The following is a 57,671-nucleotide window of genomic DNA, read 5'->3' on the forward strand; positions in this document are numbered from 1 at the left end:
TTTTAGTGTGGTAACTTAAACTTACTAAAAAAGGAGGCCACATCGGCCTCCTTTTATTTATCCTTTGGGTTATTTTAACCGGACACTATAGAATTACGAATTGCGAATTACGAATGTAGAAGCGAAGATTAAAGCGAAAATTAAAAGAGATGCTTAATAGCTATCCTCTTCAATATTCGCTTTAATCTTCGCTTCTACATTCGTAATTCGCAATTCGTAATTCGCAATTACCTATCCGTATTCACCCAGCCTCCACCAAGGGCCTGGTAAATATTCACGACAGCATTCAGTTGCTGTTTTTTTGTTTCTATCAGTTCAAATTTAGATTCCAGGGCATCGCGCTGTGTCATCAGCACTTCCATGTAATCAGCGCGGGCGGATTTGAACAGGTCGTTGGAAATATCGATAGACTGCGTAAGCGCCTCTACCTGCTTAGATTTCAGGTCGTAGCTTTGCTCCAGGTTGTTAATTTTTGCCAGCTGGTTAGCTACTTCCATGTAAGCGTTGAGGATGGTGCGTTCATAATTATAGACCGCCTGCAGCTGTTTGGCGTTGGCGCTGTAGTAGGCAGCCTTGATGGCGTTCCGGTTTACCAGCGGCGCCACCAGATCTCCGGCCAGCGAATAGAATATTGATTCCGGAGTTCTCAGCAGATACGCAGGGTTAAAAGCCCGGTAACCGACAGAGGCAGAAATACCTACTGAAGGATAAAACTGTGCCCTGGCTACCTTAACATCCAGCTGGGCGGCTGTCAGCATCAGTTCTGCCTGCCGTATATCCGGGCGATTGGCCAGCAGCTGCGATGGGATGCCAGCGTGTACCGCTGCCGGCACCAGTTCCGCAAAACGCTGTCCGTTTCTGGAAACAGGCTGCGGATAGCGCGCCAGCAGGAAGTTGATACGGTTTTCCGTTTCCGTAATCTGCTGCTGTATATCATACTGCAGGCTTCTGGTTTTCAGTACCTCCGCCTCAAATTTTCGTACAGCCAGCTCCGTTACCCTGGTAGATTCCTTCTCCAGCTTAACAATTTCCAGCGCATTCTGCTGGATGGCCATATTCTTTTTTACGATCTCCAGCTGGTTGTCCAATGCCAGCAGCTCGTAGTAGGAATTGGCTATTTCAGCGACCAGGCTGGTGATGACAAAGTTCCGTCCTTCTACGGTAGACAGGTAACGGGCTACTGCCGCTTTTTTAGCGTTGTGCAGCTTGCCCCAGATATCTGCTTCCCAGTTGGCGTACAGCCCTAACCGGTAGTCTGCCAGCGGATCCGGCATTTCCTTTCCGGGCTTGATTTCCGTATTGGCTTCCATAGCGCCGGTATTAGTATACCGCGCTACCTTGTCCAGGCCCGCACCCGCCCCGATGCCAACGGAAGGGAGATATTCCCCTTTCCTGGCTCTCACTTCATTCCGGGCGATCTCTATCTCCTCCAGGGTGATATTCAGCTCCTGGTTATTCTTCAATGCCGTATCGATGAGCGCTGTCAGGTACGGATCTGTAAAAAACTCTTTCCACTTTACCTGTGCGGTGCTGATGGTATCCTGCGAGTCACTGAAGCCGGCAGGAACAGTCCTGTCGGCTATCTTCCCCTTCAGCGCGGGTGTTTTACAGGCCGCATAGGTGAGGGAAAGACAGGCAAGACCAATATATCTGTATTTTCTGCTTAACATCATAATCAGTTTCCTGGGTTAAAATTGTCTTCTTCCATAATGATGATTTTCCTTTCTGTCAGCGGTTTTTCATCTTCATCTTTAATGAGTTTGCGTTTCGCTGCAATGCTGCCGAAGATGTAGTATAGTCCCGGAATGAGGATAACCCCGAAGATGGTGCCTATCAGCATACCTCCCAGGGAAGCTGCTCCAATGGTACGGTTGCCGATAGCGCCCGGACCGGTGGCGAATACCAGGGGAATAAGCCCCGCGATAAAGGCCAGGGAAGTCATTAATATCGGACGGAAACGTGTTCTGGCTCCTTCAATGGCCGCCTGGTATACAGACACGCCGGCGCGATGGCGCTGCGCGGCAAACTCTACGATCAGTACCGCATTCTTACCCAGCAAACCTACCAGCATAATCAGTCCCACCTGTGCGTAGATGTCATTAGACAGCCCCATTACCTTAATCAGGAGAAAAGAGCCGAAAACGCCCGCCGGGAGGGAAAGCACTACCGCCAACGGCAGTACGAAACTTTCATACTGTGCCGCCAGGATCAGGTATACAAAGAATAATACTATCAGGAAGATGTAGAGGGCTTCATTTCCCCTGCCTGCTTCATCCTTTGAAAGCCCTTCCCAGTCTATACCATAGCCGTGCGGCAAGGTGCTGGCAGCTACTTCTTCAATGACCTTGATGGCTTCACCGCTGCTGTATCCTGCGGCGGGTTCCCCACGGATAGCAGACGAGTTGTACATATTATAGCGTGTGATCTCGTTCAGTCCGTGTGTTTTTTTAATGCTCATGAATGCCGAATACGGCACCATCTCATCGCGGTTATTCTTCACGTACAGCTGCATCAGGTCATCGGGCAGACGGCGGTATTCCGGTGCTGCCTGTACATATACCTTAAAGAAGTTACCGAAGCGGATGAAGCCCAGCTCATAGGTACTCCCTATCAGGATGGAGAGGTTGTCCATAGCCTTACCGATAGAAACGCCTTTCTGCATGGCCGCCTGATTATCTATCTGCAGTTCATATTGCGGATAGTTGGCGCTGTAGAAGGTGAACAGGCCTGTCAGCTCCTTCCGTTTCTTCAGCGCTGCCATGAACTCGTCATTTACCTTTTCCATTTCCTTGTAGTCATCGCCATTGGTTTTATCGAGCAGGCGCAGCGAGAAACCGCCGGCAGCGCCGTATCCGGGAACAGCTGGTGGTCCGAAAAATTCGATGGTAGCGCCGGGAATATCGTGGCATTTTTCTTCCAGCTCTGCAATGATCTGGTTCACGGAATGCTTACGCTGGGACCAGCCTTTGAGGTTAATCAGACAGGTGCCCGCATTGGAGCCACGGCCTTCTGTCAGCACCTCGTAACCTGCCAGGGCAGAAACAGACTGAATGCCTTCCACATGTTCAGCGATCTCCTGTACCTTGCGGGCCAGGTCGTTGGTACGTTCCAGCGTGGAGCCGGGAGGCGTCTGGATAATTGCGTAGATCATGCCTTGGTCTTCGCTGGGGATAAATCCGGAGGGCAGTGATTTTCCTACCCCGAATATGCCGAAGCCGAATGCCAGCAGGATAGCGAAAGTAATAATCCGGCGGTTCACGATCTTCTCCATCAGTCGTGTATACCTGCCCGTTAGTTTCTCAAACCCTCTGTTAAAGGCCGCCAGCAAATGATCTACAGGCGTTTTCCTTTTCGGCTGCCCGTGATTGTTTTTCAGCAGGATCGCGCACAATACCGGCGTCAGCGTCAGTGCCACAATACCGGACAGCACAATGGAGGTAGCCATGGTAATGGAAAACTGACGGTAAAAAATACCTACCGGGCCGGACATGAAGGCCACCGGGATGAATACTGCCGCCATCACAAAGGTGATGGCCACAATGGCCCCGCTGATCTCATGTAATACCTTTTTCGTAGCTGCATATGGCGAAAGGTGCTCCTCTTCCATTTTGGCATGCACCGCTTCAATCACTACAATCGCATTATCCACCACGATACCGATAGCCAGTACCAGCGCAAACAGTGTGATGAGGTTGATGGTCAGCCCGAAGACCTGCATAAAGAAGAAGGCGCCTACCAGCGATACAGGCACCGCCAGCGTCGGAATCAGCGTAGAGCGCCAGTCGCCCAGGAACAGGAATACCACGATAGCTACCAGCAGGAAGGCTTCGCCCAGCGTGTGGATCACCTTTTCGATAGAAGCGTCCAGGAAGCTGGATACATCATAGCTGATTTCATAGTCCATTCCCGGCGGGAAGGAGCCTTTCAGTTCTTCCAGCTTTGCCTTCACCTCCCGGATCACTTCACTGGCATTACTGCCGTAGGTCTGCTTCAGCACAATAGCAGCAGAGGGATGATTATTGAGATTGGAATAGATATCATAGAATTCACTGCCCAGTTCCACATCTGCAATGTCTTTCAGGCGCAGCAGTTCTCCGCTGGGATTAGCGCGGATGATGACATCCTTATATTGTTCCGGCTGATTATACCTGCCCTGGTAGGTTAATACATACTCCAGCGCTTCCGAGCGCTTGCCGTCACTGCGGCCAAGCCGGCCGGGGGAACCAATCACACTCTGACTGCCCAGCGCAGCCATCACTTCATCCGTAGATACATTGTAAGCACGCATCCTGTCCGGCTTCAGCCAGATACGCATGGCGTACTGGCGGCTGCCGAGTATCTGCGCATTACCGATCCCCTTTACCCTGCTGAGTTCGCGTAAGATGTTAACATTGGAAAAGTTGTACAGGAAATTTTCATCCGCCTTCGGATCTTTACTGTACACGTTAACATACATCAGCATGTTGGGCTGCAGGATGTTTACCACGATCCCTTCACGCTGCACCAGTTCCGGCAGGCGGTTCGTCACCTGCTCGATACGGTTCTTCACGTTTACTACCGCCTGGTTAGGATCGGTGCCCAGGTCAAATACCACCTGGATATTAGCTTCACCGGCGCTGGTGGCATCGGAAGTCATATACTTCATTCCCGGTACGCCGTTCACTGATTTTTCCAGCGGAATCAGTACGGATTTAACCAGTACATCGGCGCTGGCGCCTGGATATGCCACACTCACAATCACCCTGGGCGGAGCGATGGACGGGAACTGCGAGGTAGGCAGTGTATTGATGGCCAGGATGCCCATGAAGATAATGACAAGGGATATCACTATCGCAAAGACCGGCCTTTTCATGAATATATTGAACATGTCTCTCTCTTTTTGGATGTTTACTTTATTCCGTTGGCAACTGTAAATGGGAGATTACCTGCTTCGGCTCCTCATAATCAAAGGAGATTTTATCATTGTCCTTCACCTTGCGTAAACCTTCCAGCAATATTTTATCGGATGCCGTCAGCCCTTCCTTCACCACGTACAGGTCGGGCATTTCAGCGCTGATGGTGACAGGCTTTAGCTTCACCACATTATCTTTCGTTACGACAAAAACATATTTCTTGTCCATGATTTCCATGGTAGCTTTCTGCGGAATAATCAGCGCATCTTTCAGCGGCATGTTCATGAGTATGCTGCCGGTTTCCCCGTGGCGCAGTAATTTGTCCGGATTGGGAAAGGTAGCCCTGAAGGCGATGTTACCGGTTTCATTATTGAACTCTCCTTCGATGGTTTCCACTACGCCGGGATATTTAAACACCTGCTTATTAGCCATGAGCAGGTTTACCTGCAGCTCTCCCTTTGATTTCATGCTGGCCTGGTAGTCCAGGTATTCTGGCTCGGAAACGTTGAAGTACACCCACATACGGCTGTTGTCTGACAGGGTTGTCAGCAGGTCCCCTTCTCCGACAAGGCTTCCCAGCTTCAGATGCAGCCGGTCAATGATACCATCGAACGGCGCTCTTATGTCTGTAAAAGCCAGATGTACCTTTGCCAGCGACAGTTCCGCACGGGCCTTTTGCAGTTTGGCGTTAGCGAGTGCCAGCTCATTTTTGGAGACTACGTTTTTGTCGGCCAGCGCCTGGGTATTCTGCACTTCAATTTCTGCAGCCCTGGTTTCAGCTTCCGCTTTGGCCATTTCCGCCTCATACAGTTTAGGCATAATCTTAAAGAGGAGCTGACCTGATTTTACGGCCTGACCCTCATCCACAGCGATTCCCTGCAGGTATCCCTTTTCCTGGGCCCGCATTTCGATGTTACGTATGGAACGTATCTGACATACATATTCTTTGGTAACAACGGTATCCATCTTTACAGGACTGGTAACCAGGAACCGGGTAGAAGCTTCTGTTTCTTCTCCTTTCGACGATTTACAGCTTGTATGGCACAACAAGGCATACAGGCCCATGAGCATGATGATTCTTTTCATAATATATGATGCTTGATTCAGGTCGGTTTGAATATTTTTTTGTAACAGGCACATGACTTCCCGATTGCATAGCAGCAGGCTATGCAGACACACGTATAGATGCCATGTAAATGAATACAGGAAAAACGCGGGCAATCAGATATTGCCGGGCAATAAGTACAGGGATCAGATCCTGATTACGCGGTGCACGATAAACTTATCCGCTGCCGCTGAAAAAATAGTGGCGAAGAATGGTGTGATGTTGCTGCTGAAGCTGGGAATACAACATCCGGGCTGGTGGGCATAAAATGAGGTAATGTGGCAGATACCGGTCTCCATCAGTTTTCTGAAAGATTCCGATTCACACTCCTCTTCGATTTCCGTTGCTTTGATCTTATCACTTATACTTCCTCTTCCGGGCGATGGCAGATCGCTGACAACAAAATCAATATCCTGCAGGGCGTTACATGCCTGCTCAACACTGTTTCCGTTGTTCCATCCTGCGGTCCGGTCCATACGGATTTCATCCGCATGTGCATAACCCCAGAGTAAAAGAAAGCAAAATGACAGAAGATATCCGATTAATAGTCTCATCATTTGGGATCAAAAGTAATATCAAAACTATTAAGTAGGTATATCCGGAAATTAAATTTCCTTTAAAATCATAAATCTGTGATACGGATATTATAAAACAACCGGCTTATCCGCTGTTGTGTTTTCAGCGGATAAGCCGTACAGGAAAGCGATTCATCAATTATCCAGCTTCCATTTTTCCACGAGGGCGGTATCAAAACTTTTTCCATAATCTTTAGGAGACGGTTTTCCTTTTCCTGCAGTAATCAGGTGGTAAAGACTATCCTGTATGTAGTGGCTCCAGGCTTCGTTACAGACCTCATAACATTCATACTGCGGTACCAGGCCCTCATGCGTGAAGCGGACAGCCGTTCTGTCATTTTCCCGGCTGATATTGAAGATCACGCGGGTGCCAATCCATTCACTTTTATCCCTGGTGAATTTAAGGTAGTTGTCTGTGATAAGCCATTCGACCTTCTCCGCTGGTACCAGCGCTGTTACCTGTATTTTACTGAGATGGATATCCTTGTAGTTGTACACAAACTGGCCATTGAGTGTATCCGTGCTGCCTTCAATATTTTCTGACCACCATCCGCGAACATTATTGATCGCATTAAAGACCTCCAGTGGTGTCTGATCAACCAGAACAGTGGTTGTGAAATCCTGATTTTTCATGGCTTTTATTTTTTGATGAAGTAGTATTTCAACAGTCAAAATTATTATCCTTCTGTCAGAAAAGCAGGGTATAAAATAGACATTCTGGTGGGCTGATCTGGACAATACAATTAGTTATCTTTGTAAAAACAACAGCCGATGAAACATCTTACCATCATCGTTCCTGACGGGCAGAGCGACCTGAACAGCGTATCCTGCATCATAGGCGCCTACGAGATTTTCACGAGAGCCAATACCTACCGGGAAGAGCAGGGAAAAAAGAGGTTGTTTACCATCGAACTGGCAGGGGTTACCCCTGAGGCGGACTTTCATCACGGGTTGCTGACGCTGAAACCTCAGTCAGACATCAGCAGCATCAGCAAAACGAATCTTATCATTATTCCTTCACTGGAACGTGATTGCAGCAAAATCACGAAGGGAAACCAGTTGCTGGCCGACTGGATTGTGCAGCAATATAAAAACGGCGCAGAAGTAGCCAGCATGTGCACCGGCGCTTTTATGCTGGCAGCCACCGGCCTGCTGAACGGCAGGAACTGCTCTACGCACTGGTATGCCGCTGATAGCTTCAGGCACCTCTTTCCTCAGGTGCACCTGCAAACCGAGAAACTGATTACCGACGAAAACGGTATTTATACGAATGGCGGTGGTTATTCATTTCTGAACCTCGCGATCTATCTGGTAGAGAAATATTATGACCGGCAGACAGCCATCTACTGTTCGAAATTGTTTCAGGTAGAAATAGACCGGCAGACGCAGTCCACCTTTACTATTTTTACCGGCCAGAAAACACATGGCGATGAAGTAGTCCGGAAAGCGCAGACCTATATTGAAGATAACCTGCAGGAAAAAATATCTGTAGAACAGCTGGCATCGCTGTTTGCCACCGGCAGGCGGAACTTTGACAGGCGGTTTATCAGGGCCACCGGCAATACGCCCGCCGAATACCTGCAACGGGTAAAGGTGGAATCAGCCAAAAAAACATTTGAAACCACCCGGAAAACAGTCAATGAAGTGATGTATGAAGTAGGGTACTCCGATGTAAAAGCATTCCGGGAAGTATTCAGAAAAATTACAGGTATCTCTCCGCTCGAATACCGGAACAGGTATAACCGGGAAGCGCTGGTTTGACCTGAAAGCAGGTACAGCCGCATATATCCGGCAAACATGCTATTAAGCGCCATTCATCAACTTCACTTGTACCGGCCTGCTGTTTTCTGTAAATTAAATGGATAAATATTTTCCTGACATCACCATTTCTTACCTAAAACAAGGCTTATGGAACCTAAGCTCTCGCAACGGCTGAAAGAAATTGCAGCAGCGCTGCCGCTTCACAAAGGTATACGCGTGCTGGAAATAGGCTGTGGTCCTGGTGTGGCAGCCCGTTACATCTCTACCCTCATCGGTAGCGGGTATATACTGGCAATAGACCGCTCGGCAAAAGCGATTGCGCAGGCAGAAAAAGGCTCACAGGAAGAAATAGCAGCCGGGCATGTAGGTTTCCGGCAGGCAGCCATAGAGCACTTTGTACTTCAAAAAGGAGAAAAACCTTTTGACATCGCCTTTGCTGTGCGCGTCGGCGCACTGGACGGCAGGCATCCGGAAATAGAAAAGGAGGCGCTCACAAAGATTGCCGCTGCGCTGACGCCGGAAGGCAAACTCTATATTGACGGAGGAAATCCGTTAAGGGAAATACGACTGGACTCCTACCGGAATCCGTAAAGGTGCCCGCCATAATAATTTGCATTGTTACGAAATATTCCTATATTGCCTGTATACACCAAACAGTTATTGAACCCCAAAAAACCATTTTGAAAATTAATATCTCAAAAAACAATTCCCTTTTTAATTACTGTACACGTTAACGCACAGCATCGCTGTTGTTGTTTGTCATGATAAAGTTTTGCCATTGGCACACCACAGCCACTTTCACCAGATTACCGGTATCTGCGTGCAGGGCTTTTTGATTGTCGTATTCCTATAATAACCATAATCCATCACATGAAAAAGATTTACTTTCTCTGTACACTGTTATTGGCGTTCAGCGCCATGTATGCACAAACTGACTCCCTTCCGCTTCGGAATGCCTATGAAATTTCAAAGGTAATCTGCGCACAAAATACTTCATCCGGCAGACTAAATGACGTCAGAATGGGGAAAATACTGGCTGCACTCTTCTGGTATGCTGACGCGCAGGATGAAAGTAGTATAACTGAAAAAATTACAATCCTTACTAACAAGTTAAGATACTATCCTAAACTAAAAGAAATTGTTAGCCAGTTGTTGTTTAATAGTGCCTCTCCAGATTCATTTGCCTTAAGCAACGTGCTTATTGACAACTTTCCTTCAATCAGCCCGGAATTAAGAAACAAGGCTAAAGAACTTCAACACTCGTATAAAAAACTGGATAGTACCATCAGAGATACCCAAACAAGATATGACTCCTTCTCTCCGGTCATGAAAAAAATAATCAGCACACGAAGTGAGATAGTAGACAGCATAACTTATGCAAATAGACTCGATGTGCTTTTAAAGTATAGTAATTTAATACGGTCAGATAGCATACAGCGGAATCTATCAAGCGAAAAAGAACGCTTATTGCAAACAGGTTACCTGCCATATAAGGCATTATATCCTGACTCATTACTTGAGACATATTTGCGTGACCGGTTAAATAATCTGAATTCATATCTAGCCATTCGGAAAACACAAAAAGATACATTAAGGGATACCATCGCTCAATTCATCAAAGATAACCAGCAAGCATTAAACCCTTATCTGGGTACTATTATAAATCAATCTGGCAATCAAATTTATACTGGTGGTATTAATCCTGGGGTTGAAAAGGAAAGTAATAATAATATGCAGATAGAAATGCAAAGAATCATGTACGAAAGTACCATTTCCAATTCCTCCTTCAAACTACCCAGCGAATCTGAAATGATTAATGCACTAGCAATTTACATGGCACGAAGAGTAAAGCAGGAAGGAGTTATCTGGTTCTTTGAAACCATAACTAAAAATGCCAAACGGTATAACCTGATCCGTACCTTCTTCCCGAATACCATCGCATTATTGAACGGCAGAGAGGTATATGAGATACCGAATATGGGCGCACAGTGGCAATATGCCCTGTCCAAAGATTTCGTAACAATGCCTTCTAATGTATTCAACAGCGACTGGTTTAAAGAGCATTTCCCAAAAGCATCTGAATATAAGTCTTTTATTTCCGGCACCTGCGCTATTGCTGACCTGTTAAACAAACGATATTCCTTCAGGGATATGGTAAAGGAGCTTTATCTCCAGGACTATCAGAAAGTGGGCAACCAACTGCATTTTCATGACCTGGTAACATTACTCTATGCTGTTAACACAGAATTTTTCATCATCGATTCTGCAACTAATCAACGGATGTTAAAATATGAAGACTACCGGCTGATGAACAAGGATCAATTTAGTGTAATGATCAGTTTAGCTGATATGAAATATGGCAATGTATTCCGGGAGATTTTATCATTTAACGGAGATGCCATTGATATCAATTCTTTGCAGGCCACCAATAAACTGCGGACTTTCTTCGGCAAAACAGAAGCCATCATCAGCCAGATTGACAAGACCCGGCTCGACTTTCAGAAGAAACAGGAAAAGCTGGACAATGCAGAAGAGAAAGACTGGAGATACAGCGTATACAATGTGTACAGTACATTAAACCAGCTATTCACCCTGTTTGCTGACACAACGGTTATGTCGCGGAAAGTAGTCTCCGCACAGCGGGCATTAAAGGTTACCGGTGAGGTTTACGAAATCTACAACCTGATTAACATGAAAAACTTTTCCGGTGCAGTACAAAATACGATAACCTTACTGGATTCTCTTTTTTATGGTAATAACACCAATTCCTACAACATCAGCAAAGCTACACTACACACACTGGCTGAGAAGACAAACGGCAAAATAGTGACCCGTATAGACGGAGAAATCGGTCAATACTGTGCTCACCTTAACACCCTCAGGGTTTCCGGTAAGGCTGCCAGCCCAAAAGACAGTACAGCATTAAGGAAAGATACAGCATTAGCGCACCATTTCGGGGCAAAGGTAAATATCAATGGCAGCGACACTACCATCTCCTTCAGGAAGAGCAGCCAGATGGCAGCCTTGATTTTCACCAACGACCGCGAAGCTATTCAGCTCATACGCCGCCTGGCCGCCTTTCTGAATGATGCCGCCCTGGCACAAACTGATCATCAGTTATCAAAAGTGGTAGAGTCCTATGCCCTGCCTCCGGGGTCCTACAAACGCAAACGAGGCAACTGGTATTCCTTTGATATAAACGCGTTTGCGGGCATTTACAGCGGTTACGAACTATTGGCCGGCAGGCGGTGCGATAACGGCTGGGTGTATGGATTAAGCGTACCAGTCGGGCTCTCCTTCAGTAAAACATTCGGAAAGAAAATGCTTGAAAAAGATACATTGACCAGTGACGAAATACTGAATCCCGGTAAAGTAAAAAGCTATGGTAAACGGGTTTACAGAAGAAGGGCACTTACGGCTACCATCACAGCCAGCATTATTGATATTGGCGCCGTGGTCTCCTACAGAATGGGCCCGTCCCCGGATTCTATTTTGCCGCAACAGGTAAAGTGGTCACAGGTAATCAGCCCCGGACTCAGCCTGGGACTCAGCATTCCCGGCACTCCGCTGGTGGGGATGCTGGGCGTACAATATACGCCCATGCTGAGAAATTTCAAGGACACGGATGAACAATACAATGCATTCAGATTCTACCTTGCCTGTATGATGGACTTACCACTGGCCAACCTCTGGGAAAGAAGAAGGATCGTAAGATAGCAGTTATGTCTGATCACCGCGCAGCTGTCTCTTAAAAAGAAGACAGCTGCACGGTGATTCTTCTTCCTTGTTATGCCCGCTTCCTGTATACTATCATCGCAAAGATGTACGCCCATATCATAATCCCCACGCACCAGGCCAGCGCCACCCATATCTCCGAACCTACCGGCTGATTGGAGAGCAGTGAACGGATAGCATCCACAATGGAGGTTACCGGCTGATTTTCCGCGAAGGCACGTACTCCCCTGGGCATAGTGCTCGTAGGCACAAAGGCGGAACTGATCAAGGGCAGAAAGTGAATCGGGTAGGCAATAGCACTGGCGCCATCAATTGTTTTGGCAGACAATCCTGAAATAGCAGCTACCCAGGTCAGCGCCAACGTAAACAATGCCAGTATGCCCGCTACCGCCAGCCACGAAAATACACCGGCGGAGGAACGGAATCCCATCAGGAGCGCTACCAGCACAATCACTGTCAGCGAAATCGCATTGGATACCAGCGAGGTCAGCACATGGCCCCACAGCGCAGCTGAACGGGCAACAGGCATGGAGTTGAACCGCTCAAATATTCCCCGCTGTACATCAGTGAAAAGGCGGAAAGACGTATAACCGATACTGTTAGCAATGGCAATCAGCATAATACCAGGCAACAGGTAATTCACATAATTATCGGTACCGGTCTGAATAGCCCCACCCAATACATAGACGAACAGCAGCATCATGGCAATGGGCATGATGGTAACGGTGATAATGGTATCCATACTGCGAAAGATATGGCGGAGGGAACGTCCCATCATAACGCTCATATCAACGAGAAAGTAGTTCTTTATTGCTTCCATATTAAATTTCAGTTTTTTCACCTACGATGGCGAGAAATATCTCCTCCAGTGTGGGCTGTTTTTCAATATATTCCACTTTGGCAGGCGGGAATAGCATTTTCAGCTCTTCCAGCGTACCGCTCACAATAATCTTCCCTTTGTGCAGAATGGCAATGGTATCCGCCAGCTGTTCTGCTTCTTCGAGGTACTGGGTAGTCAGCAATACGGTGGTACCATTACCGGAAAGTTCCCTGACAATATTCCATACCTCAATACGCGCTTCAGGGTCAAGGCCGGTGGTAGGCTCATCCAGGAAAATAACCGGTGCGCCGCCGACAAGGCTCATCGCGATATCCAGCCTTCTGCGCATACCTCCTGAATAGGTGGCCGCTCTGCGGTCCGCTGCAGCTGTCAGGCCCAAACGTTTCAGCAGGTCTTCGGCAACCTGGTGCGGCGCCCTGAGATGCCGCAACTTTGCCATCATTACCAGGTTCTCCCGCCCTGTCAGTATCTCATCCACGGCCACAAACTGTCCCGTCAGGCTAATCGATTGCCGCACCTGTTCCGGGTTCATGGCCACATCAAATCCGTTTATCATCACACTTCCACTGTCCTGCTTCAGCAACGTCGTGAGAATTTTTACAATTGTTGTTTTACCGGAGCCGTTAGTTCCCAGTAAGGCGAAGATACTGCCTGTCTTCACCTGGAAATCTACTCCCAACAGTACCGGCACATGTTTGTAGGATTTCGTTAATCCTTTTACCAGGATAGCGTTTTCATATCTGGACATATAATTATTGGGTTTAAGTTGTTAGTAAGGTGATACCATTCAGGTTAGCTTTACCATTCTTCAGGAATTCATAGGTCATGCGGTCGGTCTGACAGTCGATAAATGTGATCTGCTTCAGGCTTCTGCCTTTAAAGAAAGTATTTACCAGTATTGTATTCCGGAAGGTTACCCTGGAAAACCCGCAGTTATCAAAACTGCAGTCTTCCAGTCTGCCCTGAAAAATCAGGTCGGCAAAGCTGGTATTATTAAATGCCGTGCGGTTGAGCACTGCCTCTTCCATCACACTTTTCTGCAGGGCACAGGACCGGAAGATGGCTCCGGTTAAATCCGCCCCTGAGAAATTACAGCCTTTGATATGGGTGTCGGAAAATGCTGCTGCTTGCAGGGAACAGTCTGTAAACCTGTTGCCCGTTAAATGGGCATGCTGTATCTGACTGCCGTTCATGTCTGACCTGGAGAAGTCGCAGCCGTCAATCATATTACTTTTCAGGAGCAGGCCGGACATCTCAGCTCCTATGAACTTACAGTTCCGCATATTGGCGTATGCGAATTTCTCATGCAGATTTTTCAGGCCGGAGAAGTCTGCGTCCACCCAGTTTCCGCCAGACATGTCCCAGCCCGGTTTATCGTCCTCCTTACCCGTGAGCGGTGTTGCCGGCTGCCTTGCAGCGGAAGGCGCTTCTGCCGTTGCAGTGGCCCCGGACGAAAAGGTATCTGAAAAATAGTTGAGGTCTACGCCCAGGATTTCCGCCAGCCGGTTAAATGTAAATATATCAGGAATGGATTCTCCCCGCTCCCATTTCCCAACCGCCTGCGGACTGATAAATAAACGCTGGGCCAGTTCCGCCTGAGAGATTTTTATTCTTTTCCGGGCCTCAGCAATTTTGTTGCCGATCAGTTTTGTGTCCATGATTCGTAATTTTTGTTATGATTTTCTGACACCACAAAAATATTTCAATTCATTACGCGGCAGGCAAAAACACCGCTACTGTCAGTTGTATGACCGCTACTTACAGTTGTTTTCCGCATCCGGTGGTTGCATTAATGGTAAACCGGCAGTTGTTTCCACTATCCTGCCGGTGGTTTTCCCCCGGAGAAGTAAAAGGGAGGGTACGGGGCCATATAAAATAAAAGAAAAAACCTGCGGCCAGCGCAGGTTCTTAAAAATACGAAATACTTGGCGGAGGGCGGTTGATTAAAAAGCCGGAGGCGCCGTACTCAGGTCTGAATCGAGGAAATCACTGACCATGGGAATCCACATGTCTGCATGCATCATCATACCGATGTGTGTAGTACCGGGGAGAATGACCAGCCGGGATGTGGGCATTCCATGAAGATCTCCCATCTTTCCGCCGCCTTTGGCCCGGAATAATTCGAGCGCATGCTCATAACGTACCCCGTCGGCATCACCCAGACCGATAAAGAGAGGGGCTTTAATATTTTTTACTTCCTTCGTCCAGTCGTATGGTTTCAGGTCTGCACTCATGACCTTTTTCACGAAGTCATTGAAATGCGCGGTGTCATTACCATAGCGTGCATATTCCGTCATAATCGGCGAGCCTTTGAACACATCTCCGGTTATGGCAGCAAAGCTCGCCTCTACATCCGGCCACCAGCCGTTGTGGGCATAGGTTCCGGACAGTACTACCAGCCGGCGTACCTGTTCCGGATGGCGTATGGCCATCTGGTAAGCTACTCCGCCTCCCATGCTGTAGCCTAAAACATCGGCGCTGTCTATCCTGAGATGTTTCAGCAGACCGGACACATCATCTGCCATCGCTTCGTAGCCTATTTCCCGGGGTATATCTCTGGTGCGGCCATGGCCCTGCATTTCAGCGACAATCACTTTATGGGTCCCGGCCAGCCGGGGAATGATCTGCCCCCAGTTCATGGGGATGTTCATAAATGATCCATGCAGGAGTACAAGGGGCTTACCGGTTCCGTACACTTCATAATACAACTTCAGTCCGTTCACCTCTGCATAGCCGGTATCAGATGGAGAAACAGTCCGGCCGGCTGTTGAATCCTTTGTTACCACTGCCTCATGTTGCGGCTCTTTCGGAGCGGACTGGCAGGCAGCTATCGCCATAGCAATTATTATAACCAGATAACCCTTGATAATATACTTATTCATAATCAGAGAATTTATTAGATCACAAATTTCTGAAACAATATCCTTTCCGGGGATGTGCAGATGCGACAATCATGAGGTCAAAAACGACACCGGCTACGTTTTGCTGTTGCATATAGTTACAGATGCTGAAGCAACATGGTTATGAAAACGTATATCCGGTACCGTTATTAACCGTTTAATTGTCCTATCCGGGTATTTTTCCCGGATAGGGTATCTTTCCGTAAAAAATCATCTTAATTTTAATTATTTTTAATAGCTTAGATAAAGATTCACGGGGAATTATCCTATTAAGAAGACTCAACAGCTTGTTATCTGTAACAACATTATTTTAAACCTCAATTAACCATTACCTCCAAGGTACATGTAAGCATACATATCCTGCAGGATTTGCAATCCTGAAAACCCTGGAAAGCATTGCATAACGGCTTTCCCAGCCATTTTCATGTGTCCCTCAACAGAAAATGCTTATTTCCCCATTTATTAAATATCATATTTATGAAAAAAACACTCGTTACTATCTTCATCGGAATTGTAGCAGGAATCGCCCTCATTGTTCTATTCAGGCAGTCGCCGACAAAGGCTGCCGGTACTACTGAAAAAAAGCCTGCGTACACTTTTAACATCACCTTTGATTCGGCGGTTCCCTATAAGTTATCGCCTTCTGCGAGTGAAGAAGATCTGGTCAGTTTTGCCTGGAATGAATTCTTTGCGCTGAACTGGAAATCCAGCTATTCGTCTTCCTTCAAATACAGAGGCTATGCAGACCCTGCCTGGTCGTACATCAATGATAAATCACCCTATCCTGCTGAGCCGCTGGTATGGGAAACGTATGCCCACCGTGTAGAGTTAAGGCCCAACGACGACAATATGCAGGCATTTGATTCCGAGCCCAGGTATGTTTACGCTTCCAATATTCCTCCGAAAAATGATACGGTGAAACAGAACCTGTTCAATAACCTTGATGAAAACAACGAAATCGGTTCCTGTAACCTGTATGCAAAGATACTCCCGGACTACAATACCAATCTGCAGGTATTGTATCAGGCAAAAGTTAACAGAGATGAGTTTGATTACAAGTACAAAAACTACCGTAAGGAAGCTGATTTAAAAGCGGCAGTCCTGAAGACCGCCAACAATATTGAAATGTATAATGACTATTACTACAAGGCAGGAGGTTCTACCTGCAACTGCCCGGATACAGCCAGGGTGTTTTGTCTGCCATGCGGTGGGGCCAGAGTTCCCGGCACCCTCGGCATCTACACCGGTGCACTGGAAGTAAAGTCCGCCTGGAGAGAGGTGACCGACCAGGAAGTAGCCACGCATTTAACCCGTCAGGTGCTCGTATATGAAAAGGTAAATGGTAAAACCGTAGCCGTGAATAAGCGTTACGGACTTATCGGATTACATATTGTTCATAAACTGGCCAACTATCCGGCCTTCACTTTCGCCACCTTCGAGCATGTGGATGTAGATACCAAGGATAACATGGGTTACATCCGGCTGGATCCGGACAATACGCCTCTTGGAGACAAGAAGCCAAGATTATATTCAAGGGCACGTCCTATACCGGATGTAGTCAAAGCATCTACGGATTATGTGCATATCCAGCTGAGCAGAAGAAATTTCAACTCTGTATGGAAGAATTACCGTCTTGTAGGCATACAGGGTAAGCCTTCCAGCGATACCTCCGCCTTCAACTACTTCCTGGCCAACTATGTCATAGAATCAGATTCTGCGCTGTCAAACTTCAGGGGAAGCAGTCTTGAAGCGCCTTATAACGGCGGGTTAAATCTATTATACAAAAAAATGCGTTACAATCAGGGCGGATGCCAGGGATGCCATGGCGTTACCCAGTTACGCGGCAGTGACTTTTCTTTTCTTATGGGTCTTAAAGACCAGCCACATAAAACACCTGACATCTCCAGGTCAGACAGCAAACTGGCACTTTACCTGCAGGCATTTGAGGAGGTAAATAAGTCAGCAGGAAAACAAAAGAAGAAATAATTCAGGGGATTTACTGATTTACTGATTTTTTGATTTTGGAATTTCAATGCAGCGGATGATTCGCTGCATTGAAATTCCAAAATCAAAAATCAAAAAATCAGTAAATCAGTAAATTAAAAAACTTATCAGCACAGGCGGGTACCACAGGTAGCGCCGCAGGTGGCGCAGGTACGGAAACCACTGGGGCATTCAGCCGTGAAGGCGCCGCCATTCAGTTTCTGCTGTTGTGCATCAGACAAGGATGCTACCCGGATTTTTTCGAGTTGGAGTTTTTTTACAGGTTTCTTTTTCATAACGGAATGTTTATCTTAAATATAAGGGATATGGCTGCGGCGGAACATCAGCCGGTTAATCCGTTATGCCTAAAGTAAATTGCTCCGTCGGTTATGACATCAGCCATATAAATGTGAATAGTGGCCCGAAGAATGCCAGTAAGGCAACCGCGTTTAACCATCTGCGGGTTTTTAAGGGCTTACTGTAAAATTCATTCATAATACCCTTCGAGCGGGCTGCATAATACTTATATACTATAAATGCCCATATAATTGTAATAAGCAGCAAGAAAAATTTATTAGGAATATAGTTCTCCAGATAAAAAACGTCATACTTGCGAAGTATTGTGAATATACTGAGACTAGCAAAAAAATGAGATATCGTTACTATCATCGCTGCACAAAATACCGGCGGATAGCCTGGATATTTTGCATACAGCGCATTTGTTGCAGCATAAACATTCCTGTAAAAACGCATTGTTATCATCTCTCTGCTGATTCACGTTATTTATTAAATATCAACATTATCATACGCACGATATGGCAGTAAACAAGTAAGTATCCGTATCGTACCGGGCGCGAAAAAAAGAAAATAACGCAGCAATACCAAACATTACATAAAAAAAGCACATCAGACAGCATCCGCAAGGTTATCATGCCAACTCCCTGCCCTGGCAGACCTTAGAAAAAATGCCCTATTTTTGCAGCATGCAAAAGATAACCACACTGAACGGAAAGAATGACATTAAGCTGAAAGCCATTGAGCGCAGCGATCTGGAAGAGATGAGCGTGCTGGCTAATAATCCCGCTATTGCGGCCAATCTGCGTGACAGTTTCCCGTCACCCTATTCACTGAAAGATGCAGAAGCATTTCTTGCCCTTATCGAAGAAGGTAAACTGAAATATGTTTGGGGTATTTATGTTAAAGATAAAATTGCCGGCGTCATTACGCTGACACCACAGGAAGATATTTACCGACATTCTGCTGAAATCGGATACTGGATCGGGGCTCCTTTTTATGGAAAAGGCGTCATGTCGGAAGCAGTGGCATTACTCACGGCATATACATTCAGCGAACTTGATATTCACCGTATCTATGCAGGTGTATTTGCTTACAATGAAGCCTCTAAAAAAGTATTGCTGAAAAACGGATTCCACCAGGAGGCAGTCAAAAGAAAAGCCATTCTCAAAAATGGCGTCTATCATGACGAACATCTCATGGTTAAAATGGACATCTGAGATAATCTTCTCCCGTCATCAGGGCTGTGCCATTTGATTCCGGATACAGCCCCGAAACTTTTATAAACCAGGCCGGCATGAGGTAACGCAGAAAAGACGTTCCCTCATGCTGGCTGTTTTTTCAGGAGAACAGGATATCAATCAGTACAAACATCAGGATACTTCCTATTGTACTACCAATCAGGTAGGCTAATACATAAATTTTACCTTTACGTGCTTCCTTTGGCGTTTCATCCTGAAACTCCTCCCTGTATGCTGCCCAGCGTTCTTTATTATAGAATAAAAAATAATGAAGCAGTATAAAACATACCGCAAACACGACAGCGAAAACGCCGCCGGGTAATGGAATATCGTTCACTGCCGGCACCAGCTTACCCAATATGTACAGCAGCAGACACAACTGAAACAGATGCGCCGCCATCAGGCACAGGATAACATTCATCACAGGTGTATCGTTGGGGCGCCTGGCGCCCCACGAGTAAATCTTATAAATTAAATATCTGTAAAAACGAAACATACACTTTTTTCTGTTTTATGCCTATTATTCTGCAGGCAGCCCCCAATCCATAAGATGTCCGGCATCTGCCAACAAATAAATTCCGCCGATGGCCAATCCTATAGGTCCGCCGAAAGTAGATACCGCACCAATTGTAATATCCAGGGCTCCTTTAAGCGCTACCATCCTTTTGTTCTTATTATTGGTTTTGTATGCATTAACAACATTCAGTCCGCTTACAACTATCTGAACACCAAAGGCAGCCTTACCCGCCACTGATATGCCCTTACTCAATGCCGCAGCCTCCTTTCCATAATACTGCGCCGTTGTTATTGCCGTTATTCCACTACTCCTTGTTCCATATTCTATCAGTTCCCCGGTCACTCCGGAACTTGCGATCGCTGAGGCCAGTATCATGTTACCCGTATTTAACGGCGAAAGATTCCAGGCTTCACTCTGGTCCATTTGTCTCAGAATTTCTTGCTGCGCACGTTTATACGAGGCAGGATCCCGGAATTTTACCTTCACACCTTTCAGCTCAACTATTTTAGAAGGAACAAAATTCTGCGTACTTTGCGCATGTTCACTGCCATTATACTTGCTGGCTGCCGCTGCGTAATTAGCAGCTACGCCAAAGCTGTTACCCCAGAGACTCATTACTGAAATTTCTGCAGCTCCGACATTAAATGCCTCGCCGGCTGACTTGAAAGCATAGTAGTTTCCATTTGACCACGAGCCGCCGTTATCCGAATCAAACAGGTTGTCAATAATCTCTCTGACGGTTACTTCATCTCCCATCGGATCGTTGAAGCGCACCGGATTATTGTAGGCAAACTGGTATGGTGTATAATCGCTGGCTTTGGAAGCAGCAATGTCTACTCCTGAAAACCGGCCGATCTGAGGATCATACCTGCGGTAAAAAGTACTGTAGAGATTTACATCCAGCTCATCTTCCCATTCAGCACCACCGTTATACCTGTAATTGTTCTTCAGCACCTGTCCTGCATTATAGGATATTCCGGCCATCTCCAGTCCGAAAGGATAATAATGCGTCTCCTCCATTACGGGGCTCAAAGATACACCAAGCAGCATATTATCAAAATAAACATCCTGCTGACTTTCATTACTGGTATATACATACAGGAAGCCGCTTTTACTGATGGGCATTTTATCTGTTCCCAGTGTCTGCAGCTGATCAGGGTTTTCCTGTACTCTTTTCACACCGCTGTTTTCATCTACCATTTTAAACTGGTCATCAAAAAGCACATAGTTCAGATAAGCCCTGGGCTTATTTTGCTGTGGCTGGTCCGGATCTTTCTGTGTCAGCTGCCGGTAGTCATTTGCGGTGAATTTACTGCCGAAGGGAGCAGCACCCGTTTCGGCCGGCCCCGCATGTATATCGGTAGTACCCGGTGTGCCGTTGAAATTATTAATCAGCCCGGCCAGCATTTCTTCCGGCAATGCATTATTCTTCTTATCAGCCGGCGCACCGGATTTATAGAAAGCGCGGACGGAAAGCTGCACGGTATCTCCGGCTGTAACCCGTAGCACCAGTGATGGTCCTATTTTCCTGCCGTCGGCACGGGCGTTCAGCTTCGCTGCAGATTCATTCTGCCTGGTCAGGCGGTCTTCCGGATAGCCCGCCGGCAATGCACTGCGGGTGGCGTCAATATTGCTGAACAACGCCGTTTCTACCGGAGCAGCTGCCTGTTCCATGGTAGCGGCATACACCTTGTAATCTGTCTGCTCTGTCAGCACTGCCCGTACATTACTCAGGTGATCCCGTTCAAAATAATCATACACCAGCGTTACCGGGCCACCTGTTTTATAAACGGGGCGGATACGTCCTTCCTCATGGCCGAACATCCGGAGGCTGTCATTCCTGTAAACAAAGTTCCCGATGTAATCAGTCACTGTAACAACTGGTGCGGATGCTGTATTATCGGTAACTATTTTCCTCAGCTTATTTCCGAAAGCGTCATACAGATACTTAATGCTTCCTTTACCGGTGACAGTAAGGGTTTCCGGCTTATCAAACAGGTTATAGGTAATCTGTGCAATTTTTTTGTTCAGATCTTTTGTCAGATTACCATTCGCATCATAATCATAATCCACGGTACCGGTATGGCCGGCATCTTTCTTAAAATCTCCCAGTGTTGAATTAGGATCATTCACACCATCGGCCACCCGCTGCAGTTTGTTACTTCCGGGCTGATAGGTATACGATAGTTTGTCGATCAGGGCGCTGGTGGTTCCCTTCATACCCTGCTGCGACATTGACAGTATATTTCCGTTGTTATCGTAGCTCAGCTCACTAACGGAAAAATTCATCCTATCATTTGTCCATGCGGCTCCCGGTGCATTCTGCTGTTTAAAGTCTGCATTCGTGAGCTGGTTCAGCTGATCATATCTGTAGCCATAAGCCCTGGCTATCTTATCGTTCCAGCCTTTCCATTTTATACCTGCCACATTCCCGTTATATTGCGGCATATCGAAGCCAATGTCATAGCTGAGTTCCTCCCCGAATTTATTGCTGGTGCTGTTGGGCGTGTTTACAAAATTACGGTTGATACCACTGAGCCATCCCCGGATGTTATAATCATACACGAGGCTATCCATTACATTGCCGTCGGCTTTCACACCCAGGTCCTTTTTTCTCAGCTGTCCGAGGCTGTTATACTCCAACTTTGCGACAATCCTTTCCTGCGCGGCATCATCATTCAGCCTCTTCCTGACTTCCGTTATACGGCCGGCATGGTCATAGGTGAATACGGACAAAACGCGGGTTTCAGGCGTCAGCGTGCTTCGGGGGTTGCTATGTACCTGATAGGAACTAAGTTGTTTACCGCTGAAATCGTACAGCACAGTAGTTATATCCTTTCCTCCCGCGATGTTATCCAGCACAGTCTGTAGCGGTCTTCCGCTGCTGTTGTAGAAGATGGTTGTGGTTAACCACTGGTCGGTACCCAGTACCTTGTATCTCACACCGGTCATCTTTCCTTTTATCAGGTTACTCTGATCTAGTGAAGGATCTGCCTGGGGATTGGTGGTTCCGGACAGGCGGGAGGTGTAGGTCTTGTTGAACGATGCTGCTCCTGACCAGTTGTAATTATCATAATAAGCATAGGACAACCATTCTACATTTGCTTCAGGAGGCGTGGGATTATATACTTCCGCTTCCATATAGGTTTCGCTAGCGCTACCCGGTTCAATATAAGCTATCATCTCATCTCCGTCAGGGGTCACAAATCCGGTAGAAAAGACGATGGAATTACCGGCTTTATAGGCCCGGATACTTTTATCCCGCTGGCTCAGTTCCAAATCACCGGCCTGAGACACTACCTTATTTCCCTGTTGACGGGCTATCACCAGGTTATCCATTGCCTGCTGCAGTTCAGCGCGGGTTTTCTGCTGATTATAGAAACCTGTTCTGACCTGCCTGTCAGCCGCATCATGAAAAGTCACGAGCCAGCCTTTATCCTTCGTATTTTCCTTACGGCTGTACACCACGCGGTCCCTGCTGTCATACACCAGTTCTGTGACGCCCCCGCCGGGTATTGACTGAACTACTTTCCGGCGTTGATTGTCATACTGATACTGGTAGCAAAGTTCCTTCCGGATAACGGCATCGTTAAGCGTCCAGTTTTGCATAATCATGCTCACCGCTTTGGGGGTTATCACAAACCGCAGGTTATTTATTTCATCATAAATGATGTAAGTGGATATCCACCCGACATGCCCTGCTGCTGCATTCGCAGCAGCTTTTCTTTTAATGAGTACGACCCTTCCTTTCTGATCGATAAATTTCAGCAAAAGCTGCTGTTGTTCATCCGTTTCTTCCTGCACGATCAACTGATTGGGCCCGTAGATTTCTGCTGATACCGGTATTGCGCTTATATCAGTAGAGGAAATAGTCCACTTCCTGACAGAATCAGCGATTACGTTGGCACGCTCTTTTGTTGCCATGCCACGCTGGCTGCCCGCCCAGCTGTTACCGGGCGCGGTCACCTTTAACACCCTGTTCAGGGGAGAATTATCAAAATAGGTTTTCCCGTAGCTTACCTGCTCTCCGGGATACATCGCTGTATTGAACGTACGTGCCGCTTCATATACATCCTGCTTAAACGCGCCATCAGCGCCGGCCGCCTTATAGGGCAGGAACTTCATTGCTTCCCGGCCGTATTCATCATACACATTAAAAGTGACGATGTCTTTCTTATCGGGAGACGCCTGCCGGATAACGTTCTGCAACGGGCGCGCCATACCATCGCTGTAAACGGTGCCTATTGCCACATTCTCCACACTTACCTGCATATTCAGATCCGTTGCAACGGTATAGGGTTTGGAGGGTATATAGGTACGTATATAATTCAGACGGATGTCGTTATTGAACGCGGCCGGTAATGCATCCGGCGTTACAGCCTGAGGCGCTTTTATATTATTTGGGTTGTTCTGTGACCTTGCCGCGGATGCGAACAGAGATAATGTCACAGTAACAGCTGCCAATATTTTGTTCATAGAATGTTCAGCTAAAGATTAACACAGGATTACATACAGGGTGAAGTGGAATACTCGTCATACGACTGAGATACGTATCCATCAGAATAATGATATTCATACACACAGCGCCAGCCGGTTTTCTGCGGCTCCGATTCTGTTATCACTTTACGGCCTGTCTCACATTTTCCATTCACCATCCGTTTGCCTTCCCCGACACATATGATTACTTCAGGGCACATGGTCAGGTCATTTCCTCCAACAACCCAATAGGTAGCACCAAATGATGATGAGTGCGGATTCATATCCTTCCATTCGCTTTGATAATCACCGTTACTACTGCCATCAGAATGCACAATACAGCGCTTACGGCCCGTGAGCTCATATCTCGCGGAAACATGGCAGGAAGGGGATTTACCTGTCTGGACCCATTGTTTATTTCCCCAGGAAGGACTGTTGGTGTTGATGTTTGTCTGCTCGGCTTCCTGGTAACCGGTATTACCATCTTTATCCGTCAGACAACGTTTTGCGCCGGTGAACATCCAGATCGGGTTCTTATGCATAGGGCCATTCACCATGTACTCTTTTTTTGCCAGAATCTGTCTCCGGTCGTTCTTCACGAGCGACAGGCGCTTAAAGGCATCATAGGAATAATAAACAGGTTTATTATCTGCTCCGCATTCGGAGGTAACGCCTACCAGCGGATCGTAGGTAGTGGTTTGCATAAGTACTCCTTCAGGGAATAAACGGATTTCATCTACCTGTGCATTGCCTGCAATACTAATCGCAGCCTGACTTACGCGATATTCCCGGTATGTCCAGCCGGTATAGGAATTGGTTTCAGCTGTTACTTTTACAGCGCCGCCTACAACCGGTTCATTACCTTTTGACCAGAAACTAAGCGTATATACTGCTGTTTGCGGGATGCCACTTCTTGATATGGGGCCGGCAGACAGGTTATATACCCGGCGGCCGGTAGGTGCATTTTCATCTGTTACCGGCTCTCCTGCATAAGAAAAATTTCCTTTCTCATCTGTTTCAAAACTCGTATAGGCGACATCGTTATAGTTGACGTTATCGGCCGTCATGATGGCACGTTGCCTGTCAGCTCCCAGCATCATGGTGGTAGTCTTTCCATTTTCCTGTGATGATTGCAGGAAACCATATTTATCATAGCGGAGATAAACGGCATATACTTTAAACAAAGCAGGGGTTCTGATCAGCACAGCCGGATTGAATACTCCTGCTGTACCTTGCGGAACAGGAGCATTAGCCGCAAACCCTAAACGTCTGTAAGGCCGTACCAGGTTATTAAAGGCGCCATATTCAATGATGTCTCCTCCGATCATGCGTGGGTTACTATCTCCTGTAATCCACTCTTCTTCAGCCATCTGCCTGGTGATGTTTTTATCTTTCAGCGTTTTAAAGATGCCATCCTGGATAGTATAGTCATTGTTGTAATAATATCTTTTTTCGATGTTCAGCCCTTTCTCACGATCCAGACTACTGGTAATCGTCTTCACATCAAAATACGCCGACCGGTAGGTATAGCTGGTGATAGTGCTAACGCTGTCATTGTTATTGTAGTAAGTTGTTTCCGTTACCTTTTGCAGTTCAGTTCTGCCAGTCAGCGGATAGTAGGCATCTGTTCTCAGTTTCTTTACTTCACCAATATTGGAATAGGTAGCGACATGCGATATCAGCATAGAGGACGCAGTTGGCCCTGTGACCGGCTGCTGAATTATACTATAGAGATTGGTGACCTGTTTCTTCAGGTTTCCGTAACTATCATAGGTACTGATTGTTTTGGGAAGTCCTAATCCCCATTCTGCCTTTTCAACCGGTATATAAGGATAGCCCATCTGAACAGGGTTGTAGCCGATATCCCGGAAATCAGCAAACTCAAATACTGTTTTACCTCTGCCGGTATTACCGCTTCCTTCTATCACCTCTACCCTGCTGTATCCTACAGGGTTTCCCGATGTGTAGCTGAGGTTATTGAGCGACTCGCCTACCAGTATCCGTACATCCTCTGGACTACCAGATGAATAAATAATGGGCTGATGATATTCATAATTGGGGAATTGCGCCATATATCCGGAGGAGGTTACCCCGTCAGCCATCACGTATTTGTATGCTGTAGTAACAGGACTGATACTGTTGTTACCCGGATAGGCTGTTACTTTTTTAATTCTCAGTCCTCCGCCTATTACCTTCGGTGCATTCACAACGCTGTTTGCCCAGCTGAGCGTGATACTGGATTCCAACGGAAAGTCGCGCCCAGAGCCCTTTAGCACCTTTAAGGTATAGGTGCCTGATGGCTGGTTCAGCTCCCATACAAAACCATCCATCGGTTTGGCAGTATTAAAATCATAAATCCTGGTATCCACAATTATTCCACTGCTATTCAACAGTTGAAAAACATAATTGCTTACAGCCGGCGTACCATCCGGATCTCTGTACCCGAGGTCGAAGTTTACATTGATGCGGTGATTATTGGTATAGTGCTGCCGGAGGTTCATCGTATAGGTACCGGGCGACTGGGCGCTGACATAAACACTCTGTTCGCTGTTGGTTACACTGACCCTGTCATGCGATTCAAACTCATACTCCCTTATCATACCATCCGGAAAAGTTACTTTCCGTAGGCTGCCCGCCAGCACGTAGGTATCGCTGGGGTTCCTGTTTCCACCGGCAAAATCGGTGGTGGTGGGGATGCCCGTAAAATTTGCTATACCATTGAAAAATCCCCAGTGATCCCTGGACGTTCCTCCTATCTCAGGTGTAGATGGCCGGGGGAAGCCAACGAAGGGTACATCCTTGGAAGGAAGTTCGTATTGTGTATTGTAGACAAACTCATATTGCGGAATAGTGCCACCTGGGGTTTCCCGTACAATTGTCCGGAGAAAAGCCCTGACAGCCTTTAAGTCCAGGTGCAGATAGCTGCCATTGGTGAGTGCATAGTTTTCTATCCATCTGGGTGTTGCCCGGTGATCATAGATGGTATAGTAAAACCGATACTTATCCTTTACCTGGTCGTTATCCAGTATACTGATTGATTCTATCAGGCTTCCTATCTGATATGGTTCATCATTACGTCCGAACCGGATAAACTGCTTTGCAGGAAGCGCTATTTCCTCCAGTTGCCCTGTATTTCTTTCATAGTCTATGCTTGAGGAGCTATACCTCTTATCATATTTTTTGAGAACGGCTGTTTCGGACACCATTTCTGAATAGGCATTTTTATACCTTCTGTATTTGTAAGTAATAATATCTTCATCAAAGGGTGCGATCTGCCGTGTAAGCCGCCACGCAACAGGATAGTATTTACCGGCATGTACCGCTGTGGCATCCTGCATCTGAAACTTTTCCAGATCTGTTTCCCGGAATTCATACCTGACACCGTCTGCAGCAATAATTGTAAATCCTGAAAGCGTATAATCAGCGCCTGCAGTAGCAGTAAATTCAGGTTGTATTTTTATATTCTTCTGTTCAAAAAGACGCACTACCTTATCTTTCCCGATCATAAACCTGCCTGACAGCCCGTTACAATTAAATGTATATACGTCTGCCTGGGCATCCAGCTGGTTATTATAATATTTTAGTCTGATACTATCATGCATTACCGCTGGAAAATTCCCTACATAGAGATAGCCCTTCTCCGGAAAATCGTCCGGAATTCCCCGGACGGATCTCGTTACAATACCACCGGCATCAAGGCTCCAGCTCATACCTGTTTCCGTAGGATCCTCCTTTACCTGCACCCCGCCGGCAAAGTAGCTAAGCCCTACATTTAATTTGAGATCTCCCCGCTGATAAGCGAATACCGGAACTGTCAGTTGCGGTATACCGGTAAAAAGATTAACGTTAATGGCTACACTCCGTTGCTGGGCCATAACATCTGCTTCACTTCTCAGGTTGGCTGTGGTTGCCTCCTGTGCACTGACCGGTAACGGCAAACACAGGCCCATCAGCCCCATAAGGATCAAGGACTTGAAACGAACATTCATCAGAAACCAATAAAAATTTTACAGCATACCTGCTGTCATGAAAATAAAAAACCTGCCATTGCGGTACCCGCAACGGTATTATAGTGACAATAAAAAAATATTTGACTGCTGTTACCTTTTCAAAGGTGTATCTGTATCAGATAAATCATCCGTATACAGGATGTACTGACAGGCTCTCAAAGGAAAAAAATCTGCTACGTTACTTACTATAAGCATGTTCATGGCTCCGGTACAGGTTGGGTTAAATAATTCCGATTACGTTACAAAGAAAACAAACATTCTTTAATAAAAAAATTAGATTCTACGGACAGCGCTTCATGTCACTTCCGGAATTCGCTTACCAGCAAAGGGTTTCAGCAGGCAACACCTATATGTTTAATATGGAATTCTAACCTTCAAAACAGCTGTCCATCATCCTGTCTAGTATCGTAAATCTATATCTCCGGCTTCCGTAAAAGCAAATGGGACAAGCCTCTTCCACGAAGCGTGTCCCATATAACAATTGCTGTGATATCAATACAGCTACTATAGCAGCAGCTGTGTTCACCTGAAAACTTACGTATGAGCAGCCGCTCCGGCAGCCGCTTTCACTTTATTATGCCAGGCATCTTTCACGGCGGTAAGATTATCAAGATTCTTCACCACCGAAGTGTAGTCTATCCCAAAGTCAAGCAGGCAGGCTATTTCATCTACACCCAGGCTGCTGACTTTATGCAGCACCTTGATAACATCTTCAGCTGCACCTACAAGGCTGGAGCCGGATACGTACCTGCGGAAGGAGTAATCGAGTATATTATCTATTTCTTCTTTTGAGAGGTTCTGTACTTCTGCAGCGTTACCGCTGACAGCATTATTCTGCAGCAGACCGAAAGAAGAACGGAGATAATTGATCAGCGGGGTGCGCGCCTTTTCATAGGCTTCCTCCCGTGTGCCTGCAATGAAGGTATGCAGCATAAGTACTATTTTTCCTTTTCCCTTCGGATGTCCGCCTTCCTTATATGCTTCCCGGTAGATTTCTATCTTGGGGCCGAGTTCATCCAGGGAGCTGCCCCAGAAGTTGGTAAGAATACCGAAGCCCAGTCTGCCTGCGGACCTGAAGGTATCAGGGTTCCCATTGGTGGTGATCCACATCGGCAGGCTTTTCTGTAACGGCCGCGGATATATTTTTGTGTCTTTGAGATGACCATGCCCGTCTTCCATACTGATAGATTCTCCTCTCCACAGCCGTTGTATGCTGTCAATATTTTTGTACATCACTTCATGACGGTTCTTATAGCTGTTGGAGGCCAGTACAAAGTCATTGGCCTGCCACCCGGAAGCGCAGGCAATGCCCACACGGCCGCCGGACAGGTTATCTGCCACGCACCAGTCTTCCGCCACCCGGATGGGATTATGTAAAGGAATGACCACGCTGCCGGCACGGATACCTATATTTTTCGTATGTGCGGCAATGTTACCTGCCATCACAGCCGGGCTGGGATACAGACCTGCAAATTCATTGAAATGGCGCTCCGGCGTCCACACGGCTGTAAATCCGTTACGGTCGCCATATTTCGCGCCTTCTATCAGTAGTTTATATTTTTCATTTGCATCATCAAATATATCCGCGTTGCCAAAATAGAAAAGGCTGAAGTCAAGATGTTTCGCGGCAGGTAATTGCGTTTCGTTATTTTCCATAGTGCTGCAAATTAAGAAGGTTAAAACTGTTATTTCCGTTAACACGAGCGGGGAGCCTACTTCCCAAACAATGCGATGATCCGCTCTTTCACCTCCGGATGATGAAACGTTTTGTCATGCATGGCCACTTCTTTTTTAATGATGGCCGGCAGCTGTTCCCTGGCTACACTTACCAGGTGCTCCTTGAGCGTTACAAGGGAGTGACGCGGCTTATCCGCCAGGTCTCCGGCCAGCTGCCGGGCATGGCTCAATACTTCATTCCGCGGCAGCACCGGGAAAGGGATACCTCTTTTCTCCAGGTCAGCGCCACGGTAGCTGTTGGCCGTCAGCAACATCTCCTGTGCCAGGCTGATGCCCAGTTTCTGGGGAAGCACGTAGGTGGCGCCCATACCCGGCGTAAATCCGTACTTCATGAAGTTGGTAGTATAAAAACTTTCCTTGCCGAGGATAATGAAATCGGCAAACATCCCGAAAACAAATCCGCCGCCGATGCCGTGGCCCTGCATGGCAGAAATAACAGGTATCGGACAATCCTGCGCAAGGCTGTAAAGATTGATATCCGCAAAGCTCACTTTCCCTTCATAAATGTCGAGCAGCGACTCCTGTGTTCCGCCGGAAGCAAAATAGTTATCATAGCCTGTTACTATCACCACCTTCAGGTGCGGGGTGTTACGGATCGTCTCGAAGGCGTTAATCAGCTCTACCATCAGGGCTTCCGTAAAAGTATTCTTGTGCTCTTTGTCCTGCATGGTCACCTGAACAATGCCCGGCGCAATTTCCTTTAAATCTACAACTGGTGTCATCATATCATGGATGGATATTTTCGTTTAGTCGTTACGGTTCGCTTTCCCAGGGGAACAGGCCTGTCTTCACATAGCGTTCTATGCGCTGCAGGTTATCCCTGTCGGAAAACACTTCCCGGTTGGCGTCTATCGCCAGCGACCTGGATTGTGAAAGATCGTACAATGCATGCATCAGGCGTTTGTAGCGCTGTATGCCCTGCCGGGACAAATACCTTAACCGGAGCAGATGTGTGCGCAGCAGGGCATCGCTCTGCGAATCAAATGCGTCTACGAGACCCCAGGCATGCGCCTGCTGCACGGATACCGGACGGGTCATGAGCGTGAGGTACTGCGCTTTCTGGAAGCCGATGCGCCGCACCAGGAAAGGCATTACACAGGCAGGCAGCAGCCCGAACAACAATTCTGACAAACTGAACTGCGCACTGTCATCAGCTATTACAATATCACATGCGGCCACAAACCCGATACCACCGGCATTGGTTTTGCCGCGCACATGCGCCACGCTGATGAACGGACCGGTGGCCAGCTGCATCCACAGGTCGTACAACGGCTCCGGCCCCAGCTTTTCACCGTCGCCGGTGGCTGCTTTAAAATCAGCACCGAAGCAGAATACCTCTGGCAGCCCTTCCAGTACAAAGACGGTGGCAACATCCTGGTATTGCCGTAGTGCCTGTGTACATTCCGTCAGCAGCAGGTCATTGATGGTATTGTTATCTTCCGGCCGGTAGAACTGTATAAAACATACCGGTTCCTGAAAGCGTACCCTGATAGTTTGATATGCCGTCGTCATGCTATCCACTCATATTTGCGGTGAAACTCACGTATCTCTTTCAGGTACAGCCGTTGCTTTCCTCTTGATTTAGCCCATGCGCCCGGAACCACCTGGGTATCGAGTACGGTATTGCGTGTACCGAACCTGATGGCGCCGCTGCCTTGCAGCAGTGCTTCATATTCAGGCATGGAAAGATGATAGCGTTCATTGAGTGTATTCTCCAGGCCCAGCTGTCGCTGCCGGATCTGGCCTTCCTTCGATACGATGCCGCTGTAGAACTCAGAGCAACATCCCGATCCGTAAGAGAAACAGCCAACACGCGCAGGCTGATCGAAATTGCCGTTATCGATTGTGCTGGCCAGCGACATGAACACAGTGCCTCCCATGATATTGCCTACGCGCTGGCAGTAGGTAAGACCAGGCACTACCCGTTGCCTGAAATCCGCTTCTATCTGCTGCGGAGCCGCTTTAACGATCTTGCGCATCATAGTGCGGTGCGCACCTTTCACCATACCACCGAAAGGCGTATGAAAAGAGAGGTATTGAAAAGTCTGCTGATAATCCACACCAGCCACGCGTTTCTGGTATTCGCCGTAAGCGCGCTCACAGCAGTCCAGGTAAGACATCAGCGAGAGATCTGCATCGCCGGCTTCACTGTCGGGAACGGGCCGGCAGGTATCCATCACTTCAAAACCGTAGTAGCCGTTGGCGCCTACATCTACCCGGAACACATGCGGCTGGTTGCTGATGAGCATAGCCACCGCACCTGCTCCTCCGCTGGGTTCTGCGAAGGACCAGTCTTCACTGATCGCCTCTCCGCCTTCTACCACCATAAACCGGGATATATCTGTTGCAATCACCAGGGCTTTCGCGCCCGGCGATGTCTGCGCCAGAATAAAATTCACTGCCATCTGGAAACCTGCAGTGCCCGCATAGCAGGCCTGCTTGATCTCAAACAGCCGGCAGTTGCGGTTCAGCTCCAGGTAATGATGAATATAGGTGCTGATAGATTTACCGAAATCGATGCCGGACTCTGTACAGGTAATCAGTAATTCCACCCGGTCTTTTTCCGCGGGCGTTAAGCGGTCTAGTAATGGCCTGGCCGCATTCACGGCGTAAGTGACAGGGTCTTCATGAGGCAGGGCTACCGCCTTTTCTTTCATCAGCAGGTTTTCAAACCTGGCGGTATCCAGGTTCCGGTGTTTTGCCAGCTGCATGACGTCCAGGTAAGCAGAACCTGCGAAGATATTCATAGCTTCTATTCCAACGCTGATCATAAATGTTCTTTTAATAAATAATGGCAAACTGTTGTTAAAGCCGGCGCAGGCAAAGCGCCGTGTTAATGCCTCCAAATCCGAAGCTCAGGCTGAGTGCATGCCTGATCTCATGTTGCAGTGTTTCCCTTACCCAGTTGAAAGAAGGATCCGCCGGATCTTCCAGGTTCCTGCAGGGATGCAGCATACCTGCTTTCATCTGTAGTATGACAGCAATCACTTCTACCATGCCGGCTGCAGTCAGACCATGGCCGGTAATGGATTTGGTAGTATTGATAAATGCATGTGCCAGGCCACAGTCCTGCAGAGCCTGTAGCTCTGTTTCATCTCCCACCAGCGAACCGCTGCCATGGGGGTTGATATAATCAATGTCTTTCGGGTGTATACCCGCTTTCTCCAGCGCCTGCCTGATGACAGCACATTCCCCGTCATAGGAAGGATTGGGATTACGGTTACCATCCATTGCCATGGCCCATCCTGAGATGGCTGCATAAGGCTGCACCTGACGCTCTGCGGCGGTGGTCATACGTTCTATGACTACCGCGCCGCTGCATTCGCCGTAAATGAATCCGTCACGGTTCCGGTCAAAAGGCCGGCAGGCCGCTGCAGGATCATCTGCATATTTTGATGAGCCCATCGCCCCCAGTGTACGCAACGATTGCAACTCCCAGAATGACAGGTCCATCAGGGCGCCCAGCGCTATGCACACATCTACCTGTCCGCTCTGTACTGCCTGTATCGCCTGCAATACAGCCAGCTGTCCGCTGGCGGAAGCACCGCCTGCTGAATAGGACATTCCCCTGATGTTAAAGACTTCTGTACAAAGTCCGCATACGTCAGTATCCATGAAAGAGATGCCGTATGCGGGCCTGATGAATACAGGCTTTTCCCGGTATGCATCAATGATCTGCATCAGTTCCCGTTGCTGGAAATTGGAACCGCCTGTTATCAGGCCGATACGGTGCGGCGGCACCCCGGAGAGCCGCGCTTCCTGCCAGGCTTCTTCCACAGCTACCAGCGCCGCGCCACCAGTCAGGGTGATGCTGCGCAGCAGCTTCTTTGAGAAGTGGGCAGGATATATGATCTCCGGGATCTCTGCACCCACGAAGGCGGTGTTATGCTGCCTGCCCGGACGCTGCATCACGGCAAAGGCACTCCGGGCTTGCAGCAAAGTGTCTGTCACTGCTGCTTTGCCCTGGGCGGCAGCAGTGATAATACCTGCGCCTGTAATGACAATATCTGCAGGATCATAATTTTTCATGGAACAAGGTTGCCAGCTCTCCCATATTCTGCGCTCCGCTCAGGTCCAGCATCGGCACCTGTATGGATAAGGAATCCATCGTCAGCGCGATAATCTCAGCGCGGTCTATTGAATTGGCGCCCAGCTCCTTCAGCTGGTCGTTGAACCTGAAGGCATGTTCTTCCAATTCCGGAATAATTTCCCTTGTGTGCTGTACAATAACCTGAAATATTTCTTCTACGTTCATAATTGTTTATGTTTGAATAATACTGATTCAGTCGGCCATTACCCATGTGCCATAAAATGCTTCCTTAATATCATAAGGTTCGTCTATCTCCTCTCCCAGGCAAACCTGCTCAGAGAAAGGGTTTCCGGTGACAGAAGAAAGAATCCGTTCGATGCGGATAATAATAGGTTTAAAATAATTTCTGCTGATAAACATAAATTTATCTTCAGGCTGAGGCGGCAGGTGAGCTTCGGTTTTCAGTGTATGGCTGACAAGTACGCCCATCTCATTCATCACCTCACAGTTAATTGTTAATGTGTAAGCCTGCATAACTAACGATTGAACAGTGAAACAATCAGCGACCCAACCAGGTGGCATCGCATTGCTGTGACAGCAATTGCAGTTTTTTTAATTCGTTCCCGAACCGGTTCATGGTAGCGTGACACACAGAAGAGGATGCAGGAGATAAAATTCTATCCAGTATACTTTTCAGTGTACCGGATGGACTGCAATCAATATAAAAATAATTACCCGCTGTCTCCATTTGTCTGACAGCTTCGCTGAAGCGGACAGGCGCGCGTATTACCTCCCAGTAGTAATCGGCCACGGTCATGTATACACGCTTTGCGAGCGTACCTGACACGAATGGAATAACAGGCGTTGAAAAATGAATATCGCGGAAGCAGCTGACAAATGCACTCTTCACAGGATCCATCATAGGACTGTGAAAAGCATAGCGGACCGGCAGCCGGACAGACAGCAGATCCTGCTGTCCCAGAAAGCGCTCCAGCTGCTGCAGCGAAGGTTCATCGCCGGCTACTATAAAATGTTCATCATAGTTTACGGCAGCGAGGGAAAGAGAACTGAACGGCTGCTGCTCCCGGAAGATACGGTGGTCCTGCAACACGGTCAGCATACCGCCATTACCGCAATGGGCCTTTATTTCCAGGGCCTGCCGTATCAGCGCACCCAGCATATCCAGCGGATGAACGATGCCGGATACGGCTGCCGCCACCATCTCGCCCAGGCTGTACCCCAGCACATACGACGGATGTATCTGCAACTCTTCCTGCAATACTTTCGCCATCGCATACTGTACCATAAAAAGCGCCGGGTTGGTATAACGCAATTCATCAAATTCCCCTTTCACCTGCTGATCTGTGTATATCTGCGCAATGACGGAACTTCCCGATACGCGTATCGCTTCTTCGTCCAGCCATTGCAACGTACGGCGGAAGGTAGCGTTGGCACGGTACAGCTCTGCCCCCATATTAAAATACTGACTGCCTTGTCCTGAAAAGAGAAATACCACTTTAGACATTACCGGATTTTTTAATCATCGAAAAAATTACAGGACGCTGCTGAGTTGCTTTGCCGGCCTGGATATATTTACAGCGGATGACGGAGCAAACTGAAGATAGAAATCCCGGAGATACAGCGCACCACCCAGCATCAGCAGCCAGGCAACTTCTTCAGCATGGCGGTTTCTCCAGGACTGCAGCGGCGTGCCTTTCACCCACTGGTTGAATGCTCCGAGTGCGGGGCTGCAGAATACCTGAAAGTCTTCCCGGATGGCAACATCACCTTTCAGCGCAGCCTGCTGGCTGACAGTAAAATAGTGCCTGAATACAAGCGCCATTTTATGCCTGGGGTTTTGTAATGCCTTGCTGATTTCAGCCGGATCTTTCTGCCTGGTTATTTCTTCAAATACGCTGTCCAGGCTCTTCTTGAAATACCGCTCTTCCAGCTGGGTCCTGTCCTTTACCGGAATCTGGTCCAGCGATTCGTAGCGGCGATACAGTTCATATAATTTATTGGCTCTTGCCGGGAAAAACATTCCTTTCTTCAGCACCTGAATCCGGGTTCCTGTTTCAAACATATCGCCGGCAGGTGCATAGTCGGTATCCTGCATATTAATTTCCTGCAACATATCTTTCACCGCAATGCTCGTACCTGCATCCACTGTACACTGGTTGACGGAGCCAGTCATGATAAAGTCCGCTCCGAGTACAAACGAAGCGGCTACTGCGTCCGCAGTGCCTATGCCACCGGCAACACCTACACGAACCGGCGTGGCGTAAGCAAGTTTACTCACTGTTTCATCGCGCATCCTGCGGATCACGGGCAGAAGCGCGTAAGGCATACGGCGGTCGGTATGTCCGGCAGAATCAGCTACTGCACATATATCATCTGCCATGGGTACCAGCCTGGATAAAGCTGCCTGCTCGGCCGAGATGCTGCCTTCTGCCAGCAGCTTATCAACAATGGCGCGCGGCGGCGGCTCCAGGAAAATTTCTGCTATTTCGGGCCTGGACAGCTTCGCCATAATACGATTACCGGCTACTATGTTTCCCTTGTTATCCTTGTAAAGTCCCTTCACGCGATAGTAGACAATGGCCTTGCTTAAACCCAGATAGGCAGCGGCTTCCACATTTTTCACACCATGCCTGATAAAGAGTGTTACCAGTTCCTCTTCCGTCTCCGGCCGTTCCGGATGGCTGCCGATGTTTACTCCGTACGGCAGTTGCGGGCCTCCCTGCTGCTTAATATACTGTATGGCTTCTTCCACTTCAGCCAGCGATACCCCTTCTGTTCCGAGAAAGCTGAGCAAGCCGGCCTTTCCCATACGCACGATCTGCCGGGGAGAAGAGATACCATAGGACATGGCTCCGGCTGCATAGGCATACCTGACGCCATAGGTTTCACGGAAGCCTGCGGCTCCCATTCCGGCCGCAAGCGCCTGTATATCGGACTGCGGACCACCGTCATTACCGACAGGTACAAACCGGTCTAACCACAACGGGTATACGTTATTGCGCGTCTCAGGTACGCTTTCCTTCACTGCGGCCGGCGGGGGTGGCGCAGGCGGCGTTATTCCCATCTCTGCGGCCGGTATCGGATCAGCAATAATGAAGTTGATCATTTTTGTCAGTACATCTCCCGGTCCTATTTCATAAAAAGATAATTCGTCCTGGCACAGCAGGTAGCTGACGCTTTCATACCATCTCACCTGGCTGGCAATCTGCCGCGTCAGCAGGTCGGCAGTAGCACCATCTTCATAGGGCCGTGCGGTTACATTGGCGATAACCGGGATTTTGGGAGCAGCAAAGGAAAATCCTTTCACGTAGTTTCCGAATTCCTGCGATGCTCCCTGCAGGTAGCGGGAGTGAAATGCGCCGCTCACATTGAGCGGATAATACAGCCGTGCGCCGCTGGCTTCAAAATTTTTCTGTGCGCCGAGTATCTCTTCGCGAATGCCGGATATGACGATCTGTTCAGCGGAATTATAGTTGGCGATATCAATACCTGTATAATTGAACTGCTGCAGTATTTTTTTTACGGCCTCCATCTTCAATCCAAGCAGGGCGGCCATTCCGCCGTGCTTTACGGCGCCCATAATCTCTGCTCTTTTCTTTACAAGCTGCAGGCCTGTTTCAAAGGAGAATACACCTGCGGCAAACAGGGCTACATATTCTCCGAGGCTGTGGCCCAGCACAAAATCAGGTGGTTCTTCACGGGAGATACGGTCAAGATAGGTAAGCGCATTCACCACGTATAATGCCGGCTGCGTATATTGTGTCTGATTCAGCAGGCGGTCCGGGTCTTCCTCACACAGGCCGGTAATATCATATCCCAGGATGTCGCTTGCATTGTCAGTATATGTTTTGTATTGAGGGAATAATTCCTTTCCCATGCCCCTCCGTTGTGATCCCTGGCCGGGGAATAAAAATGCCTTCTTCATAGAATGAAATGTTTTGGATAATAAAATGTATTATATCCGCTCAATGCAACTGCTTTCTATTTCCACGGATACAGCCTGGCTGATTACCGGCAGTTTGATCACAAAACGCACCTGGTTTGATTTCCGTAACAGAATGCCTTCCATGCCTGAGAAAGCGCCTTGTGTGACTCTCACTTTATCCCCGATACAGTAATAATATTCAGTGGTAAGCGTCTGGCTGCCTCCTTCTATCCGCCTGATTTTTTCAATCTCATCATCGCTTACAGCGATAGGCTGACCGTTGAAGCCAACGAAATGGATGACGCCACCCAGACTAAGTATTTTTACTTTCTCCTGAATATCGATTTTAACAAAGAGATAATTGGGGAACATGGGGCTCTGCAACCGTTTGACACGATCGCTCCACTGCCGCAGTTCCTGCTTTACAGGCAGATAACATTCTATATGCTGTAACCTGGTTTCCTGTAAAACTTTTTTTTCAAACTTCGGACGGGTATATACTACATACCACTTCTTTGTGATAGGTGACATTGAGACGGATGAGCGCAGGTCATCCGCATAAATAAGAGGCATAGTAACAGGGTTTTTACGTCGAAAAATTAATTAACAAATGGTCTCCGGAACGACAGATCGTTTTACTGTCTCATAAAAGCGGCAACAAATGGAGTTTAAAGTTTTTTCAATATGATACGGCTTCGCCTTTATATGTCACATAGGGTGAAACATAAATCCAGCAGTACGTGTGTCAGATTATAAACCAGTGCGACATTTTATAGTGTGATTAACAAAATCTGCAGCGGTCTAAAATTTTAGTGGTATCAATAATACTAAAGTAGGTAATTATATACAAAGTATCAAACGATGTGTATAAAAATCCCTGCTGCAATTATTATGCATACCTAATAATAATGTCAAAAACAATACGCTGCAAACATGCTACAGCAGGCACTTCCATCATTTCATAAAAAAATGTGAAAATTCATTCCGGAATTTTTCATGCTCATCATCTCCCTTCACTGTTGTTCGGAAACTAGTTGTTTCCCCGCATATAATTTTTCGCAGAATGATATGATCTCATCACATGATTCCGGCGCTGTCAGCAGCATCATATGATTGGGAGAAGCTACGTCAGTCATCATGAAATGTGGCAGTTGCCGTTCCCACTCTTCCCAGTAGTTCAGATGATCCAGTGCTGTGTACGCCGTATCAGACATGGTGAAATATGGTGATAATTCTCCATAGAACAATCCGCTGTCATTACGGAAGAAATAGCATTTCACTTCTTCCGGACACGGTAATGGCTGCACGGAGTAGCTGTCCAGCTGATAGCCCCGCTGCAGTTTGGTACTGTGCGCTATCAGCTGGTGCAGTTGCGCGGATGTTTTCTTCATCCCCCGCTGATTGGCGAGTTCCATCATGCGTTCGAAATACGCTTCATCCGTGATGTCCATACTCACCGCATCCCGGTGGATGAGGGTATCATATATCTTTTCAGGTTCATGTATCACGGATGAGAACAACATCATGTTTACTGCCTGCAGAATGCCCGTTTTATGGTTTGCATCCAGTGCATCCATTTTCAGCGCGGGACTGTAAACAGCATCCAGCATAACAATGCTGTTGACCGTCTCTCCCATTTCCTGCAGCTGCCGGGTGATTTCATATGCCAGTATACCACCGAGCGAATAGCCGCCCAGGTCGTAGGGGCCTTCCGGTTGCACTGACTGCAACGCATGTATGTAATAGGCTGCCATCGCCTGTATTCCCTGCAAGGGCATTCTGTCTGTCATCCAGCCGCGCGCCTGTATGCCATAAAACGGGCGGTGGCAATGCTGAGCAATACGCATATAAGACTCCACACCGCCTAACACCGGATGAAACCAGAAAACGGGTCTTCCTTTTCTAACCTGATTCAGGTGCAGCAGCTCCGGAAATTGTCTGGTTGCGGGTTTCCTGGCTACTGACAATGGTTGCTGCAATACCGGCTGCAAAGCCCGGCTGATATCATGCGCCGATCCGCTGAGCGCCATCCTGTCAAATGCTGCAACGGAAAATCCATGAGACTGCAACAGCTGTAACAGCTGCATCTGCTGGATAGAATCAAAACCATATTGCTGCAAAGGCTTATGCCTGTCAATTTCAAACGGTTGCAACCCTAACAGGCGGGCCAGTATACCGATCACTTCCTCCTCATTGCCCCCCTCTTCTATGATTGCAGCCGGCATTGTTTTCAATGGGGTAACCACCGGTGCATCTTCCATCCAGCATTTCCTTCTCTCGAACGGATATACGGGAAGCTGTATTTTCTGTACAGGCATATCTTTATGCAGTTGTTCCCATGCTACGGTTCCTCCTTTCACCCAGTAATGTGCGAGTTTTTCCGGGTTATTTTCTGCAATCAATGCATTGGCAACGGTTACAGCCAGCTGGCCCGACAGGAGGTCTGCCATATCCATGTCTGTGCTTTCCCTGGTATTCAGGAATACGGAGCCGTCAGCAGCTGCATCGTTACGAAGCAGCTGCAGGGCGTTCTGCAATCCCTGCACCAATGTTTCCTTTGAATCAGCCACCAGCGCCATCCTGCATGTCATGGCTTCGCGCCCCGCCTGCAGGGTGTATGCCAGGTCGGGCAGCCATATTTCTTTTTCTGTTGATATAAATGCTGACAGTTGTTCCACTACTGCTTCCAGTCTTTCCTTGTTTCTGGCAGACAGTACGATCACCTGCGGAGAAAAATAATCCGGCAGCCGGCGGGCATCTGCAGATGAAGTATATTCTTCTATTATAACATGTGCATTGGAGCCGCCTGCACCGAAAGAGCTGATAGCCGCGCGGCGGGGATCCGTCCCGTTTGCCGGCCAGTCGCCGGCTTCCTGCTGCAGGTAAAATGGCGTTTCTTCAAAACGGATATTAGGATTCAGTTTATCCGAATGCATCACAGGCGCCAGTTTTTTGTGCTGCAACTGCAGAACTGTTTTGATGAGCTGGGTGATACCTGACGCTGCTTCCGCATGACCGATATTGGATTTCACACTGCCTATTGCACAGCGTTTTTTTCCGGGCGCAGGTTTTCCGAATACCTTGTTCAGGGCTGTCATCTCAATGGCATCACCAAGGGCAGAGCCATTGGCAGCAGCTTCTACATAAGAGATAGTTGAAACAGGTATGCCTGCCGCCTTGAAATTATCTTCCATCAGCTGCACCTGCGCCTGCACGTTGGGAACGCTGTATCCGTTACTGTGTCCGCCATGGTTAACCGCTGTGGAGCGGATAACGGCAAGGATATTATCGTTGTCCTGCTCGGCCTGTGCCAATGGTTTGAGCAATACTGCACCTACGGCTTCTGCCGGCAGATAACCATCTCCGTCTGCGAAGCTCCTGCTGCTGATGTCGCTGCCCAGCATCTGCGCAATACCTAATCCTATATACTTCCCCGGATGCAGCGACAGGTTCACGCCTCCGACAATGGCCATCCCGCACTGACCTGCAGCCATGCTTTCACAGGCCATATGCAATGCCGTCAGCGCCGAAGAGCACATAGTATCTATCGCTACGCTGGGTCCCTGCAGGTTAAAGAAATAGGAAACCCGGTTAACAATGGCACTGTAAGAATGCAGCATCAGCATGGAATCCCGTGCAAGATCAGGGACCAGTGGCTGATATTGCTGATGCATGGCGCCTGCAAATACGCCTACCCTTGACTGGTATTTTTCCTGCAGCAGTGCGCGCGTATATCCGGCATTCTCCAGCAGCCGCCACACGGTTTCCAGAAAGAGGCGTTCGTTGGGATGCATACTGGCGGCCTCCCGCGGCGATATATTAAAGAACAGCGGATCAAACATCTCCACCTCCTCTACAAACCCACCCCACCGGCAAAAGGCTTTGCCCTGCTGCAAACTGTCATCCACGTAGTCTTCCGGCCGCCAACGGTCAGCAGGAATGGCTGTAATACCATCATAGCCCTGCAGCAGGTGCTGCCAGAATTCTTTTACACCGGAAGCTCCGGGAAAACGTCCTTCCATGGCGATAACAGCAATATCGGTTCTGCCCGCCGCAACGCGATGCCCCGGCTTCGGCGCAGCCGCGGGGGCTGGCGTAGCTGAGACGGTTGACTCTTCTCCTGTTTCCTTCACAAAGCGATGCGGGCATACATCAGCCAGGTATGCTGCCAGGGTGGTAATATTGGTATATTCAAACAAGAGTGTAGGCGATAACGTTATCTCCAGCTTTTTTTCGAGCGCCTGTACCAGTTCAAGCAGCCCGGGAGAATCCAATCCCATTTCATAATACCCTGCCTGTACATCTATGTGCCTTAGCGGTTTGTTCAGCCGCTCTGCCAGCCATTGACGCAGCAGGTTTTCCGCAGCTGTTACCGCGCGGCTGCCGGTGGCTGCAACAACTGCTGGTCCGGCTTCCGGCTGCTGTTGTACAGCGCTGCGTTCGGGATCTATCAGGCCGGTATCCCTCACCAGTTTACTGCTGAAGTTCTTCAGCTCCGCCAGCTTTTGTCCGGCGGCATTAAAAAACTCCAGCGTGAAACTGATCAGCTCTTCTTTTCGTTGTACGGTATCCGTTAGTATCCTCACCCAGCATTCCTGCTGCAGCAGTCCTGCTGCCCTGAATGACCCGTAAAACAAAGGCAGGAACAACCTTTCTTCCCCGGCGATGAGATGGCTGATGGCGGCTGCGCCTCCAATGGCGCTGGCATCGATCAGCGCAGGATGATACATGACGTCAGGTACGGCAGCAGCAGTAATTTTCATGATGGTTGCTGCCGGTGTATTGTAGATCCTGCCGGCTGCTTTCATGAGTCCCGTATGCATCATCTCGCGGCTGCGGCAGGCTGTATAGATGTCTTCCAGTTCTATAACGGAAACAGCCCGCTGTTCCACACCTGCGGTATCAAGTGTTTCTGTAAATACCACCGGTGTTGTCTGTTGCATGGCCGCTCTTACATAACGTTTCTTCCCTGCCGGTTTGCTATGATGCTGTTCCTCCCCGTCTACCAGTACCTGCCAGCGTCCCTGGCCGTCTTCAACGGCTTCGAGGCTGAGCAGTATCTCCGTTCCTGCTGCTACAATCAGCGGGTGATAAATACTGAGGTCATATAAGGTGAGCGTAGTAGGATCGAATCCCTTCTCCGCAAAAAACTGGTATATCATGTCTATGTATGCCAGGCCAGGTAGTATGGCCTGTCCGTAAATACGGTGATGATGAATAACCGGGTGATCTATATCGATAAAAAACTGATCCTGCATATATCCTGTCTTTTAATAACTGAAATAATTTTATTGGCCTGCCGTATATCTCTTTTTCCAGAAACCCTTTCCTCCGCCGGACGCATGTCCGTTATGGTGAGCAGCAGTGCTGCCTGTTTCCTGATGCTGCGGAACCGGCAGCGGCAAAGGTTCTCTGGTATGAGAGAGTTGACGTATATCCGTTCCTGTGGTAACGATCACATGTACATTGGTGCCGCCGTCGGCGAAGCAGTTAAGTCCTGCTACCGCCGGAGAAGCATTCCAGCTGCGCCGCTCCCGGCTGAACTCAAACGGAGATGCCGACAGGTCATAATGCCGCATCGCCTGCTGTCCTGATAAAAACGGCACCTGTTCGCGGTGGTGCAGCATCAGCAGTACTTTTATCAGACCAGCCATTCCTTCCGCGCATAACGGATGACCAATGTTCGGTTTGATACAACCCAGGCCGCACGGCACTTTCAGGCCATTGCGATATACTTCGCCGATGGCTTTCAGCTCCAGCAGGTCCGTCACCTCTGTGCCGGAGCCGTTTGCCTCTATGTAACTGATATCTGTTGCATGGTAGCCGCTACGCTGCAATGCCTGCTGCATCACTTCTTTCTGCGCCTGCAGGTTCGGGCTGGCCGGGCCGGGTGTACGACCGTCGTTATTCACGGCGACCGCGCGGATAACGCCGTAGATACGATCGCCTGCTGCTTCCGCATCTTCCATCCGCTTCAGCATCACCATGCCTGCCCCTTCGGACAGCAACACACCGGAAGCCCTTTCATCAAACACATGGAAGAAGCCGCTGTTATTCAGCAAACCACGCTGTCCGAATAAATGCAACGCTGCGCCGCCTTCCAGCAGACTAACTCCTCCCGCCAACGCAGTATCTATGTCTCCGGTTTGCAGCGCCTGGCAGGCCATATGCAAAGACACCAGCGCGCTGGAGCAGGCAGTATCCACTACCACTGCAGGACCGCGCAGGTCAAAAAACTGGCTGATGTTGGCAGCCAGGTAATTTTGTCCTACCGCCACTACCGGATTGCGGGCGGCTGATAATGCTGCTGTTGACGGCTGATGATGACTGCGGCCTCCAATGTATACCCCTGTGCGGCTGCCTTTGAATTCGGTATGGCGATAACCGGCATGGTATACCACCCGCAGACTTTCTTCCAGCAACAGCAACGCCTGGGGGTCCATCGCTGCTGCATCTGCCGGCGGTATTAAAAAGAAACCGGCGTCTATCGTTTTCCTGTTTCCGAGTATGCCGCCATAAACGGGCTGCCCCTCCTGTGTAACATTTACCTGCGTAATTCCGCTGCGGCCGCCAGATAACAGATCCCAATAGGCATCCAGGTTATCAGCGCCCGCAAAGCGGCACGACATACCCACTACGGCAATATCGCCGGAAGGGCGCGCCGGCGGCGGCTGCCGGCGTACAGTGGCCACCGGCGCCGTAACAGCGGCAGGGGGCAGTATGGCATCTTCAGGAGTATGCTCTCCGGCGAGATGCGCCAGCGCTGCGCCATGATGCGTTACCAGCCAGCCGGACAGCGACGATAAAGTCGGGTATTCATATAACAGCGACGGGTCCAGCGGTGCGGGTATTTCCTGGTTGATCCGGCGCAGCAGCTGCGCCAGCAGAATCGAGTCTACCCCATAATCCTGGAACACAGTATCTGTATCCAGTTTACTGACAGGTATTTTCAATTCCCTGCTGAACAATTCCAGCAACCACTGCGTAATGGCTGACGGATGCGCAACACTGCTACCGGGTTCCTGTTTAATTCCTTCCCGTACAGGAACAATTACCTGCGAACGGCTTAGTAAACGGTGTGGCGCGAATACCTGCGGATCAGCTATGGCCGCCATTATTACCCCACGGCGACCACTTTGCAATACCTGGTCCAGCAAGGACAGTCCTTCTGTATTCAATAAAGTCAGCAAGCCGCTGTCCTGGTATGCTTTTGATGTAGCCTCGCCCATTCCCGTTTCTTTCCAGCTGGGCCATTGTATGCTGACCAGCGGGCTGGCGCCGGTGTGGGCGGCAGACAAATAATCCATGTAGGCGTTCCCCATGACATAATCGCTCTGACCTGCACCCAGCGAGGGTATGATTGCTGACACGGAAGAAAACAACACAAAGCAGCGCAGGGAGCGGTCACGGAAAATGCTGTACAGCGCGTCCAGTCCGGCTACTTTCGGAGACATGACCGCTTCCATATCTTCCTTACGTTTACGGATAAACGCCGGATCCCGGAAGTCCATGCTGCCGGCGCTGTGAATGACCCCGGCAATACGCCCCAGTGTCTTTTCCAGCTGTGCCAGCTGCTGTTCCAGGGCTGGCCTGTCTGTAAGCGGCGTATTAATCACTTCTACCTCCGCTCCCAGCCTGGTCAGCGATACCAGCCTGGGATCGTCCGGTGACAGCCGCTGACGGCCCAGCAGTATTAATTTTTTTACGCCATAGCGTGTAATAAAATGTTCTGCGCAGAGATAACCGATGCCACGTGTGCCGCCGGTAATCAGCAACGCTTCCTCCGGATGGAATTGTAAGCGACCGGCATCTTCCGCCGGTGGCAGTGAAACTTCTGACAATACAGCTTGGTAACGCACGCCATCGCGGTAAGCAATGGCTATCTCTTCACCGGCATGATGATATTCCTGTGCAATCAATGCTGCCAGCTCGTTGTCCGGCAGATCCGGGGTTGCATCCATATGGCGGGAACGCAGCTGCCGATACTCGCTTTGCAACATGCGGAATAAACCCGCCGCGAAAGCGCCGCCCGGACGCACGCCGGCATCGGGAAACGCTTCCAGGCCACGGCTTACTGCCAGCAGCAGGCCGCTATTCTCCCTCGCTTCCTCTGTCAGCTGTTGCAGCACTGGCAGCCAGCGGTCCATAGATACCGGTTGCACGCTGCATCCTGTAAGATCAATACAGCCGCTGTATCCCGTATTATTAAATGTGGTTGTTGTGCTGATATTCAAAATATAACTGCCGGAGAAGTGGGCAGCCAGTGCCGCTGCCAGTCGTTGCGTATCCTCGGCGGCAATAATGATGACCGGCTGCGTGACCGCAGTAGCAGACGTAATCTCCGTTGCTTCTTCCCATTGTTTCTCCAGGAAAAAGGCGCGACGCCCTACTGCCTGAATTTCGTTTGTGCGTTCCTGTGGTAAAGGCATCGCAGGCAGGGAAGACAGCATATCCGGTATCCAGTAACGTTCACGGGCAAACGGATAAGCAGGAAGACTTATCTTCCGGGGTTTTACAGCATCATACAATTGCTCCCAGTCAAATGAGAACCCTTTCACCCAGAGTTCCAGCAGTTTATCATACTTCCCTTTCCGGATCCAGGCATCGATGGTATGCTGCATGTCTTCATCGGCAGTGAACAGGCTCCAGGTGTCTTTATTACCTTTGGCCCTTCCTCGGTAACATTGCAGGATAGCGGGTTCTCCGGCTATATACTGTGTTAGTTTCTCCTGCAGCGACTGTACCGAACTAACGATAAACCCTGTACGTTCTTCCATAACTTCCCGGCCTGTCTGCAGCGTATACGCTATACGGGACAGATCTTCCGCCGTCAGCCCTTCCTGCTGCACAAAAGACAACAGCTGCTCCGCCAGCTGTTTAAGCTCTGCTTCGTATCTGGCTGACAGTACAATCATTACAGGGTGACTGCTGTTATATGCAGGAGCAGATGCAGCAGGAACATATTCTTCCACGATGATATGCGCATTGCTGCCGCCGGCGCCGAATGCAGAGATACCCGCCAGCCGGGGATACTCCGCTGTGCGCCCGTTGATTTCAATCACCGGGCGCTCCCAGCTGCCGCCCGTCTGCTGTACAAAGAATGGGGAAGCGCCGAAATCAATATGCGGGTTCAGGCTGGCAGCATGCAGGGAAGGCGCCAGGTAGCGGTGCTTCATCTGCAGTAATACTTTGGTGAGTCCTGCAATACCTGCGGCGCTTTCGCAATGGCCGATATTTGATTTAACGGCTCCGATCGCACAGAACTGCGTATCGGCAGTATGCTCACGGAAAGCCTTGCTCAATCCTGTAATCTCTATCGGGTCGCCCAGGGAAGTCCCTGTCCCGTGCGCTTCAATATAGCTGATCATACGGGCATCCAGTCCGGCTTCATTCAGCGCCTGTTTAATGACTGCTGCCTGGGCATTAGGATTCGGAACCGTATAGCCATTGGTTTTACCGCCGTGGTTCACAGCGGTGCCACGGATCACGCCATAGATATGATCGTTGTCAGCAATAGCTTTATCGAGCGGTTTCAGCAGCACTGCGCCGATGCCTTCTCCCGGAACATAGCCATCACCGCCGGCTCCGAAGCTTTCACATTTTCCGTTGGCAGACACAAATTTGCCCTGTCCGAGCATCAGGTATTTGTTCGGATGTACAGATACATTGACCCCACCGGCAACCGCCACCTCGCACTCGCCCAGCTGCAGGCTTTTACAGGCCAGGTGCAGGGCGGTAAGGGAAGAAGAACACATCGTATCTATAGCCATGCTGGGCCCGTGGAAATTGCAGTAATAAGATACCCGGTTGGCGATAGAAGAAGGATTACCCGGAATAGCGAGCGGATACCCCATAGCAGTCAGCTGCGCACCATAGAGCTGGTATTCTTCGTACATCACACCGACAAAAACACCGGCACTTTTCTGAAGCGATGCCAGCCGGTCGCGCGTGTATCCTGCATCTTCGAGGGTTTCATATACACATTGCAGGAACAGGCGCTCCTGCGGATCTATCATTTCAGCTTCTCTGGGAGAAATATTAAAGAACAACGGATCGAACTCCTCTACGCCATTCACAAATCCGCCCCACTTACTATATGTTTTCCCTGGCTTATGTTTATCTTCATCAAAATACAACCGGTAATCCCAGCGCCCGGCAGGAATCTCTGTCACGCTGTCTTTCCCTCCTTTCAGATTTTCCCAGAACTGCCGTACATTATCCGCGCCGGGATAACGGCCAGCCAGGCCAATCACCGCAATTTCCGGGAAGGTGGCTTTCGTTTCCTTTGCAGCTGGAGATGATGTAACCGCAAAGCGCCGGCGTCTGCTGCTGCTCTGCTGTACAGCCTGTTGCAGGAGTGCTTTCCCGGCTGCCGGTGATTTCGTATAATCGTCAGCGTTATCATCAGTATGCAACAGTTTTGTGAGTGCGCTCTCGTAAGCATGCAGGAAGTATCGTGTCAGCTCACGGATATTCTGGTATTCAAAGAACAGTGTTTTTGACAGCGAGCCGAATACCTGCTCCAGGTGATTGGTGAGCTGCAGCACCATGATAGAGTCGATCCCGTAATTTTCAAAGGGAGCGTCTGCATCGATAGCATCAGCCGGTAGTTTAATGACTGCTGAGAGCAGCTCCTTCAAATACCTGACAGCCTTTTCTTCTGTGTTATCGCGGGTGGCGACAGCCGGCAATGGTTCCTGTTCCGGTGTGGTGGCTGCCGGCCTTTGCTGCACCATAGCGCGTATCCTGTGCAGGTCGCCGGCCATGACCATTACCTGGGCATTATCACCAGCCATACTGCTGTAAAATGCCTGTATGCCATCAACAGTATCCATCGCCACAATACCCATATCACGTTCCCAGATACCTGCCTTGGCTGCATCTACCTGCATACCGCCATCTTTCCACAGCGGCCAGTTAACAGATAGCGTTTTACCCTGCCGCCGGCCGCTGGCAGTCAGCTCCTGCCGGTAAAGGGCATACGCATCCATAAAGGCATTGGCAGCGGCATAGTCGGCCTGGCCTACATTGCCGGTAACACCGGTACCGGAAGAGAAGCAGACAAAGAAATCAAGCGGCAGCTGCCGGGTGGCTTCATCCAGGTGTATCAGCCCTGCTGCCTTTGGTGATAAAACATCCAGCAGTTCAGCAGTTGTTTTCTTCAGTATAAAACTGTCGCGCAGTACACCAGCGCTATGAATGATGCCATCCAGGCGGTTATAGCGGGCTATAATATGCTGCACCAGTTCTTCCGCCTGTTGCGGATCGCTTATATCTGCCTGCAGATAAATCCGGTTGCCGGTAAGCAGTGTTTCTTTTTCGGGAGATAAAACAGAACGGCCGCACAGGATAACCGTTGCATCCGGCGCTGCTGCGGTAATAGCTTCGGCAAACAGGGCGCCCAGACCGCCGGCGCCGCCGGTGATCAGATACACGCCATCATGCTTCCAGGGAAGTGCTGCCGGCTGTTCCGGTGTGGTGATTTCGTTCCATGACAAAATCAACCTGCGATCATCTTCATAACGGATATGTGCATCCGTAAAGCATTGCGCATCCTGCTGCAACTTATTCATACATGCAGCAGTATCTGTTACCGCAGGCATGCTGATACACTGTCCGGCAAACAACGGATTTTCCAGCCGGGCAGTATTAAGCAGCCCTGCCAGTCCGGCAAGCGGCCGCTCTTCCGGCTGATCGCCTGTCAGCAGCTGCAGCAGTACTTTCTTTCCGGGCCTACCCAGAAATATGCGCTGAATGATCTGCAGCAACTGTACGGCATACTGTGAAAAACGCTGATCCATTGCCGGCGTATCGCTGGTCAGTACCTGATACTGTATACCTGCGGGAATGCAATGCTCATCAATACCTGCAAGACCACAATTAATTACCAGACGTTGTTCGTAATCAGACAGCGGTAGCTGCGGTACAGCTTCCTGTGCTATCCAGAATGGCCGGGCCAGCAATACGCCATTGGCTGCCGGGGCTGCCACACTTTCAACAGCCCTGGCTGACAGCCCTTTCAGGCTTACGCATATTTCCCCGTTCTCTTTACACAGGTCAATATCTGATTGCCGCAAGGTACCGGTATCACGGGAACGGATATACGCCCACGTCACGGCTTCGCAATTATCGTATATCTCCATAGCATCCAGCGCAAAAGGCAATGCAGCTCCCTGTCCTGCCGCATCCGTAAAAAGCGCTACTGATGCCTGCAAGGCGGCATCCATCAGGGCAGGATGCAGCGGGTATTGCTGCCGGGTATCTGCAATCGCGGAGGGCAGTGTCAGTCTTGCGAGCACTTCTCCAGTTCCGGCATAAATATTTTCTACTGCTTTATGTCCCGGTCCATAGCGGAAACCAGCAGTATCAAATTTTTCATACAGCTCAGCGCCTGACAGCTGATGAGGACAGCGGTCCCTCACTGCTGACAAATCCCATACAGCAGCCTGCGTCGCCGCCACAAGTATACCACGGCCCTGCGAATGCACTACTGCAGACCCGCCTGCTGCTTCAGTATATACTTCATATCCCAGCTCCCCGTTATCTTCCTGATAAACGCCTGTATGCACCGACACCGGCTGATTGTCCGCTACTAACGGGGTCGCCCATACGATATTCTTAAAGTGCAGTGCCATACCTTCCTGCTGTTCCAGCCCTGTTGCATATGATACCGCAGCACGCGCCATTTCCAGGTAGGCCACACCGGGGAGTATACGACGGCCCTGTACCACATGGTCGGCCAGGAAAAATTCATTCCCGCTGAAGGTACTGCTGTAGCGCTGTTCAGACAGGTCGGATGTATTCCGGTGCAACAGCGGGTGAAGTACAGCAACGGCTGGTTGTCCGGTTGACAAAGACGGATCATGTTCCGGTATCCAGTAACGTTCACGGGCAAACGGATATGCCGGAAGGCTAATGCGCTGCGGATGTCCGGAGGGGTATAACAATAACCAGTCTATCTCCAGTCCTTTCACCCATAATTCTGCCGCCTTTTTCAGCTGTCCCTTCTGTAACCATTGCCTCACCAGCATTCCCCAGTCTTCATCACCAGAAAACAGCTGCAGCATGTCCTGGCCTGCCTTTACCTGTCCTTCAGCAATACCGGGGATGTTTGTCTGCCCCTTTACAAATGCCTGCAGTTGTTCTATCAGTCCTGCCACATCTTCCATCATGAACACCACCCGTTGCTCCAGTGCTACACGGCCTGTTTGCAGTGTAAATGCGAGATCGGCAGGATGGATCGCTTCCGGATAATGCTGTAACCGCTGCAGCAACCTGCCCGCATAGGCCAGCAGGCGTTCCCGGTTCTTAGCCGACAACGGCACCAGGTAACGGCCGGAAACAGGCTGCGGGGACGGAGTTGCAGCGGCAGGAATATATTCTTCAAGGATAACATGTGCATTGGTGCCGGTAGCGCCGAATGAGCTGACGGCCGCGCGGCGGGGCAACAGCTGTACGCCGGCTTCCGTCATTATTTGCGGCGCATGCCATACTGCCTTCTCCTGTTGTACATAAAACGGAGAAGAGGCAAAATCGATGTAAGGATTCAGCTCCTGCGCATGCAGTGAAGGTGTCAGCGTTTTATGATATAACTGCAACACAGCCTTTGACAGGCCGGAGATACCGGCTGCCGCTTCCGCATGGCCTATATTCGATTTTACGGAACCGATGGCGCAATACTGTTTATCAGCAGTATATTGTCCGTAAGCCTTTACCAGACCCTGTATCTCTATCGGATCTCCCAGCGAAGTACCCGTGCCATGCGCTTCCACATAGGAGATGGTACGCGGATGGATGCCTGTCTTCTCCAGACAGGATACAATCATATCCGCCTGTGCCACCGGGCTGGGCACTGTAATTCCGCTGGCAGTGCCGCCATGATTGATGCTGCTGCCTTTGATAACGGCGTAAATATGGTCATGGTCCTGTATCGCCTGCTGCAGGGGTTTTAGTAACACCGCCGCAGCGCACTCACCGGAAACATAGCCATCGCCGTCTTTTCCGAAAGTATGGCAATAACCGTCGCTGGAATGCATGTCTGATAATCCGTAAGACAGGTACTTACCCGGATGCAGCGCCAGGTTAACACCGCCGGCCAGCGCCACGCTGCTTTCTCCGTTACGTATACTTTCCAGCGCCAGGTGCATGGCAACGAGGGAGGAAGAACAAACGGTATCAACTGCCATACTGGGGCCATGAAAATTGCAGCAGTATGAAACGCGGTTGGCAATAGGCGCATAGTTCAATGACAGGGGAAATTTGTTTCCCGCGGCCATAGAAGCGGCTCCTATCAGCGCATAATCTTTGTGCATCACACCCACAAAAACACCTACCTTATTTCGTTTATCAGTACCTGTCAGCATTTTAGGCGTATAGCCCGCATCTTCCATGGTTTCCCAGCAGACTTCAAGAAACTGCCGTTCCTGCGGGTCCATGATTTCTGCTTCTCTCGGAGATATTTTAAAAAAGGCAGGATCAAAGCGGTCCACATCTTTCATGAAGCCGCCCCACCTGGAAATCTGTTTTCCCGAAGGGGATTTCAATCCTTCATAAGTACGCCAGTTCCATCGCTCCTGCGGCACTTCCGTTATACAGTCCTTGCCGTTCATCAGGTTTTCCCAGAAGGTAGCTATATCTTCAGCGCCGGGATACCGGCCGGCAATACCAATAACGGCTATATCGGTAACGGCTGTACGCTGAGGCTGAAGCGGAGGTTCGTGTTCAGGTACCTGCGCTGTCACTACCGGAGACTGTACTGCCGTAACCGGCACTGTGACAGTTTGCTGGCCGAAGCTGGCCGGATAGCTGCCGGTAAGATATGCCGCCAGTGTGGTAATGGTCGTGTATTCAAATAACAGCGTAGGCGATAGTGCTGTTCCTGTTTTCTTTTCAATTTCCTGTACCAGCTCGAGCAACCCTGGCGAGTCCAGGCCCATTTCATAGTATCCCGAATGTATATCTATCAGATGCGCGGGCCGGTTCAGCCGCTGCGCCAGCAGTTCTTTCAGAAATGCTGCGGCATCGCCGGAATCAGCCGTTTGCAGATGCGGGTTCACCGGAGCTGTAGCAGCGGTTGTAACAGGGATTGCCGGTCTGTCATCCCCGTTCATCAGTGCAGCATCTCTGACGAGCTTATTGGTAAAGTTGCGGAGTTCTCCTACCTTATTGCCGGCAGCGTCAAAAAATTCCATCGTGATGGCCAGCAATTCATCTTTACGTATAGCCGACGACGTAAGTACGCGGGTAAAACAGCTTTCGCCCAGTAATGCGGCAGCCCGGAATGATTCCATGGAAAGCGGCAGGAACAGGCGTTCTTCTCCGTTCATCAGCGGAGCAAACAGTAAGGCGCTGCCGGCGCCGCTGCCATCTATCAGCACAGGGTTGAACATATAGGCATCTGCAGTCTGCAATGCCTCTTCTCCGAGCATGGCGTGTACCACAATACCGGTATCAGTATGAAATATTTTTCCATCGGCTTTCATAAAACCGGTGTGCAGCATATCGCGACTGCGGCAGGCTGCATAGATGTCTTCCAGATCAATAACAACGGCAGCGGTTTGTTCCAGGGTGGCGATGTCCAGGGTTTCTGTAAATACCAGCGGCGCTGTTTGCCGCATGGTAGCGGTAACATACCGCTTCTTTACAGCATCTGGCTTTTGCTGCCGGCCTTCTATCAATACCTGCCACTGCCCTGTCTGTTGTGCTGTACAGGTAATATCCAGTAACACAGGTATTTCCTCATTCACAATAAGCGGATGATAAATACTGAGATGCTGTAGCTCAAGTTGATTATACTGGTAGCCCTGCTCCCGGAAGAGCTGGTACAGCAGGTCTATATAGGCCAGTCCGGGAAGCAGCGACTGCCCGTAGACTTTATGATCGCGTAATATGGGATGATCGATATTTATCAGCAATTGGTCTTTCATGATTTTTCTGATTAATCCTGATGAACAGCTTTTTCAGCAGATGGTATTTTTTTCCAGGCATTCGTTGCCTGCGGAACAGCTACAGGTCTATTACTGCCTTCCTGTGTCCGCGCAGCGGGTGGCAGTGGCAAAGGTTCTCTGGTATGAGACAGTTGGCGTATATCCGTTCCTGTGGTAACGATTACATGTACATTGGTGCCGCCGTCGGCGAAGCAGTTAAGTCCCGCTACCGCCGGAGAAGCATTCCAGCTGCGCCGCTCCCGGCTGAACTCAAACGGAGATGCCGACAGGTCATAATGCCGCATCGCCTGCTGTCCAGATAAAAATGGCACCTGTTCGCGGTGGTGCAGCATCAGCAGCACTTTTATCAGACCCGCCATGCCTTCCGCGCATAACGGATGGCCAATGTTCGGCTTGATACAGCCCAGGCCACACGGTACTTTCAGGCCATTGCGATATACTTCGCCGATGGCTTTCAGCTCCAGCAGGTCCGTCACTTCTGTGCCGGAGCCGTTTGCCTCTATGTAACTGATATCCGTTGCATCATAGCCACTGCGCTGCAATGCCTGCTGCATCACCTCTTTCTGCGCCTGCAGGTTCGGGCTGGCCGGGCCGGGTGTACGACCGTCGTTATTCACGGCGACCGCGCGGATAACGCCGTAGATACGATCGCCTGCTGCTTCCGCATCTTCCAGCCGCTTCAGCATCACCATGCCTGCCCCTTCGGACAGCAACACACCGGAAGCTCTTTCATCAAACACATGGAAGAAGCCACTGTTATTCAGCAGGCCACGCTGTCCGAATAAATGCAACGCTGCGCCGCCTTCCAGCAGGGTAATGCCGCCGGCCAGCGCGGTGTCTATGTCTCCGGTTTGCAGCGCCTGGCAGGCCATATGCAGGGAAACCAGCGCGCTGGAGCAGGCAGTATCCACTACCACTGCAGGGCCACGCAGGTCAAAGAACTGGCTGATATTGGCAGACAGATAATTTTGTCCGACCGCCACTACCGGGTTGCGGGCGGCTGATAATGCTGCTGATGATGGTTGATGCTGACTGCGGCCTCCGATGTATACCCCTGTGCGGCTGCCTTTGAATTCAGTATGACGATAACCGGCATGGTACATTACCTGCAGACTTTCTTCCAGCAACAGCAACGCCTGGGGGTCCATCGCTGCTGCATCTGCCGGCGGTATTAAAAAGAAATCCGTATCCATTGTTTTTTTACTGCTCAGCATACCGCCGTAAACAGGCTGCCCCTCCTGTGTAACATTTACCTGCGTGATTCCACTGCGGCCACCAGATAACAGGTCCCAGTAGGCATCCAGGTTATCAGCGCCCGCAAAGCGGCACGACATACCCACTACGGCAATATCGCCGGAAAGGCGCGCCGGCTGCTGCTGCCGGCGTACAGTTGCCACCGGCACAGTAACAGCAGCTGGCAGCTGCATAGTATCTTCAGCAGCACCATCTCCGGTGACATTCGCCAGGGCTGCACCATGATGCGTTACCAACCAGCCGGATAGCGATGATAAAGTCGGATACTCATATAACAGCGACGGGTCCAGCGGTGCAGGTATTTCCTGGTTGATCCGGCGCAGCAGCTGCGCCAGCAGGATAGAGTCTACTCCATAATCCTGAAATGCAGTGTCCGCATCCAGTTTGTTGACAGGTATTTTCAGTTCTTTGCTGAACAGTTCCAGCAACCATTGCGTAGCTGCTGATAAGAGCGAAGTACCGGGGAGCGTTTCTTTTTGCACAGGCGATGATACATTGACTGAAATGACGGCCTGCGGCCGTGTCAGCAACTGTGCAGGCACAAACATCTGTGGATCAGCCACCACCGGCATTATCACGCCACGGCGACCGCTTTGCAATACCTGATCCAATAAAGACAATCCTTCTGTATTCAACAATGTCAGCAGGCCGCTGTCCTGGTACGCTCTGGTGGTCACCTCTCCCATTCCTGTCTCTTTCCAGCTGGGCCACTGTATGCTGACCAGCGGACATACACCGGTATGGGCTGCAGCCAGGTAATCCATATAGGCGTTGGCCATCACATAATCGGCCTGACCGGCACCCAGCGCCGGTACGATCGCTGATACCGAAGAGAACAATACAAAGCAATGCAGCGGGCGGTCACGGAAGATGCTGTACAGGACATCCAGGCCGGCTACCTTGGGAGATAATACCGCGGCGATGTCTTCCTTACGTTTACGGATAAACGCAGGATTATGCGGATCTGTCAGCCCGGCGCTATGTATCACTCCTGCTATGCGGCCTATCCCCGCTTCCAGCCGGGCCAGCTCCCATTCCAGTGCGGGTTGGTCCGTGAGCGGAGTATTGATCACTTCCACCGTTGCCCCCGCATTGGTGAGCGTTGTCAGCCGCGGATCATCAGCAGCGAGTGGCTGACGGCTCAGCAGTATTATTTTCTTTACACCGTAGTGCGTAACAAAATGTTTTGCGCAGAGATAACCAATACCGCGGGTGCCACCGGTAATCAGCAACGCTTCATCCGGATGAAACCGGAGGCGGCTGGCAGCCGGTGGCAGCGCCACCTCAGATAGCACCGCCTGGTAGCGGGTACCATTACGCCAGGCAATGGCGATCTCCTCACCGGCATGATGATATTCCTGTGCAATCAATGCTGCCAGTTCGTTGTCCGGCAGTGCTGCCGGTGCATCCATATGACGGGAACGCAGCTGCCGGTATTCGCTTTGCAGCATCCTGAACAGCCCTGCTGCCAGAGCGCCGTTTAAGGAATGGCCGGCGCTGTCTGCTGCCTCCAGGCCGCGGCTTACTGCCAGCAGCAGGCTGCCGCTTTCTTTGGCTTCCTCCGCCAGCATTTGCTGTAATGGCAGCCACCAGTCTGCTGACAGCGATTGTGTGCTGCATCCTGTAAGATCAATGCAACCGCTGTACGCTGTCTGGTTATATGTTGGCGCTGTATCGGCATATAGGATCCGGCTACCCGGAAAGTGAGCAGCCACCGCTTCTGCCAGTGATTGCGTATCCGCTGCGGATACAATTATCAGCGAGCGGGCAGCCGTTAGAGAAGGGTTAACCGGAGCTGCCACTTCCCATTGCTTCTCCAGAAAATAAGCACGGCGCGGTGCTGCCGGTGCTGCGTTTATACGTTCCTGTGATAACGGTGCTGCCGGAATATCCGGCACCCAATAACGTTCACGGGCAAACGGATATGTGGGAAGACTTATCCTGCGGGGTTTTACAGTATCGTATAGTTGCTCCCAGCCGAAAGCAGCTCCCTGTATCCAGCGCTCAGCAATCTTTAACCAGTCCTTATGCCGCCCGAATGTATCCAGCAGTGTTGCGTGTTCTGCTGCTGTCAGTGTTTTCGTTTTTACACCGCTTCCCTGCAGCAGACCTGTTACACTGTTGCCTTCCAGGAAGCCCTGCAGTTTTTCCAGCAGCTGCTCTTTTGTGTCTGCCGTAAAGGCCAGGCGATGCTCCATAGGTTGCCGCCCCACCTGCAGGGTGTATGCAACATCCTGTAAGTGCAGCGTATCCGTTGAACTGCAATGCCGGAATAAGGAAGCAGCATATTCTTTCAGCTGCTCTTCGCTTCTGGCAGACAATACAAAAAGCGATGGACCGCCGGAGGCAGTAGCGGTGCTTCTTTGCGATATGTATTCCTCTATTACCAGATGCGCATTGGTGCCGCTGTACCCGAAAGAGCTGACA

Annotated in this window: 31 protein-coding genes (1 of these 31 running past the window's edge); 5 read left to right on the forward strand and 26 right to left on the reverse strand. The window is 49.5% G+C overall.

The window, feature by feature from the left end:
* Positions 1-227: 227 nt before the first annotated feature.
* From GWG06_RS25405 to GWG06_RS25425, 5 genes are all read right to left on the reverse strand, one after another.
* A complete protein-coding gene (locus GWG06_RS25405) occupies positions 228-1,673 on the reverse strand; it encodes a TolC family protein (protein WP_160716996.1) in 1,446 nt (481 codons plus the stop codon).
* A gap of 2 nt (positions 1,674-1,675) precedes the next feature.
* Complete coding sequence (locus GWG06_RS25410) at positions 1,676-4,867, reverse strand: efflux RND transporter permease subunit (protein WP_160716998.1); 3,192 nt, start codon at positions 4,865-4,867, stop codon at positions 1,676-1,678.
* Positions 4,868-4,892: 25 nt separating this feature from the next.
* Positions 4,893-5,978 carry an efflux RND transporter periplasmic adaptor subunit gene (locus tag GWG06_RS25415; protein WP_160717000.1) on the reverse strand — a complete coding sequence of 362 codons (1,086 nt, stop codon included), beginning with the start codon at positions 5,976-5,978 and terminating at the stop codon, positions 4,893-4,895.
* 165 nt (positions 5,979-6,143) lie between these two features.
* The gene (locus GWG06_RS25420) at positions 6,144-6,473 is read right to left on the reverse strand and encodes a hypothetical protein (protein ID WP_160717002.1); all 330 of its coding nucleotides are present in this window, start codon (positions 6,471-6,473) and stop codon (positions 6,144-6,146) included.
* A gap of 234 nt (positions 6,474-6,707) precedes the next feature.
* On the reverse strand, positions 6,708-7,205 hold the full coding sequence (locus GWG06_RS25425; RefSeq protein ID WP_160717004.1) for an SRPBCC family protein: 498 nt from the start codon (positions 7,203-7,205) through the stop codon (positions 6,708-6,710).
* Between the two features lie 138 nt (positions 7,206-7,343).
* Between GWG06_RS25425 and GWG06_RS25430 the strand changes: the two genes are divergently transcribed.
* The 3 genes from GWG06_RS25430 to GWG06_RS25440 all read left to right on the forward strand — a co-directional run bounded on the left by GWG06_RS25430 (position 7,344) and on the right by GWG06_RS25440 (position 12,050).
* Complete coding sequence (locus GWG06_RS25430) at positions 7,344-8,333, forward strand: GlxA family transcriptional regulator (protein ID WP_160717006.1); 990 nt, start codon at positions 7,344-7,346, stop codon at positions 8,331-8,333.
* A gap of 147 nt (positions 8,334-8,480) precedes the next feature.
* Positions 8,481-8,924 (forward strand): class I SAM-dependent methyltransferase, encoded by a 444-nt coding sequence (locus tag GWG06_RS25435; protein WP_160717008.1) that lies wholly within the window; start codon positions 8,481-8,483, stop codon positions 8,922-8,924.
* A gap of 1,242 nt (positions 8,925-10,166) precedes the next feature.
* A complete protein-coding gene (locus GWG06_RS25440; RefSeq protein ID WP_160717010.1) occupies positions 10,167-12,050 on the forward strand; it encodes a hypothetical protein in 1,884 nt (627 codons plus the stop codon).
* A 70-nt stretch (positions 12,051-12,120) separates the two neighbouring features.
* Here GWG06_RS25440 and GWG06_RS25445 read toward each other — a convergent pair whose 3' ends face one another.
* The 4 genes from GWG06_RS25445 to GWG06_RS25460 form a co-directional block, all read right to left on the reverse strand.
* Positions 12,121-12,888, reverse strand: a complete 768-nt coding sequence (locus GWG06_RS25445) for an ABC transporter permease (RefSeq protein WP_160717012.1) — start codon at positions 12,886-12,888, stop codon at positions 12,121-12,123.
* A 1-nt stretch (position 12,889) separates the two neighbouring features.
* Positions 12,890-13,657 carry an ABC transporter ATP-binding protein gene (locus GWG06_RS25450; protein WP_127043176.1) on the reverse strand — a complete coding sequence of 256 codons (768 nt, stop codon included), beginning with the start codon at positions 13,655-13,657 and terminating at the stop codon, positions 12,890-12,892.
* A 13-nt stretch (positions 13,658-13,670) separates the two neighbouring features.
* On the reverse strand, positions 13,671-14,567 hold the full coding sequence (locus GWG06_RS25455) for a pentapeptide repeat-containing protein (RefSeq protein ID WP_202183115.1): 897 nt from the start codon (positions 14,565-14,567) through the stop codon (positions 13,671-13,673).
* Between the two features lie 285 nt (positions 14,568-14,852).
* Entirely contained in the window at positions 14,853-15,791 is a 939-nt protein-coding gene (locus GWG06_RS25460; RefSeq protein ID WP_127043178.1) for an alpha/beta fold hydrolase, read from the reverse strand.
* Between the two features lie 495 nt (positions 15,792-16,286).
* On the opposite strand from GWG06_RS25460, the gene GWG06_RS25465 reads away from it, so the two are divergent.
* Complete coding sequence (locus tag GWG06_RS25465) at positions 16,287-17,795, forward strand: hypothetical protein (RefSeq protein WP_160717014.1); 1,509 nt, start codon at positions 16,287-16,289, stop codon at positions 17,793-17,795.
* A 125-nt stretch (positions 17,796-17,920) separates the two neighbouring features.
* On the opposite strand, the gene GWG06_RS25470 is transcribed toward GWG06_RS25465, so the two are convergent.
* Complete coding sequence (locus tag GWG06_RS25470) at positions 17,921-18,088, reverse strand: class I lanthipeptide (protein WP_158631699.1); 168 nt, start codon at positions 18,086-18,088, stop codon at positions 17,921-17,923.
* A 687-nt stretch (positions 18,089-18,775) separates the two neighbouring features.
* Here GWG06_RS25470 and GWG06_RS25475 point away from each other — a divergent pair.
* The gene (locus GWG06_RS25475; protein ID WP_160717016.1) at positions 18,776-19,306 is read left to right on the forward strand and encodes a GNAT family N-acetyltransferase; all 531 of its coding nucleotides are present in this window, start codon (positions 18,776-18,778) and stop codon (positions 19,304-19,306) included.
* Positions 19,307-19,427: 121 nt separating this feature from the next.
* On the opposite strand, the gene GWG06_RS25480 is transcribed toward GWG06_RS25475, so the two are convergent.
* From GWG06_RS25480 to GWG06_RS25555, 16 genes are all read right to left on the reverse strand, one after another.
* Positions 19,428-19,823 (reverse strand): hypothetical protein, encoded by a 396-nt coding sequence (locus GWG06_RS25480; RefSeq protein WP_160717018.1) that lies wholly within the window; start codon positions 19,821-19,823, stop codon positions 19,428-19,430.
* A 24-nt stretch (positions 19,824-19,847) separates the two neighbouring features.
* The gene (locus tag GWG06_RS25485) at positions 19,848-24,320 is read right to left on the reverse strand and encodes a DUF6443 domain-containing protein (RefSeq protein ID WP_160717020.1); all 4,473 of its coding nucleotides are present in this window, start codon (positions 24,318-24,320) and stop codon (positions 19,848-19,850) included.
* A gap of 29 nt (positions 24,321-24,349) precedes the next feature.
* Positions 24,350-28,309 carry a hypothetical protein gene (locus GWG06_RS25490; protein ID WP_160717022.1) on the reverse strand — a complete coding sequence of 1,320 codons (3,960 nt, stop codon included), beginning with the start codon at positions 28,307-28,309 and terminating at the stop codon, positions 24,350-24,352.
* A 555-nt stretch (positions 28,310-28,864) separates the two neighbouring features.
* Positions 28,865-29,986: a MupA/Atu3671 family FMN-dependent luciferase-like monooxygenase gene (locus tag GWG06_RS25495; protein ID WP_127041497.1), complete on the reverse strand. Its 1,122-nt coding sequence runs from the start codon at positions 29,984-29,986 to the stop codon at positions 28,865-28,867.
* 56 nt (positions 29,987-30,042) lie between these two features.
* On the reverse strand, positions 30,043-30,792 hold the full coding sequence (locus tag GWG06_RS25500; protein WP_127041495.1) for a polyketide synthase: 750 nt from the start codon (positions 30,790-30,792) through the stop codon (positions 30,043-30,045).
* Positions 30,793-30,820: 28 nt separating this feature from the next.
* Complete coding sequence (locus tag GWG06_RS25505; protein WP_160717024.1) at positions 30,821-31,579, reverse strand: enoyl-CoA hydratase/isomerase; 759 nt, start codon at positions 31,577-31,579, stop codon at positions 30,821-30,823.
* Positions 31,576-32,838, reverse strand: a complete 1,263-nt coding sequence (locus tag GWG06_RS25510) for a hydroxymethylglutaryl-CoA synthase family protein (protein ID WP_127041491.1) — start codon at positions 32,836-32,838, stop codon at positions 31,576-31,578. The genes GWG06_RS25505 and GWG06_RS25510 overlap by 4 nt, the downstream gene beginning before the upstream one ends.
* A 34-nt stretch (positions 32,839-32,872) precedes the next feature.
* On the reverse strand, positions 32,873-34,096 hold the full coding sequence (locus GWG06_RS25515) for a beta-ketoacyl synthase N-terminal-like domain-containing protein (RefSeq protein ID WP_160717026.1): 1,224 nt from the start codon (positions 34,094-34,096) through the stop codon (positions 32,873-32,875).
* Positions 34,083-34,322 carry an acyl carrier protein gene (locus tag GWG06_RS25520; protein WP_160717028.1) on the reverse strand — a complete coding sequence of 80 codons (240 nt, stop codon included), beginning with the start codon at positions 34,320-34,322 and terminating at the stop codon, positions 34,083-34,085. Before GWG06_RS25520 ends, GWG06_RS25515 begins: the two co-directional genes overlap by 14 nt.
* Before the next feature lie 27 nt (positions 34,323-34,349).
* Positions 34,350-34,631, reverse strand: coding sequence for a DUF5952 family protein (locus GWG06_RS25525; protein ID WP_160717030.1), 282 nt, complete (start codon positions 34,629-34,631; stop codon positions 34,350-34,352).
* 25 nt (positions 34,632-34,656) lie between these two features.
* The gene (locus tag GWG06_RS25530; protein WP_160717032.1) at positions 34,657-35,622 is read right to left on the reverse strand and encodes an acyltransferase domain-containing protein; all 966 of its coding nucleotides are present in this window, start codon (positions 35,620-35,622) and stop codon (positions 34,657-34,659) included.
* Between the two features lie 27 nt (positions 35,623-35,649).
* Positions 35,650-38,043, reverse strand: a complete 2,394-nt coding sequence (fabD, locus tag GWG06_RS25535) for an ACP S-malonyltransferase (protein ID WP_160717034.1) — start codon at positions 38,041-38,043, stop codon at positions 35,650-35,652.
* A gap of 30 nt (positions 38,044-38,073) precedes the next feature.
* Positions 38,074-38,574: a UpxY family transcription antiterminator gene (locus GWG06_RS25540; protein ID WP_235938527.1), complete on the reverse strand. Its 501-nt coding sequence runs from the start codon at positions 38,572-38,574 to the stop codon at positions 38,074-38,076.
* Between the two features lie 482 nt (positions 38,575-39,056).
* Complete coding sequence (locus GWG06_RS25545) at positions 39,057-43,301, reverse strand: beta-ketoacyl synthase N-terminal-like domain-containing protein (protein ID WP_160717036.1); 4,245 nt, start codon at positions 43,299-43,301, stop codon at positions 39,057-39,059.
* 30 nt (positions 43,302-43,331) lie between these two features.
* Positions 43,332-53,969, reverse strand: coding sequence for an SDR family NAD(P)-dependent oxidoreductase (locus tag GWG06_RS25550; protein ID WP_160717038.1), 10,638 nt, complete (start codon positions 53,967-53,969; stop codon positions 43,332-43,334).
* 11 nt (positions 53,970-53,980) lie between these two features.
* Positions 53,981-57,671, reverse strand: partial view of a type I polyketide synthase gene (locus tag GWG06_RS25555; protein WP_160717040.1) — the 3' portion only. It continues 1,376 nt past the right edge of the window; the window shows 3,691 of its 5,067 coding nt (coding positions 1,377-5,067); its start codon lies off the right edge, out of view — the gene reads right to left on this strand; it ends in the stop codon at positions 53,981-53,983.

The sequence above is a fragment of the Chitinophaga solisilvae genome (assembly GCF_009928525.1).
Classification (GTDB): Bacteria; Bacteroidota; Bacteroidia; order Chitinophagales; family Chitinophagaceae; genus Chitinophaga; species Chitinophaga solisilvae.

Coding starts and splice junctions, on each gene's coding strand:
- GWG06_RS25510 (WP_127041491.1), bottom strand. CDS start 32,838: ATGATCAGCGTTGGAATAGAAGCTATGAATATCTTCGCAGGTTCTGCT.
- GWG06_RS25540 (WP_235938527.1), bottom strand. CDS start 38,574: ATGTCACCTATCACAAAGAAGTGGTATGTAGTATATACCCGTCCGAAG.
- GWG06_RS25465 (WP_160717014.1), top strand. CDS start 16,287: ATGAAAAAAACACTCGTTACTATCTTCATCGGAATTGTAGCAGGAATC.
- GWG06_RS25440 (WP_160717010.1), top strand. CDS start 10,167: ATGGCACGAAGAGTAAAGCAGGAAGGAGTTATCTGGTTCTTTGAAACC.
- GWG06_RS25520 (WP_160717028.1), bottom strand. CDS start 34,322: ATGAACGTAGAAGAAATATTTCAGGTTATTGTACAGCACACAAGGGAA.
- GWG06_RS25430 (WP_160717006.1), top strand. CDS start 7,344: ATGAAACATCTTACCATCATCGTTCCTGACGGGCAGAGCGACCTGAAC.
- GWG06_RS25485 (WP_160717020.1), bottom strand. CDS start 24,320: ATGAACAAAATATTGGCAGCTGTTACTGTGACATTATCTCTGTTCGCA.
- GWG06_RS25495 (WP_127041497.1), bottom strand. CDS start 29,986: ATGGAAAATAACGAAACGCAATTACCTGCCGCGAAACATCTTGACTTC.
- GWG06_RS25475 (WP_160717016.1), top strand. CDS start 18,776: ATGCAAAAGATAACCACACTGAACGGAAAGAATGACATTAAGCTGAAA.
- GWG06_RS25470 (WP_158631699.1), bottom strand. CDS start 18,088: ATGAAAAAGAAACCTGTAAAAAAACTCCAACTCGAAAAAATCCGGGTA.
- GWG06_RS25490 (WP_160717022.1), bottom strand. CDS start 28,309: ATGAATGTTCGTTTCAAGTCCTTGATCCTTATGGGGCTGATGGGCCTG.
- GWG06_RS25545 (WP_160717036.1), bottom strand. CDS start 43,301: ATGCAGGATCAGTTTTTTATCGATATAGATCACCCGGTTATTCATCAT.
- GWG06_RS25525 (WP_160717030.1), bottom strand. CDS start 34,631: ATGCAGGCTTACACATTAACAATTAACTGTGAGGTGATGAATGAGATG.
- GWG06_RS25450 (WP_127043176.1), bottom strand. CDS start 13,657: ATGTCCAGATATGAAAACGCTATCCTGGTAAAAGGATTAACGAAATCC.
- GWG06_RS25405 (WP_160716996.1), bottom strand. CDS start 1,673: ATGATGTTAAGCAGAAAATACAGATATATTGGTCTTGCCTGTCTTTCC.
- GWG06_RS25420 (WP_160717002.1), bottom strand. CDS start 6,473: ATGGACCGGACCGCAGGATGGAACAACGGAAACAGTGTTGAGCAGGCA.
- GWG06_RS25410 (WP_160716998.1), bottom strand. CDS start 4,867: ATGTTCAATATATTCATGAAAAGGCCGGTCTTTGCGATAGTGATATCC.
- GWG06_RS25550 (WP_160717038.1), bottom strand. CDS start 53,969: ATGAAAGACCAATTGCTGATAAATATCGATCATCCCATATTACGCGAT.
- GWG06_RS25480 (WP_160717018.1), bottom strand. CDS start 19,823: ATGTTTCGTTTTTACAGATATTTAATTTATAAGATTTACTCGTGGGGC.
- GWG06_RS25530 (WP_160717032.1), bottom strand. CDS start 35,622: ATGTCTAAAGTGGTATTTCTCTTTTCAGGACAAGGCAGTCAGTATTTT.
- GWG06_RS25425 (WP_160717004.1), bottom strand. CDS start 7,205: ATGAAAAATCAGGATTTCACAACCACTGTTCTGGTTGATCAGACACCA.
- GWG06_RS25415 (WP_160717000.1), bottom strand. CDS start 5,978: ATGAAAAGAATCATCATGCTCATGGGCCTGTATGCCTTGTTGTGCCAT.
- GWG06_RS25455 (WP_202183115.1), bottom strand. CDS start 14,567: ATGGACACAAAACTGATCGGCAACAAAATTGCTGAGGCCCGGAAAAGA.
- fabD (WP_160717034.1), bottom strand. CDS start 38,043: ATGAAGAAGGCATTTTTATTCCCCGGCCAGGGATCACAACGGAGGGGC.
- GWG06_RS25505 (WP_160717024.1), bottom strand. CDS start 31,579: ATGACGACGGCATATCAAACTATCAGGGTACGCTTTCAGGAACCGGTA.
- GWG06_RS25435 (WP_160717008.1), top strand. CDS start 8,481: ATGGAACCTAAGCTCTCGCAACGGCTGAAAGAAATTGCAGCAGCGCTG.
- GWG06_RS25445 (WP_160717012.1), bottom strand. CDS start 12,888: ATGGAAGCAATAAAGAACTACTTTCTCGTTGATATGAGCGTTATGATG.
- GWG06_RS25515 (WP_160717026.1), bottom strand. CDS start 34,096: ATGAAAAATTATGATCCTGCAGATATTGTCATTACAGGCGCAGGTATT.
- GWG06_RS25500 (WP_127041495.1), bottom strand. CDS start 30,792: ATGATGACACCAGTTGTAGATTTAAAGGAAATTGCGCCGGGCATTGTT.
- GWG06_RS25460 (WP_127043178.1), bottom strand. CDS start 15,791: ATGAATAAGTATATTATCAAGGGTTATCTGGTTATAATAATTGCTATG.